Raw genomic sequence first — 57,671 nt, 5'->3', positions numbered from 1 at the left:
ACATACTGCTGTAAATTCAACCATCAAAGATCAACACGCCCTAGTTAAACAATTATATTATTAACTCATTGCCATCATCATTGCCGATGGGTTTTCTAAGTACGATTTCCATAGGTTATTAAAGCGAGCAATCGTTCCGCCATCAATAACACGATGATCGCCAGACCAACTTACTTGCATTATCGCTTTACTCACAACCTGCCCACTTTCGTCAAAACGTGGTAGATGCTGTAGTTTACCAAGCGCAACAATAGCTACTTCTGGTTTATTAATTATTGGGGTCGCAATAGTGCCGCCAATCGCACCAATGTTAGAGATACTAATTGTCCCACCTTTTAAATCATCAGGTGCAACACGCCCTTCTCGCGCTGAGTGAGTTAAGCGTGTTAAATCATTAGCCACATCAACAATACTCTTACTCTGGCACGATTTAATATTAGGCACTAACAAGCCAATTTTTGAATCAACCGCTATACCAATATTATGATCGTTATAATAGGTAAGCTCTGAGCAATCATCATTCACTTTTGAATTAAGTACAGGGTACTCTTTCATTGCTAGCGAGAGTGCTTTTACAAAAAATGGCATCATGGTGAGCTTTACGCCTTGTGCTTTGTACTGCTCTTTTAAGGAGCTGCGCAAAGCTATAAGCTGTGTTAAGTCTATTTCATCACTAAATGTAAAGTGCGGAATAGTTGAAACCGATGCCACCATTTGCTTGGCCATGGCCGCTTTAATGCCTTTAATTTGCTCTACTCGTACGCCACCGCTTTGATTCTGTGTTTGGTTTTGTACAGCACTTTGAGAAGCATCACTATTAAGCGGTGAAGTATCAATAGTATTTGGCACTTCGCCTTTTACAAACTCTTCAATATCTTGCTTGTAAATACGTCCATTTTTTCCACTACCTGGTACGCACGTTAAATCAACATCTAGCTCACGTGCTTTACGACGAACTGCAGGCGACGCAACCGCTTTTTGATTGATAACCTTTGCAGCTTGCTGCGTTTTAACAGAGGCAACTTTTTCAGCGACGGCATTAGTTTGAGCCTTTACGACCGCTTGGTTTATATCAACATTTGGCTTTACTGCACTGCCTGCAATTGTCATTTGAAACAACGGGCTATGTACTTTTGCTATTTCACCTTTTTGGTAATATAGTTTTTTTACTGTGCCTGTATATTTTGCCGGAATTTGTACTAATGCTTTGTCGGTCATTACATCACAAACCGCTTGGTCTTCTTCTATTTCATCGCCTTCTGCGACTAACCAATCAACAATCTCACACTCAACAATACCTTCACCAATATCTGGTAGTATAAAGTCCTCAACTACATCAGATGCATTGTTATTAGTTTGATTTTCAGCTTGAACTGGCTCTTCTACTACTCCATTACTAGTACTATCACCAGTTACATCCATAGCAAATAAAGGCGCATGTACTTTAGCAATTTCACCTTTTTGATAATATAGCTTTGTAATAATACCATCATGCACTGCCGGAATTTGTACTAATGCTTTGTCTGTCATCACATCACAAATTGGCTGATCCTCAGATACGGTATCACCCTCTTGAACTAGCCACTCAACAACTTCGCATTCAACAATGCCTTCACCAATATCGGGTAATATAAAATCTTTCGCCATGGTAACCCCTAAAAATCCATTGATTGTTTAATTGCAGCCAACACTTTTAGTGCATCCGGTACATATTCTTTTTCAAGTGCCAACGGGTATGGTGTATCTAGACCACATACACGTAAAATTGGCGACTCTAAATGCAAGAAACACGCTTGTTGTATTGTTGCTGCTATCTCGGCACCAAAGCCATTAGTTATAGGCGCTTCATGGCTCACGATTAAACGGCCGGTTTTAATAACCGATTTAGCAATCGTTTCAACATCCCATGGTAAAATACTACGAAGATCTATTACTTCACAGCTTATACCTTGCTCGTTTGCTTGCTGTGCTGCCTCTTCAATAATCTCCATTTGAGCACCCCACGCTAAAAGCGTAATATCGGTACCCTCTTGTACTACTTCAGCCGTGCCTAATTCAATACTATAATCTTCTTCTGGCACTTCGCCTGTTGATGCACGATATAAACGCTTAGGCTCAAAAAATATGACAGGGTTATCATCTTTAATAGAGGCACGTAATAGCCCCTTAGCTTGATAAGGGTTACGCGGTACAACCACTTTTAAGCCCGGTGTATGTGCAAAATAGGCTTCGGGTGATTGCGAGTGATATAAGCCACCAGCAATACCACCGCCATAAGGCGTACGAATAGTTAAGTTACCTACATTAAATTCATTACCACTGCGATAACGGAATTTAGCGGCTTCATTTACTATTTGATCAAACGCTGGGAATATATAATCAGCAAATTGAATTTCTGCCAATGCAGGCGCACCAAAAGCCGCTAAGCCATTAGCGAAACCTAAAATACCTTGTTCGGTTAAAGGCGTATTAAAAACGCGATGCTTACCGTACTTTTCTTGCAAGCCTGATGTTGCTCTAAATACACCACCGAAGTAACCAACATCTTCGCCAAAAATACAGGCTTGAGGGTGTTCGTTCATCGTAATATCGAGGGCAGAGTTAATTGCGTGGAGCATGTTCATTTTAGCCATTACTTAATTCTCCCTGCAGTTACTGGGTAAGCATCTGGATGCTGTTTTATATGTTCTTTTAATTGCTCGTACTGACGTTGCAATAATGGAATTGGTGTATCGTAAACGTCAGATACCAATTCTTCTAAAGCGGGCTTGTCAACAACTTCAGCACGTTTAAGCGCGGCTAAAATTTCTTCACGAATCGACTCTTTTGCTTTTATATCGTCTTCTTCGTTTAACCAATCTTGCTTGACCAACCATTTTCTAAATTTATCAATAGGACAGATTTGATTATTTGCCTCTTCATCTTTAGAGCGATAACCACTGGGATCGTCTGATGTAGAATGCGCGCCTAATCTATAAGCAATCGATTCAATAAGTACAGGCTCACCTTGTGTTGAGGCTATTTCGCGTGCTTTTTTAGTCGCTGCATACACTGCAAGTGCATCTGTGCCATCAACACGAATTGTTTTAATACCATAACCTACACCACGCGACGCAATACCATCGCCTTTAAACTGTTCATCAGCAGGGGTAGATATGGCATAGCCGTTATTACGTGCAAAAAATATAACCGGTGCTTTGTGAACAGCCGCCATATTTAAGCCCGCATGAAAGTCACCTTCTGATGCAGCACCTTCACCAAAGTAACAAATAGTCACGTTATCAATTTTGCTTGCAAGCTCACCTGTTTTAGCGTCGATATGCTTTATTTTTTGACCATATGCATAACCTGTGGCCTGTGGTATTTGCGTACCTAGTGGCGATGAAATCGTCATGTAGTTTAGCGCTTTAGAGCCATAATGGATTGGCATTTGGCGACCTTTACCTAAATCCAATTCATTTGAGAACATTTGGTTCATAAATTGATCGAGTGTAAAACCACGATAATGTAGTGCAGCTTGTTCACGATATTGAGCCATGATCATATCGTCTTGATCAAGAGCAGCAGCAGAGGCTGTAACTGCGGCTTCTTCGCCTAGGCATTGCATATAAAAACTAACACGACCTTGGCGCTGCGCGCCTTGCATACGTTCATCTAACAAACGTATAAAACGCATTGTTTCATATAACTTAATAGCGGTATGTTTTGAAATATCAGGTGCGGTTGCACTAGGATGAATGTCGCCGTCCTCAGTTAAAATACTAAGGGTTGGAATATTAAGTGCTTGGCCATCAATAAATTCAAGCTCATGGTTAATATTCAGCGATACGTTATTTGGATTACTCATAACCTACCTTCTTTTGTTGTCGGTAAAACAGTGCCCCTTTAAATTATTATTGTGGGTGATTGTTGCTGGTTAAACTTTGCAACATCTGCACTATCTTTAATTAAAGCTGCCAACACTTTACGTTAACGTAAAGTGTTATTCAACACATCTGGGACGAAACAAAAGCAAATACAGGTTAAATAAGTGGCAAGTTAACGATACGGTTACTTTAATTAAGAGTAATCATATAGTTAACTTGAAGCTAGTAGTGGTCTGATGAGTTTAATTAGACGAAATTACTATCAATATCCATTGGAATAACAGTAAGCAATGCTCTTTGCCCTAATGCTACGCTCGCATTTGGAAATATAATAGCCTCACCTTCAACGTCAGCGTAAATCGCTGTATCACCGTCTGTTGCAAGTAGTGCACCTTTCGTAAAGCCAGTAAAGTTCTCAGCATCATCAGAAAAAGGGAAACTAAAATCATCCTGCGTTCTATTAATTGTGCGGTGCACTGCAAATAACTCAAACTCACTTGCATTAAAATCAGGGTATTTAACTTCATTTTGGCTAATTAATGCAGTTAATGTTTGCTTTGTTTTTTCAAAGCGGGCCATATCATTTTGGCCAAATGGCTTAACCTGACCCAGCTCTACCGTAAACGAGTCTGCACCATGAACAAACGACGAATAATAGCTAAACGTTGTTGCAGGAGATTTCATCATAAGTACGGTATTTACACCACAGCTCAATAAAAATTGTAACTGTGACTTTTTCCAAGGCTTACCATGTAAAAATGGATACACAGCAAATTTTTCGTTTTTAGAGCCTCTAATTGCAGTGTGTAAGTCGTAATGACATCGGCTACTGCCTTGCTGGCCACGGGCATAAAAGTCACTTACGTATTGCTCAAGCTTTGCAGCGCGGTTTCGTTCATTATTCATTGGTACACCTTCAACTGTATGGTGACCATTAAATAATCTATTTAAGTTTTCTTCTACAAAACGCAGGCCAATATTAATTGATTGTGGATTACCATAAATAAATAAAACACGCTGCTTAAGGACTAGCTCACCTTTTATAATTTGTTTAATGAGCGCATCACAAATTTCAATTGGCGCAGTTTCGTTACCGTGTACAGCGCTTGAATAAATTACATCTTTGCTTGTTTTAACAGCAGGTTGAAATTCAATTACACCGGTATCGTGTATATTTACACGAGTTCCATTATCTAAAACAAATTCACCTGCATCTAAATGCCATTCGTTGTCACGACTAAGCGTTAAAAAATCACCTGTTTGTTTTAATTCATTTAAGTAAGATGGATTGGCTGACATGTAATAAGCCCTTTAAAAGTAATGTGAGAGTAAACTCTTATGCATATATATGCACAAGGTAGAGGTATAGAAACAAAAACGGCTGAATAAATCAGCCGTTTTAAAATAGTTTAAGCAGTGTTAGCTGATCACAGAATCGACTAACTTTTTAGCTTCTTTTTCAAGTAACGCTAAATGCTCTTCACCTTTAAATGATTCAAGGTATATTTTATAAATATCTTCAGTACCTGATGGACGCGCTGCAAACCAGCCATTTTCAGTGACCACTTTTAAACCACCAATGGCGGCATCGTTGCCTGGTGCATGAGTCAGTTTTTGCAAAATAGGTTCGCCAGCAAGTGTATCTGCTTTAACATCAGAAGCACTCAATGCTTTTAAACGTGACTTTTGGCCGCTTGAGGCCGGTGCATCTAGGCGTTTATAAATTGGAGAACCAAACTCTTGTTCTAGTTCTTTATAAAGCGCTGATGGAGTTTTACCTGTTACTGCAAGTATTTCTGCAGCAAGTAGCCCCATAATAAAGCCGTCTTTATCTGTACACCATACAGAGCCATCAAAACGTAAGAATGCAGCACCTGCGCTTTCTTCGCCACCAAAGGCAAGCTTGCCTTTGCTTAAGCCTTCAACAAACCATTTAAAGCCTACGGGTACTTCTTTTACTTTTCGATTATTGCGCGCTGCTACTTTATCGATCATAGAGCTAGAAACCAGTGTTTTACCAATCTCTACTGTTTCATTCCAATCACGGTGTTTAAGTAAGTAATCAATTGCCACTGCTAAAAAGTGGTTTGGATTCATTAAACCATCTGGCGTTACAATACCGTGGCGATCGTAGTCAGGGTCGTTACCAATAGACACATCAAAATCATCTTTTAATGCAATAAGGTTCGCCATTGAATAATGTGATGAACAATCCATACGAATTTTGCCATCTTTATCAAGTGGCATAAAAGCAAAACGTGGGTCAACAACATCATTAACGACGGTTAAATCTAAATTATATTTTTTAGCAATAACAGGCCAAAAATTAATACCTGAACCACCTAGTGGATCAATACCAATTTTGATACCTGCATCGCTAATGGCTTTTAAATTAACGATATTTGCTAAATCATCAATATAAGGAGTCATTAAATCTTCGTAGCGAATAAAGCCTGAACGTGAAGCTTTAGCGAATGGGAATAACTCAACTTCAACCAAGTCTTCTAATAAAAGTTGATTTGCTCTGTCTTCAATCCACTTAGTGACGTCGGTATCAGCAGGTCCGCCATTAGGTGGGTTGTATTTAAAGCCACCATCTTCAGGAGGGTTATGTGAAGGCGTAACAACAATACCGTCTGCAAGCTCATTTGGGTGTAGCTTGTTATGGCTAACTATGGCGTGGCTAATAACTGGCGTTGGTGTAAAGTCACCGTTTTCTTGCGTTATCACTTGCACTTCGTTAGCAACTAAAACTTCAATAGCTGAATTAAATGCAGCCTCACTCAGTGCGTGTGTGTCTTTACCTAAAAATAACGGACCAAAAATATCATTTTGTTTTCTATAATCACAAATAGCCTGAGTAATCGCTAAAATGTGTGACTCGTTAAATTTAACATCGTAAGAACAACCACGGTGGCCTGATGTACCAAAAGCAACACAATGCTCTGGATTTTGTTCAAGATCAGGTTCGTTTAAGTAATACGCAGATACTAATTTAGGTACGTTAACCAGTGCTGATTGTGGAGCAGTTTTGCCTGCGCCTGAGTGAATAGCCATTATATTTCCTTACAGGTAATCGCGAATTTTTTCAGCTTGCTCTGCACTATATCCAAGGCAAAGAGCAACTTCATGAAGCATCATTTTTTTACGCGTTGTATTAGAATTTGTCATAACCCAATATTCACTATCAGTTATGTTTTTAGGGTTCATACTACTACCGCTATTTACTAAGGCTTCTTTACTAGTAGCAAAGTAAACACGGTCACGCCCTTTTATATCTAGTACAGCCGAAAAATCAGTTTTATGTGTGCGGTAAAATGCACTTAAAATAAACAAAAAGCGCCCAACAACACCCTTTTGCATTGCCAACTCTTCTTTATTTAATACATTAAAAACATTATCGCTTTTTTGCTTCACGGGTGCGTGAGCTACAGGCGTTTGTTTTTTTGAAGTCTCAGCAGCAGGTAGCTCTGAGCTTTTTAATGTGGCGGTAGACGTAGTCGCAGTTTGATTATTTTGAGTTAGTTCTACGTTTGCGGTTTGAATTTTTTCGCCGCTCAGATTTAATAAACGACGTAAAATAGTGGATGCACTTTCACCAATACTTTGCGTATTGCTTGCAATATACTGATATAACTCGTCGTCTATGTCGATTTGTTTCATGTTCTTCCTGTCATTACGGGTCACATTTTTTTCTCCCGTGTGATTATACCCAAACCAATCAGAAATGCGAGTTACAACAAGCACTCCCGTAAACATATTAATAATTACTTGATTGTTGTTGATTTAACAAACAAAAGCCCAATTTAATAAATAGTCGCTGTATTTTTTGCTTTTTAGAGCAATGCTCGGCAAACTATGGCGAAATTTTCAGGAGGCGTGTATGCAGTTAAATTACAAGCAACAAGGGCAAGGCCCTAATGTTATCTTGATCCACGGACTTTTTGGATCATTAGAAAACCTAAATGTAATCGCAAAACCATTAAGTGAACACTTTAATGTAATTAACGTTGATTTACGCAACCACGGGCTTTCTCCTCATAGTGATGAAATGAACTACCCTGCAATGGCTCAAGATATTGTTGAGTTATTAGAACATTTAAACATAGATAAAGCTCATTTAGTTGGACATTCTATGGGTGGGAAAGTCGCAATGGAATTAGCACTAACACACCCTGAACTGGTAAATAAATTGGTTGTACTTGATATCGCACCTGTTAGTTACCCTGCTCGCCACACAAAAATATTACAAGCATTAAAAGCAGTTTCAACGCAGTCAATAGACGATAGAAAGCAAGCTGATGCAATTATGCAGCCTTATATTGAAGAGCTGGGGGTTCGACAGTTTTTACTTAAAAGCCTCGCTAAAAATGAAGAAGGTCATTTTGCATGGCGATTTAACCTAAATGTGCTTGACGAAAAATATTCGACAATTACGTCCAATGTTAATGAAAACAATTCTTGTTTATGCGATACTCTTTTCATTAAAGGTAATGATTCTGACTATATATTGCCCGAGCATCGTACTGCAATTACAGCACGCTTTAAAAACACCAAGGCTAAAATTATTCATGGCGCAGGTCATTGGCTTCATGCTCAAAAGCCTCTTGCTGTTAATAAAGCGATAAATGACTTTTTAACTGCGGTTTAAAGCAATTTTAATCGCGTGTTTTTGATTCAGCGCACTAAATATATGAATATTTATATGCTATAGTACGCGCCGTTTAATTTAAAGGTTATACGTTGATGGTCAGTCAGTTAATTAACGAATTTGATACCCTAGGGTTGTATTTTGGCTTAGCCGGTATTTTCATATTCATCGGCATGGCAATTAAAGACGTACTAAAAAGTGGCAATGTACCAAAGTTCGGACAATACATTGTTTGGGGCGTGCTCTTTTTAGGTTGTTCAGGCTTTATTGCTAAAGGGCTTATTCAAGTATTTTGGCAAGGCGCAGGTGTAGGTTAAGCATGGCGAAGTCAGAAACAGATAGAACTACACTCGATTTATTTGAATACGAAAAACGCCCAGGCAGACCTAAAACCAATCCCCTTTCTCGGGATATGCAGTTAAAGGTAAATAAACGTAATCAAATAAAAAGAGATAAAGCACGTGGTTTAAAGCGTGTTGAATTTAAAGTTTCATCGCAGTTATATCAAGCATTGAGTGATATGGCAGATGCACAAAATATTAGCCGCAGTGCGCTGATTGAAACGATTTTACAAGAAAGATTGGCTATTGATACATAAAAGGTTTTAAATCCATGGCAAGTGTAGGCATTTTTTTCGGAAGTGACACAGGTAACACAGAACACGTAGCAAAAATGATCCAAAAAGAATTGGGTAAAAAGCTAGTGGCTGTTCATGATATTGCAAAAAGCTCTAAAGAAGAGATTGCTGAATTTGATTTAATCTTATTCGGTATCCCTACTTGGTACTACGGTGAAGCTCAATGTGACTGGGATGACTTTTTCCCAGAACTTGAGGAAGTAGACTTTGAAGGTAAACTTGTTGCTATTTTTGGTTGTGGAGACCAAGAAGATTACGCTGAGTACTTTTTAGATGCAATGGGCATGATCAACGATATTGTTACTGAACGTGGCGCTATTGTTGTGGGCCATTGGCCAAGTGAAAGCTATGACTTTGAAGCATCTAAAGGAATGGCTGATGATAAGCACTTTGTAGGTTTGGGTATCGACGAAGACCGTCAACCAGAGCTTACAGAACAACGTGTTAAAGCATGGTCTGCTCAAGTATATGAAGAAATGTGTTTAAGTGAATTAGCTGACTAATTTACTGCATATATCGCTAGCTGTTTAAATAATTATCAAACAGTTAGCGTTTTAAGCTTTAGTGGCAATATATATCAATTGTTCTTTGCACTTAACGCTTAGGCACGTTATCCTGTTTGTTGCTAATGTGTCGTGTACATCTTTGCAAGATGTCTAGTATAACCAAATAAAATTGAGACAGATTTAATGACTGATCATAACTTGGAACTTAAAAAAGCCGGTTTAAAAGTAACTTTACCGCGTATTAAAATATTAGAGATTTTACAATCTCCAGATAACCAACACATCAGTGCTGAAGATGTTTACAAAATTCTTTTGGATCTAGGTGAAGAAATTGGTCTTGCAACTGTATACCGCGTACTTAACCAATTTGATGATGCGGGTATTGTAAGCCGTCATCACTTTGAAGGCGGAAAATCAGTATTTGAACTTTCAGGAAGCACTCACCACGATCATTTAGTATGTTTGAAATGTGGCAAAGTGGTAGAGTTTGAAGATGACATGATTGAGCGTCGTCAACTAGAAATTGCTGAAGAAAATGGTATTACTCTTACAAACCATTCTTTGTATTTATACGGTGAGTGTAATGATAAAGCAGCGTGTAAAGAATTTAGCGACGCTAATAGCTAATACCGCTTTTAAAAGCAATAAAAAAACCTGCTAAGTGCAGGTTTTTTTGTGCCTAAAAAACAATAATATTGAATATACCCAGTAAATCCTGGGTATATTTTAAGTATTACTTATTGAGTTTTAGACCATGAATCGCGAAGACCCACGGTTTGATTAAATACAACGTTCTCTGATTTAGAATCACGAGAGAAATAACCTGTACGCTCAAACTGAAAGCCCTGCTCTGCTTGTGAATTAGCAAGCGATGGTTCTAATTTAGCATTAGGTAAAACAACCAGTGACTCTGGGTTTAGCGTAGTTTCAAATTCCTCTGCAGCTGCTGGATTTGGTACGCTAAACAAACGGTCGTATAAACGAACTTCTGCAGTAATAGACTCTGGTGCTGAAACCCAATGAATAACACCTTTTACTTTACGACCATCACTTGGGTTTTTACCAAGTGTTTCACTGTCGTAAGTACAGAAGATAGTTGTGATTTCGCCATTTTCGTCTTTTTCAACACGCTGCGCTTTAATAACATAAGCACCACGTAAGCGTACTTCTTTATCAAGTACTAAACGTTTGAATTTGTTATTCGCTTCTTCTTTAAAGTCTTCTCGTTCAATATAGATTTCACGAGTAAATGGAACATCACGACGCCCCATTTCTTCTTTATTTGGGTGATTAGCCACTGATAAAGTTTCAACTTTATCTGCATCGTAGTTTTCAATAACAACTTTAACAGGATCGAGCACAGCCATTGCACGTGGTGCATTTTCGTTTAAGTCTTCACGGATACAGGCTTCAAGCATGCCCATTTCAACCATATTCTCTTGTTTTGTTACACCAATACGCAAACAAAATTCACGAATTGAAGCTGGTGTATAACCACGACGACGTAAACCTGCAATAGTAGGCATACGAGGGTCATCCCACCCTTCTACATAGTTATTTACTACTAAATCATTTAGCTTACGCTTTGACATAATAGTGTATTCAAGATTTAAGCGCGAAAACTCAATTTGTTGCGGGTGACACTCTAAACTAATGTTATCAAGTACCCAATCGTATAAACGACGGTTATCTTGGAACTCTAATGTACATAATGAATGTGTAATACCTTCAAGCGCATCAGAAATACAGTGAGTGAAGTCATACATTGGGTAAATGCACCACTTGTCAGCTGTTTGGTGATGATGAGCAAAACGTACACGGTAAATAATTGGATCGCGAAGCACCATAAATGAGCTTGCCATATCAATTTTAGCACGCAGTACACATTCACCTTCTTTGAATTCGCCAGCGCGCATTTTTTCAAATAACGCTAGATTTTCTTCAACTGAAGTATCTCTATAAGGACTGTTTTTACCTGGCTCTTTTAATGTACCGCGGTACTGTCTTGCTTCGTCTGCAGTTAAAAAACAAACGTACGCTAAGCCTTTTTCAATAAGCTCTACTGCGTAACCATATAAAGTATCAAAATAGTTAGAAGAATACTTTATGTCGCCATCCCAATTAAAGCCTAACCACTGTACATCCTCTTTAATAGAGTTGACGTAGTTAATGTCTTCTTTTTCAGGGTTTGTATCGTCAAAACGTAGGTTACATAAACCGTTGTAGTCTTTTGCGATACCAAAATTCAAACAAATTGATTTGGCATGGCCAATATGTAAAAAACCATTTGGTTCAGGTGGAAAACGTGTATGCGTTGTCGCATGTTTGCCACTTGCTAAGTCTTCATCAATTCGGGTTCTAATAAAGTTACTTGGGCGATTCTCAATTTCCGCCATAGGAGTGTGATCCTCTAAATATTACGTAATAACAAAACTAATGCATTATTACAAAAACATACACTAACATACAGCAATAGATTAAGGTTTATTTTAGATATTGATTAACTTTAATCCACTTGTTCAATTGTTTATGAATAAAATTTGTTTTAACGCAACATTTAGGTCATCAAAGCCAATTATAGTAGCTAAATAACCTACTTTATAAGGATTCTAAGATGGCGACACTTAATCAACACCGTGTATATATTCCAACTAATGCACGCGCTAACCACTATTTATTGGCTGAAATAATACCTAATGAAGCATTTTATAATAGCTTTAGCACTATAAACTGTTGCTACGAGCGTATTGCGCGTCAATTATTTGCTTGTTGTGATGAGTATGAATTGCATAATGTACATTTATTAGCAAACGATAAACTACCGGTTGTACGCTTTCATGATGAGTCATATCAACTAGAAACCGACAAGCAGATGTTGTTTTTTTATAATCCTCGTTATCACGAAGCACATAAAATTTATTACTCACCAGATATAAAAAGTAAGAAAATACGTTTCTTGTTTTTAGCCACGGGTGAAGACTTACGTGCAAACTCAGCTTTGTTTCACAATAGAGTACAAAAAGTATTAAACTTACTCCAAGAACAGTTATTTATAAATCAGTCCCAATTTAAACTTCGCGATCACCAGCATCTAACTTACGATCTATTAGCTAAAGATAAGGGAAATAAAGAGAGTTATGGATATAAACTCAGAAGCCTCTACCCTCGTTATCAATCAAGGCAATGTAATATCCCTAGTGACTATGCTGAAATGACTTACGCAACATTTACCATTGCGGTTTCTCGAGCCATCAAAACACAGTTTCAAACAATGGTGAACAATAACGATGTGGAAAAGTTTTATGATTACTTTACGGATAGATTTAAACGCGCATGTGAACAAAACAAACTAACACACGGTGCAATGGTAGCTAATGGCGCAATACCCATTGTGCGAAACAGTAAAATAGATAAAAATGAAGGTAATGCAGAGTTACAAAAGTTGAGCTTTGATGTTGAATCAAATGAAAATCAATTTAAGTATTTTTATGAAGCAACAAAATTAGTAGAAACAATACATTTTGTTATTGTCGCAACGCAGCAGGATAAACATGAAATTGGTTATGGCCGCTTTATGAACCAAGTAGAGAAAACAATTCATGCATTATGTAACGAGCTGGCTATAAATAAACAACGACAAGATTTGACTGTACGCTTTTTTCAGCATATTAGTTATCCGTTCTAAATTTACCTCAATAACAAAAAGGCCCGCATAAGCGGGCCTTTTCAAAGGAAACAAGCAATTACCAGCCTGTTTTCTCTTTAAGTGCTTTACCGATTTCAGCAAGTGAACGTACAGTTTTTACGCCCGCAGCTTCTAATGCAGCAAATTTCTCATCAGCAGTACCTTTACCGCCTGCGATGATTGCGCCAGCGTGACCCATACGCTTACCTTCTGGTGCAGTAACACCAGCAATGTAAGATACTACAGGTTTAGTTACGTTAGCTTTGATGTACTCTGCAGCTTCTTCTTCTGCAGTACCACCAATTTCACCAATCATTACGATTGCTTCAGTTTGTGGATCTTTTTCGAACATTTCTAAAACGTCGATAAAGTTAGTACCTGGGATTGGATCACCACCAATACCAACACACGTAGACTGACCAAAACCAGCATCAGTAGTTTGCTTAACCGCTTCGTACGTTAAAGTACCAGAGCGAGAAACAATACCTACTTTACCAGGTTTGTGGATGTGACCAGGCATGATACCAATCTTAGTCTCACCAGGAGTAATAACACCTGGACAGTTAGGACCGATCATACGAGTACCTGTTTGATCTAGTTTAACTTTAACGTCAACCATATCAAGCGTAGGAATACCTTCAGTGATACAAACAATCAGCTCGATGCCAGCATCGATAGCTTCTAAGATTGCATCTTTACAGAAAGGAGCTGGTACGTAGATAACTGAAGCAGTTGCGCCAGTTTCTTGAACAGCATCACGAACTGTGTTGAATACAGGAAGACCAAGGTGCGTTTGACCACCTTTACCTGGGCTTACACCACCAACCATTTGTGTACCGTACTCAAGCGCTTGCTCTGAGTGGAAAGTACCTTGGCCACCAGTGAAACCTTGACAGATAACTTTTGTATCTTTATTGATTAATACAGACATTATTTGCCCTCCGCAGCAGCAACAACTTTCTCAGCAGCGTCTGTTAGTGATTCAGCAGCAATGATATCTAGACCTGAGTTCTTAAGAACTTCACGACCTAATTCAGCATTAGTACCTTCTAAACGTACAACTACAGGTACATTTACGCCAACTTCTTTAACTGCGCCAATGATACCTTCAGCAATCATGTCACAACGTACGATACCGCCAAAGATGTTTACTAAAACAGCTTTAACATTGTCGTCAGAAAGAATGATTTTGAATGCTTCAGAAACACGTTCTTTAGTCGCGCCGCCGCCAACATCTAGGAAGTTAGCCGGTTTGCCGCCGTGTAGGTTTACGATGTCCATAGTACCCATTGCTAGGCCTGCACCGTTAACCATACAACCTACATTGCCATCTAGAGCAACGTAGTTAAGCTCGAAGCTTGCTGCGTGTGCTTCACGTGCATCTTCTTGAGATGGATCGTGGAACTCACGGATTTTAGGCTGACGGTAAAGTGCATTACCATCAATACCGATTTTTCCGTCAAGACAGTGAAGGTTACCTTCGTCTGTAATTACTAACGGGTTGATTTCAAGTAGTGCGAAATCAAAATCAGTAAACATGTTACCAAGACCCATAAAGATCTTAACAAACTGCTTCATTTGTACTGGGTTAAGACCCAATTTGAAGCCTAGTTCACGTGCTTGGTAAGCTTGAGGACCCACTAATGGATCAATTTCAGCTTTGTGGATAAGCTCTGGTGTTTCTTCTGCAACAGTTTCAATTTCAACGCCGCCTTCAGTAGACGCCATGAAAACTACTTTGCGAGATGCACGGTCAACTACTGCACCTAGGTACAATTCGTTAGCAATGTCAGTACAGCTTTCAACTAAAATTTTAGCTACTGGCTGGCCTTTCTCGTCTGTTTGGTAAGTAACTAGGTTTTTACCCAACCAGTTAGCTGCAAACGCTTTTACTTCGTCGATAGTTTTTACTAGCTTTACACCGCCAGCTTTACCACGTCCACCTGCGTGAACCTGAGTTTTAACAACCCACATATCACCGCCGATTTTTTCAGCAGCTGCTGCAGCTTCTTCAGGTGTATCGCAAGCGAAACCCTGAGAAACTGGTAAACCATATTCGGCAAAAAGTTGTTTTGCCTGATACTCATGCAAATTCATGATGCTTTATCCAATTTTTTATACTAAAAGAGCTGAATATTTTTTCAAATAAACAACTATCCCAAATTGCGCACCTAGTATAGATCCCAAGGCTTAACATGAAAACCCCAGTAAGACCAAAGGCGCAAAAAAAAAGCTGTGAATGTTCATTCACAGCTTACATTTCATACAACTAGATTAAACATCTAGCAATAAGCGAGTTGGATCTTCAAGTAACTCTTTAATAGTCACTAAGAAACCAACAGATTCTTTACCATCAATGATACGGTGGTCATAAGAAAGTGCTAAATACATCATAGGTAATATTTCTACTTTACCATTTACAGCCATCGGACGGTCTTGGATTTTATGCATACCCAAAATTGAAGACTGTGGCAAGTTAATGATAGGTGTAGATAGTAATGAACCAAATACGCCGCCATTTGTAATAGTGAAATTACCACCGGTCATATCTGCAAGCGTTAGCTTACCATCACGACCTTTAAGTGCTAATTCACGAATACCCTTTTCGATTTCAGCAACAGATAGTTTGTCACAATCTTTAAGTACTGGAGTAACTAGACCACGTGGAGTAGATACTGCAATGCTAATATCAAAATAGTTATGGTAAACAATATCGTCACCATCAATTGATGCATTAACATCTGGGAAGCGTTTAAGTGCTTCAGTTACCGCTTTCACGTAGAAAGACATGAAACCTAAACGAATACCATGACGCTTTTCAAATACTTCTTGGTACTGCTTACGAAGGCTCATGATTGGTTCCATGTTCACTTCGTTGAATGTTGTTAACATTGCAGTTGAATTTTTAGCTTCAAGAAGACGTGTAGCAATCGTTTTACGTAAACGAGTCATAGGAACACGTTTTTGAGTACGATCGCCCATCGGTGCTGCAGGAGCAGAAGCTTCTGCTTTTTTAGCCGCTGGCGCTGGTGCTTTTAAGAACGTATCAACGTCTTCTTTAGTTACGCGGCCATTTTTACCCGTGCCGTTAATTTTAGAAGCGTCTAAGCCTTTCTCAGCAATTAAACGACGAACTGATGGTGTTAACACATCTGAACTTTCGCTAGAATCTGCTGCTGGCGTTTCGTCTGCTTTTGCAGCTGGAGCCGCTGGTGCACCGCCTGCTTTAACCGAACCAATTACTTGCTCGCCTAGTACAGTATCGCCTTCGTTGTGAATGATATCACCCATGATGCCATCTTCTTGAGCGACTACTTCAAGAACAACTTTATCTGTTTCAATATCTACCAAGTTTTGGTCGCGTGTTACTGCGTCACCTGGTTGTACATGCCATGTAGCAATTGTTGCGTCTGCAACTGATTCTGGAAGTACAGGTACTTTAATGTCCACTTCTTTACCTTCTGATGCTGGTGCTGATTGCGCCGCTGGCGCGTCTTCTGATTTAGCTGGTGCTGATTCTTCTTTAGATGAACCTTCACTTGCTGGCGCTGCATCAGCATCACCAAGTAAACCCATAACTTGATCGCCAAGTACGGTTGCACCTTCTTCTTGTGATATTTCTGTAATTACACCGTCATGCTGTGCAACAACTTCTAAAACCACTTTATCTGTTTCAATGTCTACTAAGTTTTGATCGCGAGTTACTTTGTCGCCAACACTTACATGCCATGTAGCAACGGTAGCATCTGCAACCGACTCAGGAAGAACAGGAACTTTAATTTCTGTGCTCATTGCTTATCCTTTATTTTCTATAGTAAGCGCGTCGGCAACGAGCGCTTGTTGTTCTTTAGTATGTACTGACATGTAACCACACGCTGGTGATGCAGACGCTTTACGTCCTGCATATTTTAATTTAGCACCTTGTGGGATTGCATCAATAAAGTGATGTTGTGAACAATACCATGCACCTTGGTTTTGTGGCTCTTCTTGACACCATACAAAATCAGTTACGTGTTGGTAACGCTCCATAATTGTTTGCATTTCGTCATGTGGGAACGGATATAACTGCTCAACACGAACAATAGCAATATTATCTTGCTCTAGCTTACGACGCTCTTGTAATAGTTCGTAATAAACCTTACCACTACAAAATACAACGCGTTCAACTTTCTCAGGGTTAATATCATCAACTTCGTCGATCATATTATGGAAAACACCATGCGATAGCTCTTCAAGCGATGAAGTTGCAAGAGGATGACGAAGCAACGACTTAGGCGTCATAACAATCAACGGACGACGTAGTGGTCGAACTGATTGACGACGAAGCATAGCGTAAACTTGTGCAGGAGTAGATGGAACACATACTTGCATGTTGTGGTCAGCACATAGTTGTAGGAAACGCTCTAAGCGAGCTGAACTATGCTCTGGACCTTGTCCTTCGTAGCCATGTGGTAACAAAATTGTAAGACCACATAAACGGCCCCATTTTTGCTCACCAGAACTTAGGAATTGGTCAAATACAACCTGTGCACCGTTGGCGAAATCACCAAACTGTGCTTCCCAAAGCACTAATGAAGTAGGCTCTGCAGTTGCATAACCGTATTCAAAAGCAACAACAGCTTCTTCAGATAAAACAGAGTCAAATACTTCAAAAGTACCTTGATCTTCGCTTAAGTGCTGTAGAGGTGTATAAGTAGCGCCGTCTGATTGACTGTGAACAACAGCATGACGATGGAAGAATGTGCCACGCCCTGAATCCTGACCAGTTAAACGAATGTCAGTGCCTTCAGTTGCGATTGTTGCATAAGCAAGTGTTTCTGCCATACCCCAATCTAGAGGTTTCTCACCAGAAGCCATTAATTTACGATCATCGTAAATCTTTTTAACGCGTGACTGTGCTTTATATTGCTCTGGGTAAGAAGCGATTTTCTCACCGAGTGCTTTGAGCTCTTCAACAGGTACGCTGGCATCGTAATCAACATCCCATTCATGGCCAACATACTTTGCCCAATCTGAAGAATGCGATGTCTCTGGTTGTATTTCTGAAACAACACAGTTGCCTTCGTCTAATGCATTACGGTACTCATCAGCAAGTGCTTTTATTTCTTGTTCAGAAAAAGAGCCTTCAGCTATAAGTTGGTCTGCGTATATTAAACGTGGAACTGGGTGCTTTTTAATTTTTTGGTACATAACAGGCTGAGTTGCATTAGGCTCATCAGCTTCATTGTGACCATGGCGACGGTAACAAACTAAATCGATTACTACGTCACGTTTAAACTGGTTTCTGAAATCAAGTGCAATTTGAGTAACAAATGCAACTGCTTCAGGGTCATCAGAGTTAACATGGAAGATAGGTGACTGAACCATTTTAGCAATGTCAGTACAGTAATCTGTAGAGCGTACATCGTCTTGTTTAGATGTAGTAAAACCAACTTGGTTATTTACAACAATACGAATACTACCACCACAACTAAACGCGTTAGTTTGTGATAAGTTAAACGTTTCTTGTACAACACCTTGGCCTGTAACCGCAGAATCACCATGAATTGTAATTGGTAAAGCTTTAATACCAGAACTGTCACCTAAGCGGTCAAGACGAGCACGTACTGAGCCCATAACAACTGGGTTTACAATTTCAAGATGAGACGGGTTAAACGCAAGCGCCATATGAACATTGCCACCTTTAGTAGCAAAGTCAGATGAATAACCCATGTGGTATTTAACATCGCCAGAACTTAATGTTTCTTTATGTTTACCAGCAAACTCATCAAATAACTCTGATGGATTTTTACCAAGTACATTTACAAGAACATTTAAACGACCACGGTGAGCCATACCAATAACAGCTTCTTGTTGGCCGCTTTCACCAGCGCGGTGAATAAGCTCTTTTAACATTGGAACTAACGCATCGCCACCTTCAAGTGAGAAACGCTTAGCACCTGGGAACTTAGCCCCTAAATATTTTTCAAGTCCGTCAGCAGCAGTTAATCCTTTTAGGATACGCAGCTTTTCGTCTTTTTCGAATTTTGGCCTAGACTGGACAGATTCTAAACGCTGTTGTAACCAACGCTTTTCCTCTGTTGATGTGATGTGCATATACTCAGCGCCAATTGAACCACAATATGTAGTTTTTAGTGCTTGGTATAGTTCACCTAAAGGCATAGTATCGCGGCCTACGGCAAACGATCCTACGTTAAACTCGCGGTCAAAATCACTTGAAGATAAGTCGTGGTACTCTAGCTCTAAATCTCGTACACGCTCTCGTTGCCAAATACCTAATGGATCTAGGTTTGCATTTTGGTGTCCACGAAAACGGAAAGCATTAATAAGTTGTAGAACTTTAACCTGTTTAAGGTCACCGCCACTACCCTCTGCTACCACTACTTCTCTATGCTTGTTTTTTGCAAGCTGTGCAAACTGCGTTCGAACTTCTGAATGTTTTACTTCAACATCCACACCATCAACTTTAGGTAATTGTTCGAACACTTCTCGCCATTCATCTGGCACAGAAGTCGCATCGTCTAAATACGCTTCATAAAGCTCTTCTACATAAGCAACGTTGCCGCCGTTTAAATGTGAAGATTCTAGCCATGCCTTCATCACACCTTCGTGCATTTATAAGCCCTTTTCTTTAGCGCAGAAATTAATAGTTATCATAACAAGATGGCTAATAATCTGTATTAGCCATCTTACGTTTACTAAGTAATCAAACCGCTCGGTTTAATAACATAGATTTGATTTGCCCAATTGCTTTAGTCGGGTTAAGACCCTTAGGACAAACGCTAACACAGTTCATGATACTGTGGCAACGGAACACACTGAACGCATCGTCTAAATCCGCTAAACGTTCTTCAGTTGCTGTATCTCGGCTATCAGCTAAGAAACGGTAAGCGTGAAGAAGGCCTGCTGGACCAATGAACTTGTCTGGATTCCACCAGAACGAAGGACACGATGTCGAACAACATGCACACAAAATACACTCATATAGCCCATCTAATTTATCACGTTCTTCAATAGATTGAAGACGCTCGCCTGCTGCAGGCTGATCATTAATTAAATAAGGTTTAACTTTTTCGTACTGAGTGTAGAACTGACTCATGTCAATAACAAGGTCACGAACCACAGGTAATCCTGGTAACGGACGTACTACAATTTTACCTTTGCCATTTTTTTGTAGCGTAGATAAAGGAGTAATACATGCTAAACCATTTTTACCATTCATGTTAACACCATCAGATCCACACACACCTTCACGGCATGAACGACGAAAAGATAGTGTAGGATCTTGTTCTTTTAAAAGAATAAGTGCATCTAACACCATCATGTCGTGACCTTCCTCTGTTTGCAAGGTGTATTCTTGCATACGAGGAGCGTTGTCAACATCTGGATTATAACGATAAACTGAAAATTGTACTTGTGCCATCGTCTATCTCCTAGTAAACACGTGCTTTAGGTGGGAAAGCTTCACGCGTTTTAGGCGCATAGTTTACATCACGCTTACTCATTTCATCCGTTACAGGATTGAATACTGAGTGACATAACCAGTTTTCGTCATCACGATCTGGGTAGTCAAAGCGAGAATGTGCACCACGGCTTTCTGTACGGAAGTTTGCAGCTACTGCAGTTGAGTAAGCTGTTTCCATTAAGTTATCTAGTTCAAGACATTCGATACGCTGCGTATTGAAGTCTGATGATTTATCATCAAGACGAGCATGTTGCAGACGTTCACGAATTTCTTTAAGTTCTTGAAGACCTGAAGCCATTGAATCGCCTTCACGGAATACCGAGAAGTTAAGCTGCATACATTGCTGTAGGTCTTTTTTGATTTGAACTGGATCTTCACCTTGGCCAGCCGTTGAATTTTCCCAACGATTGTAACGTGCAAGAGACGCTTCTAAATCTGACTCTGAAGCCGCTTTTGATACTTCAACATCTTTAAGGTATTTACCTAAGAAGTTACCAGCAGCACGGCCAAATACAACTAAATCTAGTAATGAGTTACCACCTAGGCGGTTTGCACCGTGTACAGATACACATGCAATCTCACCAACAGCAAATAAACCTTCAACTACTTTTTCGTTGCCTTGAGCATCGATTTGTAATGCTTGTCCATTTACGTTAGTAGGAACACCACCCATCATATAATGACAAGTAGGAATTACTGGAATTGGCTCTTTAGCTGGATCAACGTGAGCGAAAGTTTTAGCTAGGTCACATACGCCAGGAAGACGTAGGTTAAGCGTTTCTTCACCTAAATGGTCAAGTTTCAGCTTGATATGTGGACCCCAAGGACCATCACAACCACGACCTTCACGGATTTCAGTCATCATTGAACGCGCAACAACATCGCGAGACGCTAAGTCTTTTGCATTTGGTGCGTAACGTTCCATGAAGCGCTCGCCATCTTTATTTAAAAGATAACCGCCTTCACCACGACAACCTTCAGTTACTAGCGTACCAGCACCTGCAATACCCGTTGGGTGGAACTGCCACATTTCCATGTCTTGCATAGAAATACCAGCGCGTGTTGCCATACCAACACCGTCACCGGTGTTAATGTGAGCATTTGTTGTTGATGCGAATATACGACCTGCACCACCAGTGGCTAATACAACTGCTTTAGATTTGAAGAAAGTGATTTCACCTGTTTCAATCTCAATTGCTGTACACCCTACTACATCGCCATTGTCGTTTTTAACTAAGTCAAGTGCATACCACTCAGAGAATACATTTGTTTTGTTTTTAACGTTTTGTTGATATAGAAGATGAAGTAAAGCATGACCAGTACGGTCAGCTGCAGCAGCAGTACGCGCGGCTTGTTCACCACCAAAGTTTTTCGATTGACCACCGAAAGGACGTTGGTAAACACGGCCATTTTCAAAACGAGAAAATGGTAGTCCCATGTTTTCTAATTCAGTAATAGCTTCTGGGCCAGTTTGACACATGTATTCAATAGCGTCTTGGTCACCGATAAAATCGGAACCCTTAACGGTATCGTACATATGCCATTCCCAGTTGTCTTCGTGTGAATTACCAAGCGCTACTGTAATACCACCTTGAGCAGATACAGTGTGTGAGCGCGTTGGAAATACTTTAGATATTAATGCACACGTTTTGCCAGATTCTGTAATTGCTAAAGCAGCGCGCATACCAGCACCACCTGCACCAATTACTACGGCGTCAAATTCACGAACAGAATATTTCACTTAAACACCCCATAATACGATTAGACCAATAGCTACGTAAGCAACGGCCATTAGGTTTAAAACAAAACCTAAAACAGCACGCAACTTCGAACACTTAACATAGTCTGTAAGAACTTGCCAAAGGCCAATGCGGGTATGAACCATAATGCAAATAAGGGTAATTAAAGTAAACCCTTTCATTGCTAGGTTAGAGAAGAGGCCTGTCCAGGCTTCGAAAGTGACTTCTGGCGTCGCTAAAAAATAGCCGATAATAAAAATCGCGTACGCGCTGATTATTAATGCCGTGGTACGTAAAGATACGAAATCTTGTACACCATCACGTTTAAGAGTTGCTTGATTTAAAACCATATCCACACCCCTGCCAATACGGCAAACACAACACCAAGAGCCATTGATACTTTAGCGCTGAGGTTACCTGATTCAAGTTCTTCCCAATGTCCCATATCCATAATCATATGACGGATGCCACCAATAAGGTGATAACCTAATACAGAAACAGTGCCCCAAGCTATAAATTTGGCAATGAATCCGTTAAACAGACCCTTGACGAATTCAAAACCTTCAGCTGAAGAGAGAGACTCAGACCAAGCCCAAATGACAAACGTTAAAGCAAAAAACAATGCAACACCGGTGACGCGGTGAAAAATTGAAGCTTTAGCCGTTGCCGGCATAGATATAGTTGTTAGATCTAGATTTACAGGTCTTTGCTTTTTCACAGTTACTTGCCCATCTTTGCTCACAGTGGAGCTCATCTACTTGTTTTTCTAAAAACCCACCAAATATTACTGATGGAACTATCAGAATAAACGTATCAAAATAGTTAAAGTTCACAAAACAGTAAATTTTAAGCTGTTAAGAATATGTTTACCCAAATACAATACGGTTTAAAACCACCGTTAGTATATATACCCACAGGACTTTTTACAATTCTTGTTTATTTAGAGATGTTTGCGAATTAGCCAATAGTATTATATTTAATTAATACCGAATATTTATTATACATATATGCATAATGTTTATAAAAATTGACTTTAACCCCCTCTTTCACGTTAAAATGCGAAGATGTGCTTAAAACAGATTTCAGAACTTTAAAATCTAAAAATCAGAATAGATATCTTAATAGGAGATACATAGCGATGGCAGATAAAAAAGCCACAGTCCATATTGATGGACTAGATCCAATCGAACTTCCAATTTATCAAGGCACTGCTGGCCAAGATGTAATCGACGTACGTACGTTAGGTTCACATGGTCACTTTACTTATGACCCAGGTTTCATGTCGACTGGTTCTTGTGAATCTGCAATCACCTATATTGATGGTGGTAAAGGTGTACTACTTCACCGTGGTTACCCAATTGAGCAATTAGCTGAAGATTCTAACTATATTGAGCTTTGCTACTTACTTTTAAATGGTGAGTTACCTTCTAAAGAACAATATGAAGTTTTTAAGAATGAAATCACTACAAGCACTATGCTTGACGAGAAGATTGCTAACTTTTTCCAAGGTTTCCGCTTTGACGCTCACCCAATGGCAATGCTTTGTGGCGTAGTGGGTGCGTTATCATCTTTTTATCATGAAGACCTTGATATTACTGATGCAGAACAACGTAAAACAAGCGCAGTTAAGCTAGTTGCTAAGTTACCAACTATTGCTGCAATGGCTTATAAAACAAACATCGGCCAACCGTTTGTATACCCACGTAACGATTTAAGCTACGCAGAAAACTTCTTACACATGATGTTCTCTGTACCTGCTGAAGAATATAAAGTTAACCCTGTAACTGCTAAAGCTATGGATAAAATCTTTATGCTTCATGCAGATCATGAGCAAAATGCATCGACTTCAACAGTTCGTCTTGCTGGTTCATCAGGTGCTAACCCGTATGCATGTATTGCAGCTGGTATTGCTTCTTTATGGGGACCTGCTCACGGCGGCGCTAACGAAGCATGTTTAAACATGTTAGAAGAGATTGGCTCTGTGGACCGTATTGATGAATACGTTGCTAAAGCTAAAGACAAAGCTGACCCATTCCGCCTTATGGGCTTTGGTCACCGCGTTTACAAAAACTTCGACCCACGTGCTACAGTAATGCGTCAAACGTGTCATGAAGTTTTAGCTGAGCTAAATATCCAAGATCCACTTCTTGATATTGCTATGAAGCTTGAGCAAATTGCCCTTGAAGACCCGTACTTTGTAGAGAAGAAACTATACCCTAACGTAGATTTCTACTCTGGTATTATCTTAAAAGCGATTGGTATTCCAACAAGCATGTTCACTGTAATTTTTGCAATGGCACGTACTGTTGGTTGGATCACTCACTGGGATGAGATGCTATCTCAACCTGGTCATAAGATCAGCCGTCCTCGCCAAATGTATACTGGTTACACTCAACGTGACTACGTATCAACTGACAAGCGTTAATTAGCGCTTGTTAGTTTAAAAGGCCGCATTTTGCGGCCTTTTTTATTAACAGCACTTGAGAATTATCATAAACCGATTACAATCCCTGCCTTAAAAACACTATGTAGATAAGCTATGCCTACTTTAAAGTTTGATATAAATAAAATTAGAAAAGACTTCCCGACATTAAATCAAACAATAAACGGCTGCCCGCTTGTTTATTTAGACTCAGCAGCAACCTCACAAAAGCCTCAATCAGTTATAGATACAATTACTGAGTTTTATACGTCTCAAAATGCAAATGTACACCGTGGACGCCATACACTTAGCGAGCAAGCCACTTATTCTTATGAACAAGTCCGGGATAAAACTGCAAGGTTTTTTAATGTCTTAAGTAAAGAGATTGTATGGACTAAAGGTGCTACAGAAGCCATAAATTTGGTCGCTAACGGCTTAAAAAAGCGTTTAGATGAAAGTCATACCATAATAATATCTCCGCTTGAGCATCACGCAAACATAGTGCCTTGGCAACTAGTAAGCCAACAGACGGGAGCTAAATTAGTCTCTCTGCCGCTAAATAATAACGGCACGCTAAACACCCAACAATGCTGTGAATTTATAAAAGAAACAAAACCTGCCTTATTAGCTATTACACAAGCATCGAACACACTGGGTAATATCACTGATTTAAAGCCACTAATTGTAGCTGCAAAAGAGGTGAATTCGCTTGTCTTAGTGGACGGAGCCCAAGGTGCACTGCATTTAAAACCCGATTTACGTGAATTAAACTGTGACTTTTATGTCTGCTCAAGCCATAAAATGCTTGGTCCAACAGGCTTAGGTGTACTTTATGGCCATTATGAAGAGCTAAATACGCTAGATATTTACCAATCCGGCGGTGAAATGATCGATAAAGTTTACTTAACTCATAGCACTTATCGCCCTGCGCCTGCAAAATTTGAAACTGGCACACCAAATATTTCTGGAGTTTTAGGCTTTGGTGCCGCTTTAGACTATTTAAATGAATTGAATCACGTGCAAATACAGCAATATGAACAAGAATTGTTTAGTTACGCGGCACAAAAATTGGTAAAGGTGGATGGCATTACCATATTCAGCAACCTATCTGACAATATTGGTACACTCTGTTTTAATTTTAAAGATGAACATCCTTATGATTTGGCAACTTTACTTGACGGATATGGGGTTGCAGTCAGGAGTGGACACCATTGTACGCAACCATTAATGACACATTTAGGGCTTAATGGAACGTTAAGAGCGAGTTTTTCTTTTTATAATACCTACAAAGATGTAGATATATTCATTGATTCACTTAAAAAATGTATCGCTCTATTAGATTGAACGCCAGTTTAATAGAATTAATTAGGATAACTCATGACAAATACGTTTAAAAAAGTCACAGAATCTATAAAAAATGCGACCGCTTGGCAGCAAAAATATCGTGAGATAATGCTTTTAGGAAAAACGTTACCGGCTTTAGCTGATGTTTTGAAAACTGATGATGCACTTGTACCAGGCTGTGAAAGCAAAGTATGGATGTTCGTTGAATTTGACTTAACCGAAAATACACTTGTTGTAATAGGTGACTCTGATACTCGTATAGTAAAAGGATTATTAGCCATTATTTTAGCGCTTTACAACGGGCTTACACCAGAACAGGTAGTGAATAAAAATGCGTATGAAGAATTTGAAAAGCTCGGCCTTATAAGCCACTTAAGCGCATCACGTGGTAATGGTATTAAAGCCATGGTTGAAAAAATTCAAACCATGGCACAACACAAGCTTAGTTAACGAAAACTAAGCTTGTGAGCGTTGTTTTTTATCTAGATATTTACGCACCGCTTTTGCAGCAACAAAAAAACCAAAGCTTCCTGTGATCATAGTCACAGAGCCAAAACCATTATTACAGTCCATATTCATTGTGCCATCAGCACTTTGCTTAGCATGACATACGCTGCCATCGCTTCCTGGGTAAACCAATTGCTCTGTTGAGTAAACACAATCAATATTAAACTTACGTTTAGGATTATTACTAAAATTATATTGCTTGCGCAAAATATAGCGCACCTTTGCAAGTAATGGGTCTTGCGTAGTTTTAGCTACATCACCAAAAGTTATTTGGCTAGGATCTGTTTGCCCGCCAGCACCACCAGTTGTAATTATAGGTAGTTTATTACGTTTACAGTGAGCAATTAATGCTGCTTTTTCTTTAACTGCATCAATACAATCAATTACATAATCAAAACCTTGAATATGCTCTTGAATATTATCAAGCGTAATAAAGTCATCTATTACACTAATTTGGCATTCTGGGTTAATAAGCTCGCAGCGCGCTTTCATTGCATCGACTTTAGCTTGACCAATAGTGCCCGTTAACGCATGAATTTGCCTATTTACGTTAGTGGCGCAAATATCATCCAAATCTATAAGTGTTATTTTACCAACACCAGTACGCGCAAGTGCTTCTGCTGTCCAGCTTCCTACACCACCAATACCTACTACACAAAAATGTGCTTCTTGAAGCCAATCAAACTGTTGATGACCATATAAACGTTTAATACCACCAAAACGTATATCTGTAACTTTTTCGCTCATTTACCAATCCAGTTGCCATGGCGATTGCCATGCTTGAAAATCTTGATGTTTAATTAACGCCAAATACTCATCACCACTATCGGGTAATAAAGTTAGCTGTATTTGTTCACCTTGCCATAAAAAGCTTAACGCATATGCATGTAAATAGGTACGATTAGAAGGCGCGCCTGAATACATTGCATCGCCTAAAATAGCTGCGCCCACACTTTTTAGTGCCACTCTTAGTTGATGTGTTTTGCCAGAGTAAGGTTTTAAAATATACCCTCTAAATCCTGGCTTATAACTCAGAGAATAGAATCGGGTGATTGCAGGGTTAAGTGTACTCGTTAGTAACTTAAACGAGCCACGGCGAGACTTAGCCATATCGCCTTTTATCCACCCCTGCTTCTTTTTAGGTTTAGCATCACTAATCGCTAAATAAAATTTAGCAATCGCATGCTCAGTAAACATAACAGTAAAGGCGGCTGCAGCGGCTTTGTTTCTTGCTAAAATAATAAGCCCTGATGTCACTTTATCTAAACGATGAACGGCATAAAGCTTTTGCGATAATTGTTGTTCGGCTAAAACAACAAAGCCGGGTCCCTCTTCAGAATGAAAATTAAGACCCGCTGGCTTTTCTAAAATATAAAAGTCGTTATGTGTATAAACAACTTTTATTATCTTACTTAATTGCTCACTCACACGTTTTTACTTTTAATATGTGCTATCACTTTAGCTAAGTCATCAGGCGTATCTACACCTGCATGAGGGGCTATTTGAGCTTGTTCTATTTTAATTTTATAACCGTGATACAAAACACGTAACTGCTCAAGTGATTCAAGTAATTCTAATGGTGATACACTCAGCTCTATGTATTGTTTAATAAAACCCGCTCTGTACGCATAAATACCTACATGGCGTTGAAATGGTGCTAAATTAAGGGCAGTGCTATCATCCATCATCGTATTTCTATCAAACGGTATACTGGCACGAGAGAAATACAGGGCATTTTTATTTATATCGCTAACCACTTTAACGGCATTAGGATTAAATACTTCATCACGTTCTTCAATAGCAACACTTAACGTTGCCATTGGTGCTGTTGAATCACTTAATAGTGCAGCAACTTGAGATACGTTTTCTGGTGCAAGTAATGGCTCATCGCCTTGTACATTAACCACAATTGTATTGCTATCAAGTTTAAGAAAATCAACCACTTCAGCTAATCGTTCAGTACCCGACTGGTGATCTTCACGCGTCATTACAACATCATTAGTAAACATACTTACTGCATCAAATACTTTTTGATGATCGGTTGCTATAACTACTTTACTAGCACCTGATAAACATGCTTTTTCGTAAACGTGTTGAACCATTGGCTTGCCACAAATATCAGCAAGCGGTTTACCTGGTAGTCGGGTCGATGCAAAACGAGCAGGAATTACAACTACGAATTCCACTTTTCAACCTCTTCTAGAGATAGTTCTCGTGCTTCATTTTCAAGTAATACTGGAATATCATCTTGAACAGGATAAGCAAGCTTAGCTGCTGTGCTAATTAGTTCGTTGTTGTCTCTATCAAAGCGTAATTTTCCCTTGCAAACAGGGCACGCAATTATCTCGAGTAATTTTGTATCAAAGGCCATTGAGTATTCCTTTTTCTTTTAATATTGAATTTAATTTGTTTATTACGCTATCGGTAGGCTCTGCATCAACAGGTAGATAATACCAATTAGGCTTTGCAAAGGACTTACATTTAACGGCATCTTTTTCGGTCATTATAATGCAATCATCACCAAATTGAGCAAAATCATCTACTGTATAAGCATAATGATCTCTAAAATGATGAGTCGATAATAACGTAATATCTTGTGCTTCTAGTGAGTTTTCAAACCGTTTAGGGTTCCCAATTGCACTTATTGCATGTGCTTCACTTACGTTACTTTTTGCATAATCGCTTGAATTAACCAAGCGAAGATTACTTACTTGTAATGCGTAGCTATTATTAGCCTCACCACCATTTTCAATTACTATATCGACACTTTGCAAACGTTTAGTTGTTTCACGAAGTGGCCCTGCTGGCATAACAAAGCCATTACCAAAACGACGCTCACTATCAACAATACAACACTCAATGCTACGAGGCATTTTATAATGCTGCATTCCATCATCAGAAATAATAACATCGAGTGTATAATTATTTTCTAATAAATCTATATTGTGTTGTCTATTAGGCCCAACCGCTATTGGGCACTTTAAACGATGGTATAAAAGTACGGGCTCATCTCCAGCCTGCTGAGCATCTACAAGCTCAGTAACTAACAGTGGGTAATTTTCTGATTGCCCGCCATATCCTCTACTAATAATTCCTACTGATAAACCTTGCTGTGTTAAATGACCATACAGCCACAAAACAAAAGGCGTTTTACCATTACCGCCAACACTTATATTGCCAACTACAATTACAGGCGTTTTGCACTCAAAAGGTTTAAGTATTTTAGCACTGTATAAGTATTTTCGAAATGAAGATACAACCCAAAACAAAGCACTTAATGGTAATAACAGTAAAGTAATTAGACCAAATGGTTTATACCAGCTTTGTTCTATTTTACTCACGCCTGATCACCAAACTGCATTTTGCAAAGGGCTGAATAAGTACCGTCATTTGCTAATAAACTATTGTGATCGCCACTTTCTATTACACGACCATTATCAATAACATAGATTCGGTCACTGTTTTCGATAGTAGATAAGCGGTGCGCAATAACAATTGATGTTTTATCTTTCATTAGCGTTTCTAATGCTTGCTGAATAAGCTTTTCAGATTCGGTATCAAGTGCTGATGTAGCCTCGTCTAAAATCAAAATAGGTGCGTCTTTTAATATTGCACGTGCTATCGCTATACGCTGGCGTTGACCGCCGGAGAGCATTACGCCATTTTCACCTACCATGGTGTTTAATTGTTCTGGCAGGTCTTTAACAAACTCCCAAACGTGCGCTTGTTTAGCAACTTGCTCTAATTCTTCCTCAGACACATCATGCTTTATGCCATAACAAATATTGTTAGCAATCGTATCGTTAAATAACACGACCTGCTGAGACACTAAAGCAAATTGGCGACGCAAATCTGTTAATTTATAATCCTGCAGGGCTATACCATCAAGTAATATTTCACTCGGTAACTCTAAGTCATAGTAGCGTGGTAATAAATTAGAAATTGTTGATTTACCCGAGCCGGAGCGCCCTACTAAGGCAATACTTTCACCCGCTTTAATCGTTAGCGACAAATCGTTTAATACGGCTTCATCTTTTGTTGGGTACTTAAAGGTTACATTTTTAACTTCAATTAACCCTTTAACTTTATCGACTGAAACGGTGCCAGTATCTTTTTCCATTTCTTCATCTAAAACTAAAAATATACTTTGTGCAGCAGAGATACCACGCTGCATATCACTATTAACATTAGCGAGTTGTTTTAGCGGTCGCAATAGCATCATCATTGAGGCAATTAATGCCATGAAGTCACCTGAGGTAATCGTATCAATCATTGATGGAAGAGATACAGCCCATAAAATAACAGCCATAGCACTTGCTGCTAATATTTGAATAATTGATACACTTAAAGCTTTTGTCGCATCCATTTTAATGCGCTGCTGGCGGTTATGATTATTAATCTTTGAGAAATGGTTTATTTCTTGGTCTTGTCCGCCAAATCCATGAATAACTTTATGTCCGCTCAGCATTTGTTCAGAGCTACGTGTAACCTGCCCCATAGCTGATTGGATACTTTTAGAAATATGGCGAAAACGTTTCGATACAACTGCTACAATAATGGCAACGAGAGGGATGATGACTAAAAATATAAGTGAGAGCTTCCAACTGGTATAAAACATTACACCAAGTAAAAAGACAACAAAGGCCCCTTCACGTACAACAATAAGTAACGCTTTAGTAATTGCTTGTTGAACTTGCTCTGTGTCAAAAGTGATTTTTGAAATTAAATCGCCTGTTGAGTTTTTGTCATGAAAAGAAACGGGTAAATGCAATATGTGCTCAAATAACTCTTGGCGTAAAGAGCGTACAACTTGGGAGCCCACGTAACTTAAACAGTACGAAGACATAAAGTTAAAAACACCACGCCCTAGTACTAACACGATAACTACAAAAGGAGCGTACTTTAAAACTTCTGTATTTCGCTGGTTTAAACCTTGATCAATAAACGGCTTCATTAATTGAATGAATAAAGCATCCATTGCTGAATAGCCTATCATCCCAACAATTGCGATAAAAGCGACGCTTTTGTATGCGCCAACATACGAAACAAGACGTTTATAAATTTGTGCAGTACTTTGATCCATAACACTCTCTAAATACAGTAACTCCCTGTATTGTATCCTTCGATGAGATAAAACTAAACGTCAATCTTTGATAAACCAATAACTTTCCTGCCCTCTTGCTGTTTCTATGACCAAATTGTTTGAGTAGAATTTAATACTAATTTGTCCATCAACGCCTGTTGTAAATTGCTCGGCGCTTATTGCTTTGTAACGCTCGACAACAACTGGCTTGGGAAATTCCCACTGTCCTTTATAAGCACTTGAATGAATCACAACTTTAGGAGCTACATCACTAATAAAATTAACACTTGAGGATGTATCACTGCCATGATGCGGGCTTAACATGACTGTACTTTTCAACGGTGTATTATTCGCTAATAAGGAGGCTTCACGAGATTTTGATATATCACCTGTAAATAACACACTATGAGTATTACTCGATACTCTAACAACGCATGAATCGTCGTTTTCATTCCCATACCCTCTAGTGCTAAAGCTTTCTACTCTTAAACCAACAAAATCAACATTTTGAACTTCACACACATTAAGTGTATTTTCAGGATGAAATTGCTTTAATGTTTCCCCAAATCCAGCTTCAATAAAATGCTGTATTCCTCCAGCGTGATCGCTGTCTTCATGACTTAGAATCGCTGTTTTTACTGTGAAATTATTTGCTTTTATATAAGGCAATAAAATACTTCGCGTACGGCTAAAACGATTAAAATAACTTGGACCAAAATCATAGATAAGCACTTGGTTATCTTTTTCAATTAATGCCATGAGACCATGGCCAACATCAAACACATGAAGTTGCCAGTTGGGCTTTTCTTTTAGAAGATTATTCAATAAAAGTACTGCTAAAGGAATGAAACAGAGCAATTTATAGGGGAGGAAGTAAATCATCAACATAGTAATATAGGTAAAAATGACGAATATTAACTCGATTCTTCCTGTTGTCAGCCATCTTAACGACTCGGGTATTTCATAAAGTAATTTAAATAACGCATATAACCCTGTATCAAACAAATGTATTAAATTACCTATATCTATAAAAGTACTCAGTAATGTAAAAACAATCAAAAATGGTAAAATAATGATGGAAAGAAACGGTATCGCAATTAAGTTAATGACTAGGCCCGCAATACTCACGCCATTAAAAAAATAAAGTGAAAGTGGTAATAAACCGATAAACAATGCTACTTGAATAACAAATAACGCAATAATTTTGTTTTTTATTCGTGTATTTAATATTGGTAATTTATTAATAACAGTAAAAATTATAGCGACCGCTAAAAATGAAAAATACAGACCTGGATTAAGTAAATTAAATGGGTTAACAGCAAGCACTATAACCAAGGCAAATAAAATACTACGCCAACGCAGCGGCTGTTTAGCAAGAAAATAAAGTAACAAATAACAACCCAGCATAATTAGCGCTCGCGTTGCTGATACTAAAAAGTCACTTAAATATACGTAAACTAATGCAGCTATAAAACCGAACGAACTGTAGTAAAGTGTAAGGTTAAATGATTGAGCAATTGAAAAGTTTATTTTCGTACAGATAAATCGAATGAATAAATAACCAAAGCTAAAAATCAAACCAATATGTAAGCCCGATATAGCTAGTAAATGACTTAACCCAAGTGATTGCATTAATTGTTTATCTGTATAGCTCATTAACGATTTATCACCACTGAGTAATGCATAATAGAGCCACTGCAATCTTGTATTTGTATAGGTATTTTTAATGAAGTTTTGATAATCTAGTACGATGCTTTGTTTATCACTGTGTATTATATTAAGCTCTTTATTGAGCACTTTACCTTTAAATAATATCCTATTTATAAATGCATAACGTTCATTATCAAACACATTAAAATTTTTATTACTGCGAAAATATTTTAAATGGATTAATGCAGAGAATTCATCGCCGACTGTAAAAGGCTGTGCAGAATTAACACTGAGCATTGCTTTGGGTGCTCTAAAATTCGAAAAGCTACTCCCGTCTAATGCCACTATTTTGGCTTTGATATACTGAGGTTTTTTATCAGAAATAATCTCTTCAACAACTAATGTAGAATCAAGTGCATACTTTTCGTTCGGTTTTGGTATTTCAAAACTATAAAAAAGGTAAAAATGCATACCAACAAAGCAAATTGCACAAATAAAGCCTAACAATACGTTTAAAAACGGCTTAAAATAAGCGCTCACTATTACAATGAAAATTGTGAAGACTGTAAATTCGAGAGTTTGATAATAAAACACGGTTGCTACACAGCCAATTACAAACCCAAGACTTATCCACACTGATGTAAATGGTTGCTTTAAATGGCTAAAAAAACGATCCAAAGATTTTTACCTGATCCAAATAAAATTAGACATCATAAATCACTAAAAATATTTGGACGACTTTTGCAAGACGCAAATCTTTGGCATTTAAATAGACGTTCAGCTCGAGGGGCCTTCGCGGTCGGGTTATTTTTTGCTTTCATCCCTGTTCCTTTTCAAATGGTTTTAGCCGCAGCAGGTGCTATATTATTTAGGGTTAATTTACCCATATCAGTTGCTTTAGTATGGCTTACGAATCCATTAACCATGCCACCTATCTTTTATGGCTCATACTTAGTGGGTACGTTAATACTTAATCAGCCAGAACAACACTTTGTATTTGAAGCAAGTTGGTCTTGGTTTTTAGAAAGTATAGAAACAATTGGTCCTGCATTTTTATTAGGTTCATTAGTATGTGCTTCTATTGCATCAATTATAGGATACTTTGGTATCGATATTATTTGGCGCCGCTCAGTGAAAAAAGCATGGTTATCACGAAATAATTAGTGGCGTTAAAGCTAAATAATCGCTGCAATCCTAATCTAATAAAATATTATAGACGAAAAAAAACCAACTTTATCAAGTTGGTTTTTTTATAATCAATAAACTTTAAAAGCGAAATACACGCCTTAAGCCAACCAGTGGTAATAACAATAATGTATACCAAGGAAAGCTAGCAGAGTTACGCTCATAAACTTCAGCTTCTACTGGAGCACAGCTTTCTACTTCACCATTAGCAATGGGCGTTAGTTTAACTGCTATTGCAATACTCTCATATTCAATTTCACCATTAATATCAGTTACTACACCGCCTAATGAATCTAGCTTTTCAACTGTTTTAGTCGCAGTACCAAATATTTCATTATTTTCGTTGATAGCAGTCGCTTCAACCATAGTATAAGCGTAATCAGTTTCACCGTCGGTGTCATAACAAGGCAGTAAATCGTTTAGATTAGTGATTTTGTCTTCACCAATTTTGTAAATAAAGGCCTCTTTGAGTCGCGAGCTATCAGAAACACCCACTTCCCCTTCACCTACAATATAACCTTGGTTGTTTATATCGTTACCGTAAGAACTTGAGCTTGAAAAGTAATCATTAGGGAAAACCGTACTACCCGTTGCTATATCATGGTAAAAGAATTTATTACGAAGAGTACCTTCAATACGTTTAGTTGCATAACCTGTAATTACATCGTTATCATTAATAGCAATTGATTTACCAGACTGCCAGTCATCTTCTTGATTAATAAAATCAACAACCGAACCGTCTTTAAAATAAACTGGCATTGTAAGAATTGTATCGTCATTTTTGTAATAACGTGTATTCGATGAACCTACAATTGTCCCGTTGCTGTTCACTGCTAAAGCAGTACTTGTAAATGCATCATCTTCCGCTTCACCTTCGTCAGGTGTCAGTGCCATACCAAGCTCTTCAACAGATGTGATATTAAGTGATTCATCAAGTTCCCATTTAACAGCGCGCTTATTAAATAAGCCTCGTGAAATATTTGAATTTAACAAGTTGATACATACTGACGTAGGTTCGTCTTCATTATCACAGTTATCGTCAATATTATCTTGTCTGTCATCTGGAATGCTTGTAGACATATTACCTACAACGGTATAACCACTGTTAGTTTTAACAATATCGTTAGCGCGGCTTGTGCCACCGTATTCATTAAACTCAGGCTCTAACTCAACACTTACACTGCCATCAGCGCTTATTACAATTCCACGTTCTATAAATTCATGAGTAAACCACGTTTCTGCATCATCTTCACCATCAGGTGTAAAAGATACTTTATCGTATGGAGCGCTTCCCCAACCGACTGTAACGCCATCTTCACTTACTGCATTTAAAAGATTGACAGTAGAACGAGTTAATCCATCATAATCAACAGAAGCTATATCAAAAATCGGTTGTTCAGTAATCTCTGATTCGTTAAATTTAATCCCAACTAAAGAACTCATTTTTTGATATTCAAAGTTAGACGGAATTCCTAAATTCGAATTTGCCAAAAAACTTACCATAAAAGCATGAGCATCAGGATTAGTGCTTACGGCATCATTATTTTCAATGTCATCAAGTGTGAAAGTAATTTCTTTATCACTTAATTCATATGCTGCTTCTGTGCTGTCGTAAGCACTTTCAATAACATTTTCAGTAAAATCTATATAGCTGGTATCAATAGGTAAATTGTATAAACCATTTGCGAAACCAATAATATGCCCGCTTTCGCTTACATCTGTTACATAAGAATATTTAGCGTCTTCAAGAGTCCCTAATTCACTTAACTGGTACGTCGCACTTGTTGCTGAAGTGCTTAATGTCGCTAAAATACTGGCAGCGAGTAATTTATATTTCATTTTAGTCCTTACTACTGATTCTGTAATTCTTCAAGTTCTTCCCAGCGCTCAAGGGCAGCTTCAAGGTCAGACTCAAGTTGTGCTAAATGGTTCAATGCTTTAGTTGTTACATCACTCTCTTGTTTAAAAAAGTTTGCGTCACTTACTACAGCTTGTTGAGCTTCAATTTCAGCTTCTAGTTTTTCCATTTTATTCGGTAGTTGCTCTAATTCAAGTTTTAATTTGTAAGAGAGTTTATTTGTCTTAGCTGCTGGTTTTGCGGCTGGAGCGGCTACTTTTTCAACTTTTTTTACTGGTTGTTGCTGAATTTTTTTTTCTTGTTCAGCTAAGTAACCTACATAAGCTTCATAGTCGCTATAACCACCGACGATATCTGTTACTTTACCATTGCCTTCAAATGCCCATACACTAGAACATGTATTATCAATAAATTCTCGGTCATGGCTTACAATCAGCACTGTACCTTGATATTGATTAATAATGTCCTCTAATAACTCTAACGTTTCAATGTCCAAGTCATTCGTTGGCTCATCGAGAACAAGTATATTAGATGGTTTTAAAAACAGTTTAGCTAATAGCAGTCTATTTTTTTCACCACCAGAGAGTGCTTTAACCGGGGTTCGAGCGCGTGCTGGAGGGAATAAAAAGTCTTGCAGGTAACCTAAGACATGGCGTGAACGACCGCCCATCATCACTTCTTGTTTACCTTCGGCAACGTTATCTTGAACAGTTGCTTCTTCGTCAAGTTTTTCACGGTATTGGTCAAAGTAAGCAAACTCTAAATTAACACCTTGCTTAGTAATACCACTATCAGGTTCTAAATCACCAAACATAAGTTTTAATAGTGTTGTTTTACCAATACCATTTGGCCCTACTAAGCCAATTCTGTCGCCACGCATTACAAGTGTCGAAAAATCATCAGCAATAACTTTGTCTTTAAATGCATGGCAAAGGTTCTTAGCTTCAAATACCAACTTACCTGAGCGATCAGCTGTTTCAATATTAAAGTCAGTTTTTCCAACTTGATCAACACGTTGCTTGCGCTCATTACGTAGCTGTTTTAGCTCTCGAACACGCCCTTCGTTACGCGTTCTTCGCGCTTTAACACCCTGGCGAATCCACGTTTCTTCTTCAGCTAAACGCTTATCAAACAATGCATTTTGCGCTTCTTCTACTTTTAAATCATGCGCTTTTTGCTCTAGATAAGTCGCGTAATCACCTGGGTACGAAATAAGTTTACCGCGATCTAAATCTAAAATACGCGTAGCGACAGCGCGAATAAACGCACGGTCATGCGATATAAATACAATGCCGCCTTTAAATTCTTTTAAAAACTGTTCAAGCCACATTACACTTGCCATATCTAAATGGTTTGTTGGCTCATCTAGTAATAATAAGTCAGGCTCACTTACAAGTGCACGCGCAAGTGCTACTTTACGTAACCAGCCACCAGAAAGAGACTCAAGCTTAGCCTCTGGTGTTAATTCTAATTGTGTCAAAACTAATTGAATTCGGCTATCAAAACGCCAACCATCAGCGGCTTCAAGTTGGTTTGATAAACGTTCAAGTTTATTTAATAACTTATCAGTACATTGTGTTTGCAGTTCGTTGCTAACATGATGAAAATCAATGAGTAGGTTAGCGATTTCTGGCATACCCTGTGCCACGTAATCAAATACAGTTCCGCTTGCACCTTTTGGTGGATCTTGCTCTAAACGAGAAATTCGAATACCACCAAGCTGATTTATTTCACCATCATCTAAAACAACTTGTCCATCGAGTACTTTTAATAACGTTGACTTGCCCGCGCCATTTCGACCAACTACACACACTCTTTCGCCACTTTCTATAACGGCGTCTGCTTTGTTAAGCAAAGCATGTGTACCAAAAGCAAGTTGTGCTTTTAAAATTCTTATTAAATCCATAGTTCTTATTTGCTCTTATTCTGCTTGTGCTAAAAATTCGCGCACAGAGTGTAAAGTAAAAGGCCAATATAATTTCTCGCCTTTTTCACTTTTTAATACAGGAATAGTAATTTGATACTCAGCAATAAGCTGCTCATCAGTCATAATATCGATTAGTAATAACTCACTGTTGTCATTTAGTACATCAGTGATAAGTTGCTCAGCCTGTTCGCACAAGTGGCAACCATCAGTATGATATAAAATCCATTTAGCCATGCGTAATTAGCCAGCTATTATGGATTTTTTTATTACGTTTGAAGTCTGGTGATAGCGTTTTATCTGAGATATTAACGGCTTTTAAACCTAAACCAATCAGGCCAACTTCATCCATTACAAAACCACGTTTGTTATTAGAGAAAATCAAAGTACCTGATGGACTTAAGATCTTTTTTACCCACGTTAATAATTTAATGTGATCACTTTGCACATCAAACGCGTCTTTCATACGTTTTGAGTTTGAGAACGTTGGAGGGTCTAAAAATATCAAATCATATTGTGCTGTCGCATGCTCTAACCATTTTAAACAATCTGCTTGTTCAAAACGGTAACGTGTATTACTGATATTGTTTAAATCGAAGTTATCTTGGCCCCATTTTAAATAGGTTTTAGATAAATCAACTGTTGTAATTGCTTTAGCGCCACCAAGTGCGGCATGCACAGAGGCAGTACCTGTGTATGCAAACAAGTTTAAAAAGCGCTTATCTTTCGCATTTTCTTGAATATAACGACGCATTAAACGGTGATCTAAAAACAAACCTGTGTCTAAGTAGTCAAATAAATTAACTTTAAACTTAGCACCAAACTCTTCAACTACCATAGTTCGGTTTTGTTTAGACATGGCCGTATACTGCTCTTCGCCCTTTTGCTTTTTACGCACTTTTACAGCAATATTTTCAGGTGAAATATCAAGTTGTTGCGAAGTCAACGTTATTACGTCTTGCAGGCGTTTTTCTGATGTTTTTTCATCAATTTCTTTAGGCGCTGCATATTCAAAAATAACCGCAGAATCACCGTAAATATCTACAGCAACATTGTACTCAGGGATATCCGCTTCATAAACACGATAAGCGTCTACTTTATTTTGTTTAAGCCAGTTTTTTAAGCCTTGCTTATTCTTTTTCAATCTATTTGCGAATGACGTAGAGCCCTCAAAATTAAGTGCTTTTTTATCATCGGTGGTCAAACTTACTTGCTTATCATCTAATTGATATAAGTTAAGTTCAACATCAAGTGGGCCATTTTTAAACTTATAACGCTTAAGGCGCACGAGTTTTAAAAGTTTAAATAAGCTCTCGTCCATACCTAGTAAGGCAAGTTTCCAATGATTAAAGTGCTTTTTAAAGCCAACACCTAAATTACGGTGTAAATCAACAAGCTCAGCCATAGAGCCAATACGCTCACCGTAAGGTAAGTTTGAAATTACAACACCCGGTAACTTTGCAACAGCAGTAAGTTTAGTTGCATCACTTTGCTTAAACTTAATAACATCATCAAGCTCAGCACGTTTGGCATTATCAATCGCTTTATTTAAAACTTGTTCATCGTAATCGTGGCCAATTAACCACAATTTAGGATCGGTAATGTTAGCAAGTAACTCTTCTTTAAGTTCTTTATACTTAGCGGCTCTAAAACTGGGTAAACGCTCAAAAGCAAAGCCTTCACGAAATAATCCCGGTGCTTCGTTTCGTGCCATGCCAGCCGCTTCGATTAAAATAGTACCTGCACCACAACATGGATCGAACAAAGGTTGTTTTACATTATCAAGCCAACCACTTCGTTTAATTAATGCAGCAGCTAAATGTTCTTTAATTGGTGCTTTACCTTGACCTTGACGGTAACCACGTTCAGACAAACGAGGGCCCGAATAATCAATATACATAGAAACGCCGTAACGATTTAATCGTGCAACAACACGCACATTTGCATCTTGCTTATCAACGTTAGGACGCTGCTCGTATAAATCATTAAAGTAGTCAACAATCGCATCTTTTATTACAAGACCCGAAAATTGTGTGTTTTTTAATGAGTCATTGGTACCGTTGAAGTCGACAGCGAATGTTTGAGTTGGTCCAAACCACTCTTGCCAAGGTTGCGAGCGAGCAAAATTATACAGGCTATTCTTGTCATCTACGCCTTCTTTTTCTTCAATAAGCATAAGCACACGCGTTGCAAAACGACTTGATAAACAAACCTTTTGCGCCAGTAATGAGTCAGCCTCAAAACGAACAGAACCAACAGTTTGCTTAGACACAGTTGCGCCAAGTTCTGTTAGTTCATCAACCAATAAATTTTCGATTCCGATAGAAGTAAGTGCGATAAATTGCAAAGTAATAACCCTTAATAGCTAATTGCGCAGGATTATAACATAGGTTGGGCGACAAACACGCCATAAAGACACGCTTAAGGCTTAAATTTGGTTAGGCGGTTTGACTTTGATATTGCTGATTTAGGATGGGGTGTACTCGATTATTCAAAATACGGATTACTTCAAATTGCGCTAAAGATAAATTTTCGTCTAATTTAAAGGTTTCGCTTAAATTTAAGCAAATAGATGCATCAGGGCAATGCTCTACAATTAAAAAATCGCCAGTCTGCGCTTTAGATACTAATTTAACTATTGCTTCGACACTAGGCTCTGTTCCAGTGTACTCTTCAAAAAACCAGCTTTTTGATAAAACGGGTTTTAAGTGATACTTAACAGCAGTCGCATTTAGCGATATTTGACAAATTTGAGCAGCAGACCACAATTCAAACCCATCTAAATAGTTATAAACTTGTTCATAAAATGCAGCATCTTCTAAACTAAAACGTGGATTTTTAAAAACAGAATCGGTGAGTTGTCTTAACTTATAGGGCGTACATAATTGCATGTCGTCATTTAAATCAAGTAACAAACGATTTTTATTAGGACAAGTAATCCACTGCCATTGCTTTGATGCTTGTAACATTTACTCCTCCTTGGGTATGTTGAATAATTATTGCTCACAGTATAACTGCTTTTGACCACTTTTAAAATGCTTGCTTAGAACATTTATCGAACGATAAAAAGCTTAGATAACTGATCCTTATAAGCCGTTAACGATCGACTTTACCAATTGTGGACCTTTGTAGATGAACCCAGTATAAACCTGGACTAAATTTGCGCCTGCATCGAACTTTTCTTTTGCAGATTGCGCATCATCTATTCCGCCTACTCCGATGATTGGTAATTTACCTTGTGTTAAGCGTTTCAATTCACTCACTACCTCTGTAGAACGCATTCTAACAGGGTGACCTGATAAACCGCCGGCTTCTTCTGCATATTGCTGGCCCATAACTGCAGCTCGCTCAAGCGTGGTATTGGTGGCAATTACACCATCGATTTTATTATTTAAAAGTGATTCACTTACTTGCTCTATTTGTATTTGATCTAGATCCGGTGCAATTTTTACAAGCATAGGCACTTGTTTATTGTGCTTTGCAACTAAATCTAACTGTTCGTTTTTAAGACTTTGCAGTAAATCATCGAGTGCAGCGCCATATTGCAAATCACGCAAGCCAGGTGTATTTGGTGATGAAATATTTACCGTAATATATGAGGCATGTTCAAATACTTTACGCATACAATGAATATAGTCATCTTTACCTTGTTCATTTGGCGTATCTTTATTTTTACCAATATTAATACCGAGTATGCCACTGTATTTTGCTGCTTTTACATTTGCGACTAAGTTATCAACGCCTTTATTATTAAAACCCATGCGGTTAATAATAGCGTTTGATTCTGGCAACCTAAAAATACGAGGTTTATCATTACCCGCTTGAGCACGCGGCGTAATAGTGCCAACTTCAATAAAACCAAAGCCCATTTGGCTAAATGCATCAATACATTCCGCATTTTTATCAAGGCCAGCTGCTAGCCCTACAGGGTTTTTAAATTTCAGACCCAAAAAATCGACTGGCTTATCAGAAATATTTTGCGACCAAGCTAAATTTAAAGGTGTATTGGTAAAACGACGAAGATTATTAAGTGCAAACTCATGCGCCCACTCCGCATCACGGGTAAACATAAAACGGCGAGCTAAATCATAAAACATCAATATAATCCTCTTTTTAAATTTTAGACAAAAAAATACCTCAGACAAGGCTGAGGTATTGTATAACAATTTTAACAATCAGTTATTTATTTACTAAACAATTATCTGATTAAAGCTAAATTATTTTCCTGATGTATCACAATTGTGGCTTAACAACATAAGTTCACGAAGTGCTACCGAGAACTTAGCAAAGTCGTGGCTTTGTGATGTTTTAAACTCAGCCAGCATTTGTTTCCAGCGTTGAAGTAATAAATCTTGGCTATCCATCCACTCGTCTATTTGACTATCAACATCGCTCTCATCACCTTCAAAGCTATTTAATACAACTTCAGATAACGTACGTTGCTGCCAATCAAGCTCTTCTCGATAAGACGAGCGAGCAAGTGCTTGCCAATGATTTGCTACTGGTTGCTTAGTTATTTGCTCTAAGAACCAATGCAGACCCATTCTTGCGCCTAGTTTAAAGTAAGTATTGGACACCATCGAAATACTCTTACCTGAACTATTTGCAACTTCTGCTAAATCCATCACAGAGAATAAGCTTGATAAAGAAACAATACGATTAGCTATATCTGTTGGAACGCCCGCGTCAATTAACTTATTGGCCTCAATTACAATACGATCATTTTCTTTTTCAATCATATACGTATTTAAGTTATCGCTTAAATCTTTAAAGGTTGGCGCAAAGAATTCAATTCCTTGTTCAATAGTTTGTGACTTATTACGATGACGTAAGAACCAACGCGTTGCTCGGCGCACAGTACGACGAAGTTGGTAAAGCATTTCAGTTTGAACAGCTGCTGGTATTTTATTATCAAGTGCACTAATAGAAGACCATGTTTCACGCATTTCAAATATTTCGCTAGCAATTGAGTAACACATTGCTATCTCAGCTTCATTAGCACCAGTTTCTTCATGCATACGTACCATGAAGTTTAAACCCATATCGTTAACGATACTGTTTGCAAGTTTAGTTGCAATAATTTCTTTACGAAGTGGGTGGTTGTTCATCGCATCGTTAAACTTCTCACGCAATGGACGTGGGAATGACTTAACAAGCAATTGACGATAGTAAGGGTTTTCAGTAATTTCATCACTTACTAAAGACTCTTTTAATACCATTTTTGCGTAAGACACTAGCACTGAAAGTTCAGGACGAGTTAAGTCTTTACCTGCAGCAGCGCGTTCTGCCAATTCTTCATCACTTGGAATAAATTCGATAGCACGGTTTAACTTGCCTTCTTTTTCAAGCGCATGAATAAAGCGAACCTTTTCTTTGAGTGTTGAAGTACCTTTAGACTGCGTAATTGAAATAGTATGTGTTTGACGGTAACAGTCTTTTAATACTAATTCAGATACTTCATCTGTCATTGAATAAAGTAGCTCATCACGTTGTTTACGTGTTAAATCACCTTCAGCAACTAAGCCATTAAGTAATATCTTAATGTTTACTTCGTTATCAGAACAGGCAACACCCCCTACGTTATCAATAAAGTCAGTATTAACACGACCACCCTTAGCTGCAAATTCAACACGACCTAATTGCGTTGCACCTAAATTACCGCCCTCACCTATTATTTTAGCGCCTAAATCTCTACCATTGATACGTAGTGCATCGTTTGCACGATCCCCTACATCGGCATCAGTTTCTTTAGAGTGTTTAATGTATGTACCAATACCGCCATTCCACAGTAAATCAAACTCCATCATTAATGAGGCTTTCATTAACTCATTTGGTGTCATACTAGCTTTTTTAGTGCCCAACATTTTTTTCATTTCTGGGCTAAGCGTAATCGATTTAGCTGCACGAGAGAACACACCGCCACCGGCAGAAATTAGCTCTTTATTGTAATCTTCCCAAGATGAACGCGGCATATTAAATAAACGTTCGCGCTCAGGGTAAGATGTAGCAGCATCTGGATTAGGGTCAACAAAAATGTGCATATGGTTAAAGGCAACTTGTAGACGAATATGCTTAGATAACAGCATACCATTACCAAATACATCGCCTGCCATATCGCCAATTGCTACTACTGTAAAGTCGGTAGTTTGACAATCAATATCCATTTCACGGAAATGTCGTTTAACTGACTCCCATGCGCCTTTTGCTGTGATACCCATTTTCTTATGGTCATAACCAACCGAGCCACCAGATGCAAATGCATCACCTAGCCAGAAATTGTATTCGTTAGCAATGCCATTTGCGATATCAGAGAAAGTAGCGGTTCCTTTATCGGCTGCAACTACTAGGTAAGCATCATCTTCATCGTGACGAACAACATCGCGCGCTGGTACTATTTCACCGCGCTCAATATTATCAGTAATATCTAAAAGACCACGGATAAAGATTTTGTAACACTCTTGGCCTTCTTTTATAAACGCTTCGCGCTCAGTCGGTAGTTGTTTACATACAAAGCCACCTTTAGAACCAACAGGTACAATTACTGTATTTTTAACTTGTTGTGCTTTAACTAAGCCAAGTACTTCAGTACGGAAATCTTCACGACGGTCAGACCAACGCAGACCACCACGCGCTACTTTACCGTAACGTAAATGCACCCCTTCTACACGCGGAGAATAAACAAAAATTTCAAACGCAGGTAAAGGAAGTGGTACATCAGGAATTAAGCTAGGTTGTATTTTAAACGACACATAAGACTTAAACTGTCCGGCATCGTCTTTTTGGAAATAGTTAGTACGCAGCGTCGCAGCAATCATATCTACGTATAAACGTATAATACGGTCATCATCAAGGTTTGCTACATTTTCAAGCTCTAAATAAATTTGCGTGCTTAGCTTTTCAAGTGTTTTGGCACTTGCAGGGCTTTTAACTGAGAATTTTTTAGCAAACAAGTTAACAATTTGCGCTGCGATATTTGGATAATTTGCAAATGTACTTTCTATGTAACTTTGTGAGAACGTTACACCAATTTGACGCATATATTTAGCGTATGCACGTAAAATAGAGGCTTCGCGGCCTGTTAGGCCACCCATTAACACTAAACGGTTAAAACCATCGTTTTCAAGGCGGTTGCCCCAAACATTTGTTAATGCAGCGCGAAAACGTGCTGAAATTTTATCAAAATCTGCCATCCCTTTACTGTCAATAAGCATCGAGAAGTCCATGATCCAGTTGATACGACCATCGCTAGTTTTAACTGAATACGGTGTTTCACCCACAACGCGAAGGCCAAAGTTTTCAAGCATTGGCATAACATCAGATAAGTGGATCGGCTCATCTTTATGGAATAAGCTTAATCGTACAATATTGCTGTTTGCTTCTTCTTGAGGACGATAAAACAGCATTTCTAGTTTGTTTTCATCGCTAAGTAGTTCTAACTTCTCAATATCAACAACCGCAGCACTTGGAAGCACTTCATCTTTGTATGAGCGTGCAAACGCATTACAGTATTTACGATTTAAATCGTTACCACGCGCTTCACCCGCAGACTCTAAAAGAGCAGATTGAAGTTTATCTTCCCACGTACGTGCTGCTTCTACTAAATTGTTTTCGATGTCTTTCACGTTATATTCGATCTTGTTGTCGGTCACACGGACGGTGTAATGAGTACGCGCCAGTGTTGACTCAGAGAAATAAGTAGTAAATTCGACTTTATCGTCAGAATTAAATGCATTAGCTAATATATCTTGCGTTTCACGACGAAGAGCCGTGTTATAACGCTCGCGAGGTACATAAACCATACAAGATAAAAAACGACCATACGCATCTTTACGTACAAACAAGCGACACATATCGCGCTCTTGTACTTGTAACACACCCATAGCAACTTCAAGTAGCTCACCTTCGCGCGCTTGAACTAGCTCATCACGTGGGTAGGTTTCTAAAATATTTAAAACAGCTTTGTAAGCGTGAGTACCTTTAGCAAAATCACACATTTCCATAATGCGATTAATTTTACTTTTTAACACAGGCACATCAGTAGCACTGTTATTGTAAAAGCTTGATGAGAATAAACCGATAAAGCGGTCTTCACCAATTACATTGCCTTCATCGTCAAAACGCTTAATGCCAACATAATCAATGTAAGCTGGACGATGGACACGAGAAACAGAGTTAGTTTTTGTTAAAATCAGTAGGTTGCTGCTACGAGCTTCTTGACGTGCAACTTCAGGTAATTCTGATAATAAGCGAGTGTGTTCTTCAGTCGAGTTTTTCATCAAGCCTAGGCTTGTATCCATTTTACCTTTTAGTTGGTAATCACCTTGAACTGGGCTTAACTCATATTCACGGTAACCCATTAGGGTAAAATTATCTTTAGCTAACCAATCTAAAAACTCAGTTGTTTCTGAAACTTCATCTTTACTTTTATTATGATGACGTTTAGGTAATTCTTTAGTCACTGCAATCAATTTTTTACGAATTGGTTGCCAATCATCAACAGCAACTGATACATCAACAAGCACAGACTCTAATTCTTTTTTGAAAGACTCAATCACAGAAGAATCTGTTTGACGGTCAATTTCAATAAAAAATACTGTTTTAGTAGATGAAGATTCTTGCTCTGCTTTTAAATTTGATAATCCAGAAATTTTAGCGTTTTCATCACGCTTAATTTTTAATGGGCAGTGAAGTAATAAGTGAGAGGCGATATTTTCACGAGTCATGGCCATACGAACAGAATCAACTAAGAACGGCATATCTTTAGTGATAATTTCAACGATTGTATGTGATGACTGCCAGCCATCTTTTGCCACTTCTGGATTGAAAACGCGGATAACTGCATCGTCAGTAGTATTTTTTTCTAGCGAGTTCCAAAGGCTTAATGCTGCGCCATATAGGTCACTATCGTTGCGGTTTGCCAAATCCTCTTTAGACATATTGCTGTACAAGGCTTTGGCGAATTTCTCAACGAGTAACACATTATCAGCGCGAACTTTTTTCTGGATCAGCTTACAGACATTATCTAGGATAACCGAGGCTTGGCCTTCATTTCGTGTCATTGTATGTTCCTTAATCTATTACTGCTAAAAGCAGAATATTTGTACAGCGTATTATTAGCGTGGAGTCAGTTAAATTCTAACCCTTTTACAGCTAATAAACAGCCTTTTCGATGAAAACATTTTAAGCATTTCAGCTATTTGGTCATCTATTCACAAAATATAGATATAAATGGCCATTACTGGCCATTTAGGAGCAAAAGTATTCACATTATTTTTTCTGGTCAGTCCAGAGAAGGCTACCAATTGCAGGTAATAACAACACTGCACCTAACATATTCACTAAAAACATGAAGGTTAATAGTATACCCATATCAACTTGGAATTTAAGATCTGAGAATATCCAAGTGCTCACACCAATAGCTAATGTAATACCAGTAAATAGAACCGCACTGCCACGCTCAACAAGCGCATTTCGATAAGCAACACTAAGCGGTACGTTTTGCTTAAGCTGCCCCATCATCGACGACAGTATATAAATACCGTAATCAACACCAATACCTACACCTAATGCAATTACAGGTAAAGTAGAAACAGTTAAGCCTATTTCCAGCTGTACCATAAGTGCTTGGGCAAGGGTTGATACAATATAAAGCGGTAATACCACGGCTACTGTTGCTTTTACGCTTCTAAAGCTCATTAAACATAAAATAATAACGGCACCATAAACGTAAAGCATCATGGGTATTTGTGCTTCTGATACAGACTCATTAGTCGCGGCCATTACGCCCACAGGTCCTGACGCTAATTTAAATGCCAATTTATCAGTGCCCTCTTCTTGGGCAAATTGCTTAACACTCTTAATTACGGTATCGATAGTTTGTGCTTTATGATCATCTAAGAATATAATCACAGGCATAACAGAACAATCACCGTTAAGTAAACCTGTACTAGTTTCAACTCGAGACGTTGACTGTACTAAGCTTGCTGAATTTCTTGGCAAACTCTGCCATTTTAAATTGCCTTCGTTGTAGCCCGCGTTAACCGATTGAGCTACAGAGCTCAAACTTACAGCAGACTGCACACCGGCCACATTCTCAACTTTGTATTGAAAACGGCTTATACGCTCCATCACATCATGCTCAGTACATGCTGCAGGATACGCCTCTACAATTACTTTTAAAATATCAGATGAGATAGTGTACTTATCTGATATTAAAAACGTGTCTTGGTTGTAACGGGCATCTTGATGCAGAGATGGTGCGCCTGCGTGTAAGTCACCTATACGCATTTTATCTGCTTGCCAGTAGCCTAGAGCAAATAAAACAAGAGTAAAACCGATAATCATTTTAGCGATTTTAGGATCGGTTGCTTTTACTAAAATGTCTCTGATCTTATCAAGTATATTAGGCTTCTCAGCATCACCAGATTGAATATGTACACTGTTTTCAAAGTTCATGTACGACGCCCAAACTGGCAGCAAAATTAAATTTGTAAATATAATTACTGCCACACCTAAACTCGCTGTAATAGCAAGTTCGCGGATAATACCAATATCAATAGTAAGTAACGTTAAAAAGCCTACGGTGTCTGAAAGCAGTGCAATACCACCTGGTATTAATAAAGCCCTGAAACTTGACTGACAACAAATTCGCGTACTTTTTCCTTCACCTACTTTTTTGCCAATCGCATTAATCATCTGCACACCATGGCTTACACCAATAGCAAAGACTAAAAACGGCACCAAAATAGACATAGGGTCTAGTCCAAACCCTAAACTTGAAAGCAGGCCTAATTGCCAAATAACGGCAATAATAGAACACGCGATAGGCAAAATAGTTAGCTTTAAGCTGCCACAAAATAGCCAAACCATAATAAAGGTAAAGGCGATAGCAATGGCAAAAAATACGACTACCCCTTTTGCGCCTTCAGCTATATCACCAGCCATTTTTGCAAAGCCAATAATATGAATACTTACTTTGTCTGTACTTAAAGGCTCTCTTAAATCACTTTCTAGCTTTTGTGCAAAAGCTAATGTGTCTAATTTTTGTTGTGTTTGAGGATCTGTTTCTAAAAGTTGAGCCGTTACCATTGCACACGAGTAATCGCTGGCAATCATACGCCCTACAACTTTTGCTTTTTCAATGTTTTCCTTTACTACACCTAATCCACGCGTATCTGCTTTAAAGTTTGCAGGAATAATTGGACCACCGGCAAAACCATCCTCTACTACTTCTACAAAGCGAGCACTAGGTGAAAATATAGAATTCACTAAAGGACGATTTACACCAGGAATAAAATAAAGCTGATCGTGAACCGCTTTTAATTGAGTAAAAAATTCTGGATTAAATATATCTCCGCTCTCGTCACATACTGAAATTAAAATACTGTTTGCACCACCAAACTGTTTTTCATGTTTAGTGTATACCTTCATGTAATCGTGATTTAACGGGATATTTTTATTAAACGATGCATCAAGTTGAATTTGAGTCGCTTTAAATACAAGTAAAAAGGTTATAAGTGCAAAACTTATAAGCATAATTAAGCGATGTCTAAAAATCGCCTTTTCAATAAAATCGAGTAACTTATGCATTAAGGGGTTAACTCCTTCACTTTAATGCCATCTTCTGTAGCCATGATCAATCTGTTATCTAAAATTACACCATCAAGAATCGCTTTACCGTCAGCAAGCTGCTCATGGGTGAGTAACCCATCTTGAAGATGAAAAATAACGCCACTATTAGCGAGCATGAGCCATTGTTTGTTATTATAATTAATGATGTTGTTAATCGTCGCTGTTTTAACATTTTCAAAATGCTGCCACTGCTTTTCGCCACTTTGCTTTGCAAAAACATTACCTCGTAGCCCCGCCACAATTTCTTGTGTGCTATCAGAGGCAACTGCAAAGAATGAACCGGGATAAACTTCTTCTATTCTTTGCCAAGTTTGACCATCGTCAATGCTTCTGGCCATTAAACCCATTTCACCAACGAGCATTAATCCATTGTCTGTTTTTTCTATGCGATTAAAGTGCGGTAAAATAGAAGCAGTTTCCGCTTCGTATCCTTGTGGGTCATTTTCTTTTAAATCGTTTAAGTAATCACGATCATCACTAAAAAGTAGCGAATCTAAAAAGCGTTTTTGCCAATGTTGACCACCGTCTGTAGTTTGATAAAACATGCCATATGCGCCCACTGCAAAACCTTTTAAGTCATCTTCAAATAAAATATCTAAACATGGTTTATCTAATTCAGGTAATGCTTGTTGTAGCTGCCAATTAACGCCACCGTCAGTAGTATTTATGATTGTTGCATCGTGGCCACACGCCCATCCATTATTTTCGTTACTAAAATCAACGGCAGTTAAGAGCACTTGAGTTGGAACTAGCTCAGCTTGTTGCCATGAATCACCCGATGTACTTTTAATAACAGTACCGTGTTTACCAACAGCAATTAAGCCATTACCCGTGTTAGTTATATCGGTGAGTAAGGTTTTAGCTGCATTTGTTGCACTGATTGCATAGTTAGGGGCTTCTTGTGCAACACTCGCACCGCTTATTATCAGGCTGGCATATACCAAATACTTCATAAATTTTAATCGCCTTGTACGAGAGAGTTGTTTGTCTTTTTACTAGGGAGTGCGTTGCGCGCTGTAAGACAAACGCGATGAGAAAGGAAAAGGCACTTAACATATTGTTAAGTGCCTAGTTTAATACTATCTACCTGCGCGACGTAAAGCGCTTGAAGTAAATTCGTTATCGTTAAACGACTGTGAAAAATCGTACATTTTTTCTTGGTTATCTAAACCAATTGCTAAATAACGACGAGAATTCAAATCATGATAAACCTCAAGCGTACTCCACTGTGTAGGAACTTCGTAATAGTTAAGGCCATAAGCCATGGCTACACGGTAAAGCTGGTCGCGGTTATCATAAATATCAGTTACCTGTACTTGCCAGCTATCTTCATCAATGTAAAACACACGCTTTTTATAGATATGGCGTGTATCATCTTTTAAGTTAGCTTCAACAACCCAAACACGATGTTTTTCGTAACGCGTATGTTCTGGGTTAATATGGCCAGGCATTAAAATATCATCGTACTCTAGCTTGTCGCTATGAAGTTTATAGCTGTTGTAAGGTATGTATAACTCTTGCTTACCTTTTAGCGTCCAGTTGTAACGATTTGGTGAGCCATTAAACATATCAAAATCATCGGTAGTGCGCAGGCTATCTGCAGCTGTGCCTGGTGCATCATATGCAACATTAGGTGCACGACGAACACGACGTTGCCCCGAGTTATAAGTCCATGCTTGGCGCGGCGTTAATATTTGGTCCATTGTTTCATGAACTAATAATGCAGTACCCGCTAAACGTGCAGGCTCTGTAACGCTTTGTTTAAACTTAAACAAAATGTTTGAGTCTTGTAGCTCTGCAGGTGTTGCGCTTGGGTCTGAGTATTTAACTAATAGCTGCTCATCAAAACCAACATAGTTGTAAGAGCCAGATGCAGTCGGTGCAGCTTGACCACCAAAGCGCTCAATAGACTGGCCACGGTAACGTAATAAGTGATTCCAAATTGCCTCTAAACCTGTTTTAGGAATAGGGAAAGGAATACCTATCGCGGTATTTTTAATACCGTTACCGCCTTCGATTAATTCAGCAGTCGGTGCAAACTTTTTAGTCGCGTCATAAACAAACTGAGGGTACGAAGCTGAGCGGCGTGTTTCATACACTGGCATTTTAAATGTGTCTGGGTATGCTTCAAATAAAGCAATTTGACCCGGACTTAAATTGGCTTTGTACTTTTCAATATTACTTTTATCGATAGTGAAAAGTACTTTATCAGCTGTAAATGGGTCAAGATGATGCATACCAGCTTTATAACCTGCAGGCGCTGTTGTAATTCCATTATTCCACGCTGGAATAGAACCATCAGCATTCGCAGCTTTTTCTGCACCCATTGGCGTTAAGTTTTGACCTAATTGAGCAACTTCATCAGCGCTTAATTTAGCCAAAGCTGCGCTGCTTGCAAACAAACTACAAAATGCTGTAGCGATGAGGGTAGGTTTTTTAATCATAGTCATGTTACCCCTAAATAGAATATTTTAAGTTAAAAGAAACGTAATCGCGGTCTGAGAATGTATTAACACCGCCACCGCCCCAAAACGAGTTATAGCTCACATCAAGTGACCACGCATTTTGGTAGTTAAAGTTCATCGTAGCACCTAAAGATTTACGATCTTCGATAAATAAGAACATAGGATCTGGTGTATTACCGTTTACGTCATGAGAAAATACAAAACGTGGTGAAAAGTTAATACCTTTGTAAAAGTTAAAGTAATCGCCTTTAGCAATTAGGCGGTAACCCCAAGACGATGCTGTAGCGAATGATTTCTCTTCAGCACCATTTGATAGACCAAGTTGCAATGTTGAATAATCAGTAGTACCTGGGCCTGTTATTGTGCCACTACGGCCAGTACCTGATACATTTAAACGCATTTCGTCATAGTCAGGCATATCGTGAATTTTAACTACACCCACTTCACCAACTACAGCCCAACTATCAGCACCTAATGAAGGGCCAAATAAATGTGTTGCTGTAAATTGAATTTGTGATGTGTCGCGTTCAATGTAGCCTTTGGCAACTTCACCTGCACCAACTGAGCTTACCGCATCGCCTATACTCATTTGCGAAATACCCGCAAAATCAGGACGAATACCAGCGACCGCCAATTGCTCAGGCATAGCTGTGTAAAGTAACTCTACGTCATCAATTTGTAGCGGTTCATCTTGGCGAAAAGCAAATTCACCAGCGAAGGCTGTTTCGCCGATAGTCGTATTAAAACTTAAACCATATAACTTAATATCTTCAGGGTACTCGTTTTCAGCTTTAGAAAAAGCAGTTAAATCAGCAACATTATCTGACGTGATTTCTGTTGTCATGATCATCGCTAAATCTTGGGCAATTGCAGCTTGTGAAAAGTTTGATACGCGACCAGATATAAGCGGACGACGGCTATGATAATTCACGTGATAGAGTGCAATTTCAGTATCATTAAATTCAGGTAAAAATACACCTAAACGTAAACCATACTGACCGCCATCTTCAGGCTCTGTTTTACCATTATCCCCTTTACCTTTTAAAGCAACTTTAGTTGGGTATGCAAGATACATTTGAGCTAATAAAGCACTTCCTTCTGCACTTGAAGGATCAATACCTTGTGCTGCTGCGGCTAATGCAAAATCAGATGTTAAGTTATTCAAGCTATCTGTTAAAAAAGCAACATCAATATCAGGATTAGACGTAAAACCTAATTGAACATTCTGCTGATAACCATTTTCTGCTGCAAAGTCATTAGTCGAAAAATACGTACCAGCTGCGGGTAAACGCGTTTCTTGCCATTGGTATTGGTAGAAACCTTCAAGGGTAATGTTGTCAGTAATGCCAAGCGATGCCCAAAGCATGCCTACAGGTATGAATGCTTCTTTAAGCTCAGCACCTGGCGCTTTCAATCGGTCAATATCAACTGGGTTTACGTTAATACCATGAGATATAAGTGTACTCTCACCCCAGTTAACTACTTGTTGACCTAAACGGACAGATAAAGGGTTATTACCATCATTTAAATCAAAATCAGCCCACACAAACGCATCTAATAAACGAATATCTGCACAGCTTTGCGCTTTAGTGTCTTTATCATCACACGGATCAACCCCCTGCCCTGATGTAGGATTTGAATATGCATGATAGCCATCCATCAACGCAAAGTCATAAAAATACATGAAGCGAGTGAACAAACCGTAGTTATCTTTATTTATTGAAAGGTCGTGTGTTCCCTTCAAAAGTTTTGAAAATGAGTCACCACTGTCAAAATTTAAATTACCAGCATCACCATTATTTGAATAAGAGCCAGGTTGAGCCCATACATCTTGAGATGAGTAAATAGTGTTGTTTAGCGCAGGGTTGTAACCTGTCCAATCAAATGCCGGATTGTTACTTTTACCAATTAGGCTAAAGTCTCTGTCTTCTACGCGAACACTTTGCCCATATGAAAAGGTTGAATCGAAGGTAATGTCAAAACCTCCAGCTTCAAATGTTACAGCTTGTGTACTTGCTGCAGATAAACCTAAGCTAGCGGCTGCTATACCTATAGCGATTCTATTTTTAACAAAAAGCGATCTTCTTATCATTTTGGTTCCCCCCTGTCGCGGGTCATTTTGTGTGATCAAGTTATTGTTTTTAGTGTAATCATAACGATAGAAGCGAATCAGTGAAATTACAAATACTCGCTCTAATCTTCCGTATACTTTATATTTTGGTTGACGCTTACGTATTGGTAAGACGTCGTACCAGATAATTTATACACGTAATTTAACAATAGGACAAATTGAAATTAACAAAAATACAATATTTTTATGTATATATAACATAAAAACCGAGTGTCAGGCCACTCGCTCTAGGCGGATAAACTTGTTTTCGGGGGTTAATAAGAGTCTAAAACGACCACGTACACCTAAACTTGAGATGAAGGGCCTCAAATGTGTAGCAGCAAAACGAATCGTTTTACCGCCATCTTCTACAACTTGTAAAGAGCTAAAACGGCCATGGTAGTAATCCATGCACTCGTTATAGCTCAATCTTAAGGTAAAATAATACTCAATCATTTATGCGAGCGCTTTTTCAACCTTTTCATACAAATCAGCACTTAGCCCATCTAGATTAGCTAAGCGTTGTAATTGCAGTTTCATTGCTTGAGAGCGAACATCATCGTAACGCTTCCATGACATGAACGGTGTTAACATACGAGACGCATTTTGTGGATTAATTGCATTAAGTTTTATTAACAAGTCACCTAATAGCTTATAACCTTGGGCATCTGAGCGATGAAATTGTGCGGTATTAAAGTGACTAAAGCTTCCTACAAGTGCACGTACACGGTTCGGGTTTGAAAAGTCAAAACACGGATGTTCGTAAAGTGCCTTAATATTGTCTATAGCATTATTGCCTGATTGCATAGCTTGAAGTGCAAACCACTTATCCATCACTAAAACATCATGACGCCACTGACTATCAAAATGACTCAAAAGCTCTTCTTGTATAGGGTGGGATGCTTTTACCACTGCGCTTAGTGCACCAAGTACATTGGTCATATTAGTCGAACTTGCGGCTTCTTTAATAAAGCTTACAGACTCTGGCTTTTGAGTTTTAGCCAAATAATGCAAGCATATTTGTTTTAAAGCGCGCTTAGCAACGGAGCTTGCACTTATACTGCCATCATCTTCAAGAGATTCGTAACAAGCAAGCAGTTCATCAGCAAGTTCGTCAGCAATTTGTTGCTCAAACTTTTCTGTTATTTCAATAATCTCATCAACAGGTATTACTTCAAATTCAGCGGCTAATGTATCAAAACTTGGCAGTTTAAACAGCTCTGCGATTAAGGCTAAATCGCCCTCTTTGGTATTTATAAGTACACGTAGCGCATTTATAGTTTCGCTGCTTAACATGCTATTAGTTGTGTCGGTAATCTGAGACTTAACCGCTTTAATAAATAGCTGCTGTTGTGCATCCCAACGTGCAAAATCACTGCGTGCAAAACGCATAATATGTAATAGTTCGGGCTCTGTTGTTTGCTGATTTAAAATACAAGGTGCAGAAAAATCTTCGAGTAAAACCGCAACAGGCTTTTCTAAGATATTATCAAAGCTAAATGTTTGAGTTGTACTTGTTACATCAAGCACATGATCTAGTTTTTTACCTTTACATTGCAGAGCAATACTTTCCCCATTCGCATCAAGTAGTTCAATAGCAAAAGGTATATGAAGTGGTTTATTGTCTGGCTGATTGTCCGGTGCTGCTTGTTCTATTGTTAATGTATACGTATTTGAACTGCTATCAAAATGTTGTATTGCATTTAAGCGCGGGGTACCCGATTGACTATACCACAGCTTAAATTGCTCTAAATTTACACCTGATGCATCGCTCATTGCACTGACAAAGTCATCACATGTTACTGCTTGCCCATCGTGGCGCTCAAAGTAAAGTGTCATCCCTTTTTGAAAATTAGTTTCACCTAGTAACGTGTGCATCATACGGATAACTTCAGCACCTTTATCGTATACTGTTACAGTATAAAAGTTATTCATTTCAATAACTTTTTCAGGACGAATTGGATGCGCCATAGGGCCTGCATCTTCGCTAAACTGATGCGTACGCATTACTTTAACAGCATCAATTCGGTTAAGTGCACGAGAACCTAAATCACTACTAAACTCTTGGTCTCTAAATACGGTTAACCCTTCTTTTAGCGATAACTGAAACCAATCTCGGCACGTTACACGATTGCCCGTCCAGTTATGAAAATATTCGTGCCCTACAATGGATTCAATCGTATGGTAGTCTTTGTCTGTCGCTGTTTCTTGATTGGCTAATACACATTTACTATTAAAAACGTTTAGCCCTTTATTTTCCATCGCGCCCATGTTGAAAAAATCGACGGCAACAATCATATAAATATCAAGGTCATACTCTAAATTAAAGCGTTCTTCATCCCATTGCATTGCTTTTTTAAGTGAAGCAATTGCATGAGGTGTTTTAGATAAATTACCCTTATCAACAAATAATGCTAACTCTACGTCTTTGCCGCTTTTAGTCGTGTACGTATCTTTTAAAACATCAAAATCGCCCGCTACAAGTGCAAATAAATAGCTCGGCTTTTTAAATGGGTCTTGCCATTTCACAAAATGACGACCATCTGATGTTTCACCGCTATCTACTTGATTACCATTAGAAAGAAGTTGTAGATACTTTTTATCGGCAATAATAGTTACATCAAACGTGGCAAGTACGTCAGGGCGATCCATGTAATAAGTGATTTTTCTAAATCCCTGCGCTTCGCACTGTGTGCAATACGCACCGCCCGATAAATATAAACCTTCTAAAGAAGTATTCGTCTCAGGTGATATCTCGGTCACAATACTTAATTGGCAACTATCCGGTAGGTTATTAATTATTAGCTGTTCACCAACAATTTCATAATCGGTTACATCAACTGTATCAACAGATAAAGACAGTAAACGCAAATCAATACCATCAAGCACTAAAGGTGCTTTTTTATCACCAACTCGGGTAAGTGTTAGTAAAGAGCTTACTTT

45 protein-coding genes (1 of these 45 cut by a window edge) are annotated in these 57,671 nt (G+C 38.5%); 10 read left to right on the top strand and 35 right to left on the bottom strand.

Annotated elements, in window-relative coordinates; all coding sequences use genetic code 11:
* Positions 1-60 precede the first annotated feature (60 nt).
* From H5122_RS03170 to seqA, 6 genes are all read right to left on the bottom strand, one after another.
* On the bottom strand, positions 61-1,647 hold the full coding sequence (locus H5122_RS03170; protein WP_182681262.1) for a dihydrolipoyllysine-residue acetyltransferase: 1,587 nt from the start codon (positions 1,645-1,647) through the stop codon (positions 61-63).
* An 8-nt stretch (positions 1,648-1,655) separates the two neighbouring features.
* Positions 1,656-2,633 (bottom strand): alpha-ketoacid dehydrogenase subunit beta, encoded by a 978-nt coding sequence (locus H5122_RS03165; protein ID WP_165743214.1) that lies wholly within the window; start codon positions 2,631-2,633, stop codon positions 1,656-1,658.
* Complete coding sequence (locus H5122_RS03160; protein ID WP_182681261.1) at positions 2,633-3,847, bottom strand: thiamine pyrophosphate-dependent dehydrogenase E1 component subunit alpha; 1,215 nt, start codon at positions 3,845-3,847, stop codon at positions 2,633-2,635. The genes H5122_RS03165 and H5122_RS03160 overlap by 1 nt, the downstream gene beginning before the upstream one ends.
* Positions 3,848-4,112: 265 nt before the next feature.
* A complete protein-coding gene (gene astE / locus H5122_RS03155; RefSeq protein ID WP_182681260.1) occupies positions 4,113-5,165 on the bottom strand; it encodes a succinylglutamate desuccinylase in 1,053 nt (350 codons plus the stop codon).
* 120 nt (positions 5,166-5,285) lie between these two features.
* Positions 5,286-6,923: a phosphoglucomutase (alpha-D-glucose-1,6-bisphosphate-dependent) gene (gene pgm / locus H5122_RS03150; protein WP_182681259.1), complete on the bottom strand. Its 1,638-nt coding sequence runs from the start codon at positions 6,921-6,923 to the stop codon at positions 5,286-5,288.
* Between the two features lie 9 nt (positions 6,924-6,932).
* Positions 6,933-7,529, bottom strand: coding sequence for a replication initiation negative regulator SeqA (gene seqA, locus H5122_RS03145; RefSeq protein WP_002962932.1), 597 nt, complete (start codon positions 7,527-7,529; stop codon positions 6,933-6,935).
* 220 nt (positions 7,530-7,749) lie between these two features.
* Here seqA and H5122_RS03140 point away from each other — a divergent pair, with 220 nt between their 5' ends.
* The 5 genes from H5122_RS03140 to fur all read left to right on the top strand — a co-directional run bounded on the left by H5122_RS03140 (position 7,750) and on the right by fur (position 10,287).
* Positions 7,750-8,517, top strand: a complete 768-nt coding sequence (locus H5122_RS03140; RefSeq protein ID WP_182681258.1) for an alpha/beta fold hydrolase — start codon at positions 7,750-7,752, stop codon at positions 8,515-8,517.
* Between the two features lie 95 nt (positions 8,518-8,612).
* Positions 8,613-8,834 (top strand): DUF2788 domain-containing protein, encoded by a 222-nt coding sequence (locus H5122_RS03135; RefSeq protein WP_002962930.1) that lies wholly within the window; start codon positions 8,613-8,615, stop codon positions 8,832-8,834.
* A gap of 2 nt (positions 8,835-8,836) precedes the next feature.
* Positions 8,837-9,115 (top strand): LexA regulated protein, encoded by a 279-nt coding sequence (ybfE, locus tag H5122_RS03130; RefSeq protein ID WP_002962928.1) that lies wholly within the window; start codon positions 8,837-8,839, stop codon positions 9,113-9,115.
* A gap of 14 nt (positions 9,116-9,129) precedes the next feature.
* A complete protein-coding gene (gene fldA, locus H5122_RS03125; protein ID WP_007586856.1) occupies positions 9,130-9,657 on the top strand; it encodes a flavodoxin FldA in 528 nt (175 codons plus the stop codon).
* Between the two features lie 186 nt (positions 9,658-9,843).
* Positions 9,844-10,287, top strand: a complete 444-nt coding sequence (gene fur / locus H5122_RS03120) for a ferric iron uptake transcriptional regulator (RefSeq protein ID WP_002962922.1) — start codon at positions 9,844-9,846, stop codon at positions 10,285-10,287.
* A gap of 110 nt (positions 10,288-10,397) precedes the next feature.
* Here fur and glnS read toward each other — a convergent pair whose 3' ends face one another.
* Positions 10,398-12,056 (bottom strand): glutamine--tRNA ligase, encoded by a 1,659-nt coding sequence (glnS, locus tag H5122_RS03115; protein ID WP_182681257.1) that lies wholly within the window; start codon positions 12,054-12,056, stop codon positions 10,398-10,400.
* Positions 12,057-12,274: 218 nt separating this feature from the next.
* Here glnS and H5122_RS03110 point away from each other — a divergent pair, with 218 nt between their 5' ends.
* Positions 12,275-13,345 (top strand): DUF3083 family protein, encoded by a 1,071-nt coding sequence (locus tag H5122_RS03110; RefSeq protein WP_182681256.1) that lies wholly within the window; start codon positions 12,275-12,277, stop codon positions 13,343-13,345.
* Between the two features lie 58 nt (positions 13,346-13,403).
* On the opposite strand, the gene sucD is transcribed toward H5122_RS03110, so the two are convergent.
* From sucD to sdhC, 8 genes are all read right to left on the bottom strand, one after another.
* Positions 13,404-14,276 (bottom strand): succinate--CoA ligase subunit alpha, encoded by an 873-nt coding sequence (sucD, locus tag H5122_RS03105; RefSeq protein ID WP_002961811.1) that lies wholly within the window; start codon positions 14,274-14,276, stop codon positions 13,404-13,406.
* On the bottom strand, positions 14,276-15,442 hold the full coding sequence (gene sucC, locus H5122_RS03100) for an ADP-forming succinate--CoA ligase subunit beta (RefSeq protein ID WP_002961809.1): 1,167 nt from the start codon (positions 15,440-15,442) through the stop codon (positions 14,276-14,278). Before sucC ends, sucD begins: the two co-directional genes overlap by 1 nt.
* 177 nt (positions 15,443-15,619) lie before the next feature.
* Entirely contained in the window at positions 15,620-17,137 is a 1,518-nt protein-coding gene (gene odhB, locus H5122_RS03095; RefSeq protein WP_039487977.1) for a 2-oxoglutarate dehydrogenase complex dihydrolipoyllysine-residue succinyltransferase, read from the bottom strand.
* Positions 17,138-17,140: 3 nt separating this feature from the next.
* On the bottom strand, positions 17,141-19,960 hold the full coding sequence (gene sucA / locus H5122_RS03090; protein WP_033021680.1) for a 2-oxoglutarate dehydrogenase E1 component: 2,820 nt from the start codon (positions 19,958-19,960) through the stop codon (positions 17,141-17,143).
* 91 nt (positions 19,961-20,051) lie between these two features.
* Positions 20,052-20,768, bottom strand: a complete 717-nt coding sequence (locus H5122_RS03085) for a succinate dehydrogenase iron-sulfur subunit (protein ID WP_002961804.1) — start codon at positions 20,766-20,768, stop codon at positions 20,052-20,054.
* Between the two features lie 10 nt (positions 20,769-20,778).
* Positions 20,779-22,551 carry a succinate dehydrogenase flavoprotein subunit gene (gene sdhA / locus H5122_RS03080; protein WP_002961801.1) on the bottom strand — a complete coding sequence of 591 codons (1,773 nt, stop codon included), beginning with the start codon at positions 22,549-22,551 and terminating at the stop codon, positions 20,779-20,781.
* On the bottom strand, positions 22,552-22,899 hold the full coding sequence (gene sdhD / locus H5122_RS03075) for a succinate dehydrogenase, hydrophobic membrane anchor protein (protein ID WP_002961798.1): 348 nt from the start codon (positions 22,897-22,899) through the stop codon (positions 22,552-22,554). It lies immediately after the preceding gene.
* Positions 22,890-23,267 (bottom strand): succinate dehydrogenase, cytochrome b556 subunit, encoded by a 378-nt coding sequence (gene sdhC / locus H5122_RS03070; RefSeq protein ID WP_122975019.1) that lies wholly within the window; start codon positions 23,265-23,267, stop codon positions 22,890-22,892. The genes sdhD and sdhC overlap by 10 nt, the downstream gene beginning before the upstream one ends.
* Positions 23,268-23,687: 420 nt before the next feature.
* On the opposite strand from sdhC, the gene H5122_RS03065 reads away from it, so the two are divergent.
* The 3 genes from H5122_RS03065 to H5122_RS03055 all read left to right on the top strand — a co-directional run bounded on the left by H5122_RS03065 (position 23,688) and on the right by H5122_RS03055 (position 26,765).
* Positions 23,688-24,974, top strand: coding sequence for a citrate synthase (locus tag H5122_RS03065; RefSeq protein WP_002961796.1), 1,287 nt, complete (start codon positions 23,688-23,690; stop codon positions 24,972-24,974).
* Positions 24,975-25,088: 114 nt separating this feature from the next.
* Positions 25,089-26,315, top strand: coding sequence for a SufS family cysteine desulfurase (locus H5122_RS03060; RefSeq protein WP_182681255.1), 1,227 nt, complete (start codon positions 25,089-25,091; stop codon positions 26,313-26,315).
* A gap of 33 nt (positions 26,316-26,348) precedes the next feature.
* Positions 26,349-26,765 (top strand): SufE family protein, encoded by a 417-nt coding sequence (locus H5122_RS03055; protein ID WP_182671593.1) that lies wholly within the window; start codon positions 26,349-26,351, stop codon positions 26,763-26,765.
* Between the two features lie 6 nt (positions 26,766-26,771).
* Here H5122_RS03055 and tcdA read toward each other — a convergent pair whose 3' ends face one another.
* The 7 genes from tcdA to H5122_RS03020 are packed head-to-tail and all read right to left on the bottom strand — an operon-like array spanning position 26,772 to position 34,233.
* A complete protein-coding gene (gene tcdA / locus H5122_RS03050) occupies positions 26,772-27,569 on the bottom strand; it encodes a tRNA cyclic N6-threonylcarbamoyladenosine(37) synthase TcdA (RefSeq protein WP_002961793.1) in 798 nt (265 codons plus the stop codon).
* Positions 27,570-28,250: a TIGR01621 family pseudouridine synthase gene (locus tag H5122_RS03045; RefSeq protein WP_165723482.1), complete on the bottom strand. Its 681-nt coding sequence runs from the start codon at positions 28,248-28,250 to the stop codon at positions 27,570-27,572. It abuts the gene before it with no gap.
* Positions 28,247-29,008 (bottom strand): 3-deoxy-manno-octulosonate cytidylyltransferase, encoded by a 762-nt coding sequence (gene kdsB / locus H5122_RS03040; protein WP_165743201.1) that lies wholly within the window; start codon positions 29,006-29,008, stop codon positions 28,247-28,249. Before kdsB ends, H5122_RS03045 begins: the two co-directional genes overlap by 4 nt.
* The gene (locus tag H5122_RS03035) at positions 28,996-29,193 is read right to left on the bottom strand and encodes a Trm112 family protein (RefSeq protein ID WP_182681254.1); all 198 of its coding nucleotides are present in this window, start codon (positions 29,191-29,193) and stop codon (positions 28,996-28,998) included. The genes kdsB and H5122_RS03035 overlap by 13 nt, the downstream gene beginning before the upstream one ends.
* Positions 29,183-30,163 carry a tetraacyldisaccharide 4'-kinase gene (gene lpxK, locus H5122_RS03030; RefSeq protein ID WP_182681253.1) on the bottom strand — a complete coding sequence of 327 codons (981 nt, stop codon included), beginning with the start codon at positions 30,161-30,163 and terminating at the stop codon, positions 29,183-29,185. Before lpxK ends, H5122_RS03035 begins: the two co-directional genes overlap by 11 nt.
* Positions 30,160-31,905 (bottom strand): lipid A export permease/ATP-binding protein MsbA, encoded by a 1,746-nt coding sequence (gene msbA / locus H5122_RS03025; RefSeq protein ID WP_182681252.1) that lies wholly within the window; start codon positions 31,903-31,905, stop codon positions 30,160-30,162. The genes lpxK and msbA overlap by 4 nt, the downstream gene beginning before the upstream one ends.
* 60 nt (positions 31,906-31,965) lie before the next feature.
* Complete coding sequence (locus H5122_RS03020; protein WP_182681251.1) at positions 31,966-34,233, bottom strand: DNA internalization-related competence protein ComEC/Rec2; 2,268 nt, start codon at positions 34,231-34,233, stop codon at positions 31,966-31,968.
* On the opposite strand from H5122_RS03020, the gene H5122_RS03015 reads away from it, so the two are divergent.
* Positions 34,213-34,719, top strand: coding sequence for a DUF2062 domain-containing protein (locus H5122_RS03015; protein ID WP_024595571.1), 507 nt, complete (start codon positions 34,213-34,215; stop codon positions 34,717-34,719). The two genes, H5122_RS03020 and H5122_RS03015, sit on opposite strands and share 21 nt — an antisense overlap.
* Before the next feature lie 102 nt (positions 34,720-34,821).
* Here the strand turns inward: H5122_RS03015 and H5122_RS03010 are convergent, their stop codons facing one another.
* The 13 genes from H5122_RS03010 to pepN all read right to left on the bottom strand — a co-directional run.
* The gene (locus H5122_RS03010) at positions 34,822-36,579 is read right to left on the bottom strand and encodes a DUF3466 family protein (protein WP_182681250.1); all 1,758 of its coding nucleotides are present in this window, start codon (positions 36,577-36,579) and stop codon (positions 34,822-34,824) included.
* A gap of 11 nt (positions 36,580-36,590) precedes the next feature.
* Positions 36,591-38,504, bottom strand: coding sequence for an ABC transporter ATP-binding protein (locus tag H5122_RS03005; RefSeq protein WP_002961781.1), 1,914 nt, complete (start codon positions 38,502-38,504; stop codon positions 36,591-36,593).
* Between the two features lie 15 nt (positions 38,505-38,519).
* Positions 38,520-38,759, bottom strand: coding sequence for a glutaredoxin family protein (locus tag H5122_RS03000; protein WP_002961779.1), 240 nt, complete (start codon positions 38,757-38,759; stop codon positions 38,520-38,522).
* Positions 38,752-40,869, bottom strand: a complete 2,118-nt coding sequence (rlmKL, locus tag H5122_RS02995) for a bifunctional 23S rRNA (guanine(2069)-N(7))-methyltransferase RlmK/23S rRNA (guanine(2445)-N(2))-methyltransferase RlmL (protein ID WP_182681249.1) — start codon at positions 40,867-40,869, stop codon at positions 38,752-38,754. The genes H5122_RS03000 and rlmKL overlap by 8 nt, the downstream gene beginning before the upstream one ends.
* A 91-nt stretch (positions 40,870-40,960) precedes the next feature.
* A complete protein-coding gene (locus tag H5122_RS02990) occupies positions 40,961-41,491 on the bottom strand; it encodes a cell division protein ZapC (RefSeq protein WP_182681248.1) in 531 nt (176 codons plus the stop codon).
* 117 nt (positions 41,492-41,608) lie between these two features.
* Positions 41,609-42,619 carry a quinone-dependent dihydroorotate dehydrogenase gene (gene pyrD / locus H5122_RS02985; protein ID WP_002961897.1) on the bottom strand — a complete coding sequence of 337 codons (1,011 nt, stop codon included), beginning with the start codon at positions 42,617-42,619 and terminating at the stop codon, positions 41,609-41,611.
* A 120-nt stretch (positions 42,620-42,739) separates the two neighbouring features.
* Entirely contained in the window at positions 42,740-47,581 is a 4,842-nt protein-coding gene (locus H5122_RS02980; RefSeq protein ID WP_182681247.1) for an NAD-glutamate dehydrogenase, read from the bottom strand.
* 208 nt (positions 47,582-47,789) lie between these two features.
* A complete protein-coding gene (locus H5122_RS02975; protein ID WP_182681246.1) occupies positions 47,790-50,111 on the bottom strand; it encodes an RND family transporter in 2,322 nt (773 codons plus the stop codon).
* Entirely contained in the window at positions 50,111-51,106 is a 996-nt protein-coding gene (locus tag H5122_RS02970) for a YCF48-related protein (RefSeq protein ID WP_182674347.1), read from the bottom strand. Before H5122_RS02970 ends, H5122_RS02975 begins: the two co-directional genes overlap by 1 nt.
* A gap of 126 nt (positions 51,107-51,232) precedes the next feature.
* Positions 51,233-52,597 (bottom strand): DUF1329 domain-containing protein, encoded by a 1,365-nt coding sequence (locus H5122_RS02965; protein ID WP_182681437.1) that lies wholly within the window; start codon positions 52,595-52,597, stop codon positions 51,233-51,235.
* Positions 52,598-52,610: 13 nt separating this feature from the next.
* Positions 52,611-54,710 carry a DUF1302 domain-containing protein gene (locus H5122_RS02960; protein WP_182674349.1) on the bottom strand — a complete coding sequence of 700 codons (2,100 nt, stop codon included), beginning with the start codon at positions 54,708-54,710 and terminating at the stop codon, positions 52,611-52,613.
* Between the two features lie 252 nt (positions 54,711-54,962).
* Positions 54,963-55,184 (bottom strand): DUF2835 family protein, encoded by a 222-nt coding sequence (locus H5122_RS02955; RefSeq protein WP_010552655.1) that lies wholly within the window; start codon positions 55,182-55,184, stop codon positions 54,963-54,965.
* Positions 55,185-57,671, bottom strand: partial view of an aminopeptidase N gene (pepN, locus tag H5122_RS02950; protein ID WP_182681245.1) — the 3' portion only. It continues 108 nt past the right edge of the window; only the last 2,487 of its 2,595 coding nucleotides appear in the window; its start codon lies off the right edge, out of view; the stop codon is at positions 55,185-55,187. It abuts the gene before it with no gap.

The sequence above is a fragment of the Pseudoalteromonas sp. SG43-8 genome (genome assembly GCF_014164245.1).
GTDB lineage: Bacteria > Pseudomonadota > Gammaproteobacteria > Enterobacterales > Alteromonadaceae > Pseudoalteromonas > Pseudoalteromonas distincta.
This window is presented reverse-complemented; position numbering and strand designations above follow the sequence as displayed.

Coding starts and splice junctions, on each gene's coding strand:
- sdhD (WP_002961798.1), bottom strand. CDS start 22,899: ATGGTTTTAAATCAAGCAACTCTTAAACGTGATGGTGTACAAGATTTC.
- H5122_RS02980 (WP_182681247.1), bottom strand. CDS start 47,581: ATGACACGAAATGAAGGCCAAGCCTCGGTTATCCTAGATAATGTCTGT.
- H5122_RS02965 (WP_182681437.1), bottom strand. CDS start 52,597: ATGATTAAAAAACCTACCCTCATCGCTACAGCATTTTGTAGTTTGTTT.
- sucA (WP_033021680.1), bottom strand. CDS start 19,960: ATGCACGAAGGTGTGATGAAGGCATGGCTAGAATCTTCACATTTAAAC.
- H5122_RS03000 (WP_002961779.1), bottom strand. CDS start 38,759: ATGGCTAAATGGATTTTATATCATACTGATGGTTGCCACTTGTGCGAA.
- seqA (WP_002962932.1), bottom strand. CDS start 7,529: ATGAAACAAATCGACATAGACGACGAGTTATATCAGTATATTGCAAGC.
- tcdA (WP_002961793.1), bottom strand. CDS start 27,569: ATGAGCGAAAAAGTTACAGATATACGTTTTGGTGGTATTAAACGTTTA.
- ybfE (WP_002962928.1), top strand. CDS start 8,837: ATGGCGAAGTCAGAAACAGATAGAACTACACTCGATTTATTTGAATAC.
- H5122_RS03060 (WP_182681255.1), top strand. CDS start 25,089: ATGCCTACTTTAAAGTTTGATATAAATAAAATTAGAAAAGACTTCCCG.
- H5122_RS03015 (WP_024595571.1), top strand. CDS start 34,213: ATGGCTAAAAAAACGATCCAAAGATTTTTACCTGATCCAAATAAAATT.
- H5122_RS02970 (WP_182674347.1), bottom strand. CDS start 51,106: ATGAAGTATTTGGTATATGCCAGCCTGATAATAAGCGGTGCGAGTGTT.
- H5122_RS03085 (WP_002961804.1), bottom strand. CDS start 20,768: ATGGCACAAGTACAATTTTCAGTTTATCGTTATAATCCAGATGTTGAC.
- msbA (WP_182681252.1), bottom strand. CDS start 31,905: ATGGATCAAAGTACTGCACAAATTTATAAACGTCTTGTTTCGTATGTT.
- H5122_RS03055 (WP_182671593.1), top strand. CDS start 26,349: ATGACAAATACGTTTAAAAAAGTCACAGAATCTATAAAAAATGCGACC.
- H5122_RS02960 (WP_182674349.1), bottom strand. CDS start 54,710: ATGATAAGAAGATCGCTTTTTGTTAAAAATAGAATCGCTATAGGTATA.
- sucC (WP_002961809.1), bottom strand. CDS start 15,442: ATGAATTTGCATGAGTATCAGGCAAAACAACTTTTTGCCGAATATGGT.
- glnS (WP_182681257.1), bottom strand. CDS start 12,056: ATGGCGGAAATTGAGAATCGCCCAAGTAACTTTATTAGAACCCGAATT.
- H5122_RS03160 (WP_182681261.1), bottom strand. CDS start 3,847: ATGAGTAATCCAAATAACGTATCGCTGAATATTAACCATGAGCTTGAA.
- H5122_RS03165 (WP_165743214.1), bottom strand. CDS start 2,633: ATGGCTAAAATGAACATGCTCCACGCAATTAACTCTGCCCTCGATATT.
- odhB (WP_039487977.1), bottom strand. CDS start 17,137: ATGAGCACAGAAATTAAAGTTCCTGTTCTTCCTGAGTCGGTTGCAGAT.
- fldA (WP_007586856.1), top strand. CDS start 9,130: ATGGCAAGTGTAGGCATTTTTTTCGGAAGTGACACAGGTAACACAGAA.
- H5122_RS02975 (WP_182681246.1), bottom strand. CDS start 50,111: ATGCATAAGTTACTCGATTTTATTGAAAAGGCGATTTTTAGACATCGC.
- astE (WP_182681260.1), bottom strand. CDS start 5,165: ATGTCAGCCAATCCATCTTACTTAAATGAATTAAAACAAACAGGTGAT.
- pgm (WP_182681259.1), bottom strand. CDS start 6,923: ATGGCTATTCACTCAGGCGCAGGCAAAACTGCTCCACAATCAGCACTG.
- H5122_RS03140 (WP_182681258.1), top strand. CDS start 7,750: ATGCAGTTAAATTACAAGCAACAAGGGCAAGGCCCTAATGTTATCTTG.
- H5122_RS03170 (WP_182681262.1), bottom strand. CDS start 1,647: ATGGCGAAAGATTTTATATTACCCGATATTGGTGAAGGCATTGTTGAA.
- fur (WP_002962922.1), top strand. CDS start 9,844: ATGACTGATCATAACTTGGAACTTAAAAAAGCCGGTTTAAAAGTAACT.
- H5122_RS02955 (WP_010552655.1), bottom strand. CDS start 55,184: ATGATTGAGTATTATTTTACCTTAAGATTGAGCTATAACGAGTGCATG.
- H5122_RS03005 (WP_002961781.1), bottom strand. CDS start 38,504: ATGGATTTAATAAGAATTTTAAAAGCACAACTTGCTTTTGGTACACAT.
- H5122_RS03135 (WP_002962930.1), top strand. CDS start 8,613: ATGGTCAGTCAGTTAATTAACGAATTTGATACCCTAGGGTTGTATTTT.
- H5122_RS03110 (WP_182681256.1), top strand. CDS start 12,275: ATGGCGACACTTAATCAACACCGTGTATATATTCCAACTAATGCACGC.
- sucD (WP_002961811.1), bottom strand. CDS start 14,276: ATGTCTGTATTAATCAATAAAGATACAAAAGTTATCTGTCAAGGTTTC.
- H5122_RS03065 (WP_002961796.1), top strand. CDS start 23,688: ATGGCAGATAAAAAAGCCACAGTCCATATTGATGGACTAGATCCAATC.
- pyrD (WP_002961897.1), bottom strand. CDS start 42,619: ATGTTTTATGATTTAGCTCGCCGTTTTATGTTTACCCGTGATGCGGAG.
- H5122_RS03010 (WP_182681250.1), bottom strand. CDS start 36,579: ATGAAATATAAATTACTCGCTGCCAGTATTTTAGCGACATTAAGCACT.
- H5122_RS02990 (WP_182681248.1), bottom strand. CDS start 41,491: ATGTTACAAGCATCAAAGCAATGGCAGTGGATTACTTGTCCTAATAAA.
- H5122_RS03035 (WP_182681254.1), bottom strand. CDS start 29,193: ATGGCCTTTGATACAAAATTACTCGAGATAATTGCGTGCCCTGTTTGC.